The sequence below is a fragment of the Proteus sp. G2300 genome (assembly GCF_009915965.1).
Taxonomy (GTDB): Bacteria; Pseudomonadota; Gammaproteobacteria; order Enterobacterales; family Enterobacteriaceae; genus Proteus; species Proteus vulgaris.
Genome location: NZ_JAABNK010000023.1, coordinates 519043 through 576535, shown reverse-complemented (window position 1 = coordinate 576535; position 57493 = coordinate 519043). Strand labels below are relative to the sequence as shown.

At 38.0% G+C, this 57493-nt stretch carries 63 protein-coding genes, 1 tRNA gene and 2 riboswitches (1 of these 66 cut by a window edge); of the genes, 43 read left to right on the top strand and 21 right to left on the bottom strand.

Annotated elements, in window-relative coordinates; genetic code table 11:
- On the bottom strand, positions 1-670 hold the 5' portion of the coding sequence (locus GWI97_RS14200) for a hypothetical protein (RefSeq protein WP_158482377.1). It extends 164 nt beyond the left edge of the window; the window shows 670 of its 834 coding nt (coding positions 1-670); its start codon is at positions 668-670; its stop codon lies off the left edge, out of view.
- A gap of 347 nt (positions 671-1017) precedes the next feature.
- Between GWI97_RS14200 and GWI97_RS14195 the strand changes: the two genes are divergently transcribed.
- A complete protein-coding gene (locus GWI97_RS14195; protein WP_052038479.1) occupies positions 1018-1461 on the top strand; it encodes a DUF6386 family protein in 444 nt (147 codons plus the stop codon).
- A gap of 399 nt (positions 1462-1860) precedes the next feature.
- Here the strand turns inward: GWI97_RS14195 and GWI97_RS14190 are convergent, their stop codons facing one another.
- From GWI97_RS14190 to GWI97_RS14175, 4 genes are read right to left on the bottom strand one after another with little or no spacing between them, the layout of a single operon-like run.
- Positions 1861-3630 carry a P-loop NTPase fold protein gene (locus GWI97_RS14190; protein ID WP_161752070.1) on the bottom strand — a complete coding sequence of 590 codons (1770 nt, stop codon included), beginning with the start codon at positions 3628-3630 and terminating at the stop codon, positions 1861-1863.
- A 34-nt stretch (positions 3631-3664) separates the two neighbouring features.
- Positions 3665-4702: a phage integrase gene (locus GWI97_RS14185; RefSeq protein WP_161752069.1), complete on the bottom strand. Its 1038-nt coding sequence runs from the start codon at positions 4700-4702 to the stop codon at positions 3665-3667.
- A gap of 14 nt (positions 4703-4716) precedes the next feature.
- Positions 4717-5202: a BRCT domain-containing protein gene (locus GWI97_RS14180; RefSeq protein WP_088495256.1), complete on the bottom strand. Its 486-nt coding sequence runs from the start codon at positions 5200-5202 to the stop codon at positions 4717-4719.
- A gap of 2 nt (positions 5203-5204) precedes the next feature.
- Positions 5205-5792 (bottom strand): phage repressor protein CI, encoded by a 588-nt coding sequence (locus tag GWI97_RS14175; protein WP_049219384.1) that lies wholly within the window; start codon positions 5790-5792, stop codon positions 5205-5207.
- Positions 5793-5932: 140 nt separating this feature from the next.
- On the opposite strand from GWI97_RS14175, the gene GWI97_RS14170 reads away from it, so the two are divergent.
- The 7 genes from GWI97_RS14170 to GWI97_RS14140 all read left to right on the top strand — a co-directional run bounded on the left by GWI97_RS14170 (position 5933) and on the right by GWI97_RS14140 (position 10505).
- On the top strand, positions 5933-6154 hold the full coding sequence (locus GWI97_RS14170; protein ID WP_161710145.1) for a regulator: 222 nt from the start codon (positions 5933-5935) through the stop codon (positions 6152-6154).
- 30 nt (positions 6155-6184) lie between these two features.
- Positions 6185-6694 (top strand): phage regulatory CII family protein, encoded by a 510-nt coding sequence (locus GWI97_RS14165; RefSeq protein WP_161752068.1) that lies wholly within the window; start codon positions 6185-6187, stop codon positions 6692-6694.
- Positions 6695-6852: 158 nt separating this feature from the next.
- Positions 6853-7185: a hypothetical protein gene (locus GWI97_RS14160; protein WP_161752067.1), complete on the top strand. Its 333-nt coding sequence runs from the start codon at positions 6853-6855 to the stop codon at positions 7183-7185.
- 11 nt (positions 7186-7196) lie between these two features.
- The gene (locus GWI97_RS14155) at positions 7197-7544 is read left to right on the top strand and encodes a DUF5347 domain-containing protein (protein ID WP_161752066.1); all 348 of its coding nucleotides are present in this window, start codon (positions 7197-7199) and stop codon (positions 7542-7544) included.
- A 76-nt stretch (positions 7545-7620) separates the two neighbouring features.
- Positions 7621-7872, top strand: coding sequence for a DUF2732 family protein (locus GWI97_RS14150; protein ID WP_161752065.1), 252 nt, complete (start codon positions 7621-7623; stop codon positions 7870-7872).
- A 1-nt stretch (position 7873) separates the two neighbouring features.
- Positions 7874-10096: a replication endonuclease gene (locus tag GWI97_RS14145; RefSeq protein ID WP_161752064.1), complete on the top strand. Its 2223-nt coding sequence runs from the start codon at positions 7874-7876 to the stop codon at positions 10094-10096.
- Between the two features lie 226 nt (positions 10097-10322).
- Positions 10323-10505, top strand: a complete 183-nt coding sequence (locus tag GWI97_RS14140) for a hypothetical protein (protein WP_109373031.1) — start codon at positions 10323-10325, stop codon at positions 10503-10505.
- Position 10506: 1 nt separating this feature from the next.
- Here the strand turns inward: GWI97_RS14140 and GWI97_RS14135 are convergent, their stop codons facing one another.
- The 3 genes from GWI97_RS14135 to GWI97_RS14125 are packed head-to-tail and all read right to left on the bottom strand — an operon-like array spanning position 10507 to position 13636.
- Positions 10507-10815 carry an ogr/Delta-like zinc finger family protein gene (locus GWI97_RS14135; protein WP_036935239.1) on the bottom strand — a complete coding sequence of 103 codons (309 nt, stop codon included), beginning with the start codon at positions 10813-10815 and terminating at the stop codon, positions 10507-10509.
- The gene (locus GWI97_RS14130; RefSeq protein ID WP_202609425.1) at positions 10812-11846 is read right to left on the bottom strand and encodes a phage portal protein; all 1035 of its coding nucleotides are present in this window, start codon (positions 11844-11846) and stop codon (positions 10812-10814) included. The genes GWI97_RS14135 and GWI97_RS14130 overlap by 4 nt, the downstream gene beginning before the upstream one ends.
- The gene (locus GWI97_RS14125; protein ID WP_161752063.1) at positions 11846-13636 is read right to left on the bottom strand and encodes a terminase large subunit domain-containing protein; all 1791 of its coding nucleotides are present in this window, start codon (positions 13634-13636) and stop codon (positions 11846-11848) included. Before GWI97_RS14125 ends, GWI97_RS14130 begins: the two co-directional genes overlap by 1 nt.
- 161 nt (positions 13637-13797) lie before the next feature.
- Here GWI97_RS14125 and GWI97_RS14120 point away from each other — a divergent pair, with 161 nt between their 5' ends.
- From GWI97_RS14120 to GWI97_RS14020, 23 genes are all read left to right on the top strand, one after another.
- On the top strand, positions 13798-14634 hold the full coding sequence (locus GWI97_RS14120; RefSeq protein ID WP_161752062.1) for a GPO family capsid scaffolding protein: 837 nt from the start codon (positions 13798-13800) through the stop codon (positions 14632-14634).
- A gap of 10 nt (positions 14635-14644) precedes the next feature.
- Positions 14645-15676 (top strand): phage major capsid protein, P2 family, encoded by a 1032-nt coding sequence (locus GWI97_RS14115; protein ID WP_161752061.1) that lies wholly within the window; start codon positions 14645-14647, stop codon positions 15674-15676.
- A 5-nt stretch (positions 15677-15681) separates the two neighbouring features.
- Positions 15682-16386: a phage terminase small subunit gene (gpM, locus tag GWI97_RS14110; protein ID WP_161752060.1), complete on the top strand. Its 705-nt coding sequence runs from the start codon at positions 15682-15684 to the stop codon at positions 16384-16386.
- Positions 16387-16483: 97 nt separating this feature from the next.
- Positions 16484-16915: a hypothetical protein gene (locus GWI97_RS14105; protein WP_036935254.1), complete on the top strand. Its 432-nt coding sequence runs from the start codon at positions 16484-16486 to the stop codon at positions 16913-16915.
- On the top strand, positions 16909-17361 hold the full coding sequence (locus GWI97_RS14100; RefSeq protein WP_060554731.1) for a head completion/stabilization protein: 453 nt from the start codon (positions 16909-16911) through the stop codon (positions 17359-17361). The genes GWI97_RS14105 and GWI97_RS14100 overlap by 7 nt, the downstream gene beginning before the upstream one ends.
- On the top strand, positions 17358-17846 hold the full coding sequence (locus GWI97_RS14095; RefSeq protein ID WP_060554730.1) for a phage tail protein: 489 nt from the start codon (positions 17358-17360) through the stop codon (positions 17844-17846). The genes GWI97_RS14100 and GWI97_RS14095 overlap by 4 nt, the downstream gene beginning before the upstream one ends.
- Positions 17843-18541 (top strand): hypothetical protein, encoded by a 699-nt coding sequence (locus tag GWI97_RS14090; RefSeq protein ID WP_161752059.1) that lies wholly within the window; start codon positions 17843-17845, stop codon positions 18539-18541. Before GWI97_RS14095 ends, GWI97_RS14090 begins: the two co-directional genes overlap by 4 nt.
- Before the next feature lie 14 nt (positions 18542-18555).
- Entirely contained in the window at positions 18556-19674 is a 1119-nt protein-coding gene (locus GWI97_RS14085; protein WP_109373040.1) for a DUF2586 domain-containing protein, read from the top strand.
- On the top strand, positions 19674-20126 hold the full coding sequence (locus tag GWI97_RS14080) for a DUF2597 family protein (RefSeq protein WP_036907273.1): 453 nt from the start codon (positions 19674-19676) through the stop codon (positions 20124-20126). The genes GWI97_RS14085 and GWI97_RS14080 overlap by 1 nt, the downstream gene beginning before the upstream one ends.
- Before the next feature lie 18 nt (positions 20127-20144).
- On the top strand, positions 20145-20438 hold the full coding sequence (locus tag GWI97_RS14075; RefSeq protein WP_036935263.1) for a phage holin family protein: 294 nt from the start codon (positions 20145-20147) through the stop codon (positions 20436-20438).
- Positions 20435-20767, top strand: coding sequence for a M15 family metallopeptidase (locus GWI97_RS14070; RefSeq protein ID WP_060554726.1), 333 nt, complete (start codon positions 20435-20437; stop codon positions 20765-20767). The genes GWI97_RS14075 and GWI97_RS14070 overlap by 4 nt, the downstream gene beginning before the upstream one ends.
- On the top strand, positions 20767-21141 hold the full coding sequence (locus tag GWI97_RS14065) for a hypothetical protein (protein ID WP_161752058.1): 375 nt from the start codon (positions 20767-20769) through the stop codon (positions 21139-21141). Before GWI97_RS14070 ends, GWI97_RS14065 begins: the two co-directional genes overlap by 1 nt.
- Positions 21035-21253 carry an Rz1-like lysis system protein LysC gene (gene lysC, locus GWI97_RS18640; protein ID WP_231039499.1) on the top strand — a complete coding sequence of 73 codons (219 nt, stop codon included), beginning with the start codon at positions 21035-21037 and terminating at the stop codon, positions 21251-21253. The genes GWI97_RS14065 and lysC overlap by 107 nt, the downstream gene beginning before the upstream one ends.
- Positions 21250-21519: a putative phage tail assembly chaperone gene (locus GWI97_RS14060; RefSeq protein WP_109373044.1), complete on the top strand. Its 270-nt coding sequence runs from the start codon at positions 21250-21252 to the stop codon at positions 21517-21519. The genes lysC and GWI97_RS14060 overlap by 4 nt, the downstream gene beginning before the upstream one ends.
- Positions 21520-21563: 44 nt before the next feature.
- Complete coding sequence (locus tag GWI97_RS18250) at positions 21564-21707, top strand: DUF6890 family protein (RefSeq protein ID WP_192940817.1); 144 nt, start codon at positions 21564-21566, stop codon at positions 21705-21707.
- The gene (locus GWI97_RS14055; RefSeq protein WP_161752057.1) at positions 21707-24223 is read left to right on the top strand and encodes a phage tail tape measure protein; all 2517 of its coding nucleotides are present in this window, start codon (positions 21707-21709) and stop codon (positions 24221-24223) included. The genes GWI97_RS18250 and GWI97_RS14055 overlap by 1 nt, the downstream gene beginning before the upstream one ends.
- Before the next feature lie 11 nt (positions 24224-24234).
- On the top strand, positions 24235-24570 hold the full coding sequence (locus tag GWI97_RS14050; protein ID WP_087803460.1) for a DUF2590 family protein: 336 nt from the start codon (positions 24235-24237) through the stop codon (positions 24568-24570).
- Positions 24560-25744, top strand: coding sequence for a baseplate J/gp47 family protein (locus GWI97_RS14045; RefSeq protein WP_161752056.1), 1185 nt, complete (start codon positions 24560-24562; stop codon positions 25742-25744). Before GWI97_RS14050 ends, GWI97_RS14045 begins: the two co-directional genes overlap by 11 nt.
- Entirely contained in the window at positions 25737-26294 is a 558-nt protein-coding gene (locus GWI97_RS14040) for a phage tail protein (protein WP_161752055.1), read from the top strand. The genes GWI97_RS14045 and GWI97_RS14040 overlap by 8 nt, the downstream gene beginning before the upstream one ends.
- A gap of 3 nt (positions 26295-26297) precedes the next feature.
- Positions 26298-28319 (top strand): phage tail-collar fiber domain-containing protein, encoded by a 2022-nt coding sequence (locus GWI97_RS14035; RefSeq protein WP_161752054.1) that lies wholly within the window; start codon positions 26298-26300, stop codon positions 28317-28319.
- A 14-nt stretch (positions 28320-28333) separates the two neighbouring features.
- Complete coding sequence (locus GWI97_RS14030) at positions 28334-29056, top strand: hypothetical protein (protein WP_161752053.1); 723 nt, start codon at positions 28334-28336, stop codon at positions 29054-29056.
- Positions 29028-29612, top strand: coding sequence for a baseplate complex protein (locus tag GWI97_RS14025; protein WP_161752052.1), 585 nt, complete (start codon positions 29028-29030; stop codon positions 29610-29612). Before GWI97_RS14030 ends, GWI97_RS14025 begins: the two co-directional genes overlap by 29 nt.
- Before the next feature lie 3 nt (positions 29613-29615).
- Complete coding sequence (locus GWI97_RS14020) at positions 29616-31262, top strand: hypothetical protein (RefSeq protein ID WP_161752051.1); 1647 nt, start codon at positions 29616-29618, stop codon at positions 31260-31262.
- 768 nt (positions 31263-32030) lie between these two features.
- Here GWI97_RS14020 and GWI97_RS14015 read toward each other — a convergent pair.
- A tRNA-Lys gene (locus GWI97_RS14015) sits at positions 32031-32106 on the bottom strand.
- A 259-nt stretch (positions 32107-32365) separates the two neighbouring features.
- On the opposite strand from GWI97_RS14015, the gene cycA reads away from it, so the two are divergent.
- From cycA to GWI97_RS14000, 3 genes are all read left to right on the top strand, one after another.
- Positions 32366-33778: a D-serine/D-alanine/glycine transporter gene (gene cycA / locus GWI97_RS14010; protein WP_036935958.1), complete on the top strand. Its 1413-nt coding sequence runs from the start codon at positions 32366-32368 to the stop codon at positions 33776-33778.
- A gap of 289 nt (positions 33779-34067) precedes the next feature.
- Entirely contained in the window at positions 34068-34502 is a 435-nt protein-coding gene (locus GWI97_RS14005; protein ID WP_036935960.1) for a universal stress protein, read from the top strand.
- A gap of 192 nt (positions 34503-34694) precedes the next feature.
- The gene (locus GWI97_RS14000; protein ID WP_036935963.1) at positions 34695-35513 is read left to right on the top strand and encodes an MBL fold metallo-hydrolase; all 819 of its coding nucleotides are present in this window, start codon (positions 34695-34697) and stop codon (positions 35511-35513) included.
- A 187-nt stretch (positions 35514-35700) separates the two neighbouring features.
- Here the strand turns inward: GWI97_RS14000 and GWI97_RS13995 are convergent, their stop codons facing one another.
- Positions 35701-36147: a universal stress protein gene (locus tag GWI97_RS13995; RefSeq protein WP_036935966.1), complete on the bottom strand. Its 447-nt coding sequence runs from the start codon at positions 36145-36147 to the stop codon at positions 35701-35703.
- Between the two features lie 236 nt (positions 36148-36383).
- On the opposite strand from GWI97_RS13995, the gene psiE reads away from it, so the two are divergent.
- Together psiE and rlmA are read left to right on the top strand one after the other, a co-directional pair.
- Positions 36384-36797, top strand: a complete 414-nt coding sequence (psiE, locus tag GWI97_RS13990) for a phosphate-starvation-inducible protein PsiE (protein ID WP_036935969.1) — start codon at positions 36384-36386, stop codon at positions 36795-36797.
- Positions 36798-36941: 144 nt separating this feature from the next.
- Positions 36942-37757: a 23S rRNA (guanine(745)-N(1))-methyltransferase gene (gene rlmA / locus GWI97_RS13985; RefSeq protein WP_036935972.1), complete on the top strand. Its 816-nt coding sequence runs from the start codon at positions 36942-36944 to the stop codon at positions 37755-37757.
- Between the two features lie 95 nt (positions 37758-37852).
- Here rlmA and mntP read toward each other — a convergent pair whose 3' ends face one another.
- From mntP to pabB, 4 genes are all read right to left on the bottom strand, one after another.
- Positions 37853-38440 carry a manganese efflux pump MntP gene (gene mntP, locus GWI97_RS13980; RefSeq protein ID WP_052038480.1) on the bottom strand — a complete coding sequence of 196 codons (588 nt, stop codon included), beginning with the start codon at positions 38438-38440 and terminating at the stop codon, positions 37853-37855.
- 59 nt (positions 38441-38499) lie between these two features.
- Positions 38500-38638, bottom strand: a riboswitch (yybP-ykoY riboswitch).
- 497 nt (positions 38639-39135) lie between these two features.
- Entirely contained in the window at positions 39136-40497 is a 1362-nt protein-coding gene (locus tag GWI97_RS13975; RefSeq protein WP_036935978.1) for an L-serine ammonia-lyase, read from the bottom strand.
- A gap of 184 nt (positions 40498-40681) precedes the next feature.
- Positions 40682-41245, bottom strand: a complete 564-nt coding sequence (locus GWI97_RS13970; RefSeq protein ID WP_036935981.1) for a CoA pyrophosphatase — start codon at positions 41243-41245, stop codon at positions 40682-40684.
- Positions 41232-42611, bottom strand: a complete 1380-nt coding sequence (gene pabB / locus GWI97_RS13965; RefSeq protein ID WP_087802195.1) for an aminodeoxychorismate synthase component 1 — start codon at positions 42609-42611, stop codon at positions 41232-41234. The genes GWI97_RS13970 and pabB overlap by 14 nt, the downstream gene beginning before the upstream one ends.
- Before the next feature lie 118 nt (positions 42612-42729).
- Here pabB and GWI97_RS13960 point away from each other — a divergent pair, with 118 nt between their 5' ends.
- Both GWI97_RS13960 and yebF read left to right on the top strand, forming a co-directional pair.
- Positions 42730-42912: a YoaH family protein gene (locus GWI97_RS13960; RefSeq protein ID WP_036935987.1), complete on the top strand. Its 183-nt coding sequence runs from the start codon at positions 42730-42732 to the stop codon at positions 42910-42912.
- Between the two features lie 96 nt (positions 42913-43008).
- Positions 43009-43398 carry a protein YebF gene (gene yebF, locus GWI97_RS13955; protein WP_036935990.1) on the top strand — a complete coding sequence of 130 codons (390 nt, stop codon included), beginning with the start codon at positions 43009-43011 and terminating at the stop codon, positions 43396-43398.
- Positions 43399-43497: 99 nt separating this feature from the next.
- On the opposite strand, the gene GWI97_RS13950 is transcribed toward yebF, so the two are convergent.
- The gene (locus GWI97_RS13950; RefSeq protein ID WP_087802196.1) at positions 43498-43731 is read right to left on the bottom strand and encodes a DNA polymerase III subunit theta; all 234 of its coding nucleotides are present in this window, start codon (positions 43729-43731) and stop codon (positions 43498-43500) included.
- Positions 43732-45069: 1338 nt separating this feature from the next.
- Here GWI97_RS13950 and GWI97_RS13945 point away from each other — a divergent pair.
- Positions 45070-46542, top strand: coding sequence for an alanine/glycine:cation symporter family protein (locus GWI97_RS13945; RefSeq protein ID WP_036935996.1), 1473 nt, complete (start codon positions 45070-45072; stop codon positions 46540-46542).
- A gap of 100 nt (positions 46543-46642) precedes the next feature.
- The gene (locus GWI97_RS13940) at positions 46643-47482 is read left to right on the top strand and encodes an N-acetylmuramoyl-L-alanine amidase (RefSeq protein ID WP_123822208.1); all 840 of its coding nucleotides are present in this window, start codon (positions 46643-46645) and stop codon (positions 47480-47482) included.
- A 107-nt stretch (positions 47483-47589) separates the two neighbouring features.
- On the opposite strand, the gene brnQ is transcribed toward GWI97_RS13940, so the two are convergent.
- From brnQ to GWI97_RS13925, 3 genes are all read right to left on the bottom strand, one after another.
- Positions 47590-48936 (bottom strand): branched-chain amino acid transport system II carrier protein, encoded by a 1347-nt coding sequence (gene brnQ / locus GWI97_RS13935; protein ID WP_036936002.1) that lies wholly within the window; start codon positions 48934-48936, stop codon positions 47590-47592.
- Positions 48937-49238: 302 nt separating this feature from the next.
- Positions 49239-50045: a sugar-phosphatase gene (gene yidA / locus GWI97_RS13930; RefSeq protein WP_036936005.1), complete on the bottom strand. Its 807-nt coding sequence runs from the start codon at positions 50043-50045 to the stop codon at positions 49239-49241.
- Between the two features lie 127 nt (positions 50046-50172).
- Positions 50173-50559 carry a helix-turn-helix domain-containing protein gene (locus tag GWI97_RS13925; RefSeq protein ID WP_006533085.1) on the bottom strand — a complete coding sequence of 129 codons (387 nt, stop codon included), beginning with the start codon at positions 50557-50559 and terminating at the stop codon, positions 50173-50175.
- Between the two features lie 339 nt (positions 50560-50898).
- Between GWI97_RS13925 and mgrB the strand changes: the two genes are divergently transcribed.
- Complete coding sequence (gene mgrB, locus GWI97_RS18550; RefSeq protein ID WP_164526450.1) at positions 50899-51075, top strand: PhoP/PhoQ regulator MgrB; 177 nt, start codon at positions 50899-50901, stop codon at positions 51073-51075.
- Between the two features lie 148 nt (positions 51076-51223).
- A complete protein-coding gene (locus tag GWI97_RS13915; RefSeq protein WP_036936012.1) occupies positions 51224-52606 on the top strand; it encodes an amino acid permease in 1383 nt (460 codons plus the stop codon).
- Positions 52607-52710: 104 nt separating this feature from the next.
- Here GWI97_RS13915 and pagP read toward each other — a convergent pair whose 3' ends face one another.
- A complete protein-coding gene (gene pagP, locus GWI97_RS13910; protein ID WP_087802197.1) occupies positions 52711-53346 on the bottom strand; it encodes a lipid IV(A) palmitoyltransferase PagP in 636 nt (211 codons plus the stop codon).
- Positions 53347-54418: 1072 nt separating this feature from the next.
- Positions 54419-54507, top strand: a riboswitch (TPP riboswitch).
- 51 nt (positions 54508-54558) lie between these two features.
- Between pagP and thiD the strand changes: the two genes are divergently transcribed.
- Entirely contained in the window at positions 54559-55356 is a 798-nt protein-coding gene (thiD, locus tag GWI97_RS13905) for a bifunctional hydroxymethylpyrimidine kinase/phosphomethylpyrimidine kinase (RefSeq protein WP_036936018.1), read from the top strand.
- A 48-nt stretch (positions 55357-55404) separates the two neighbouring features.
- Here the strand turns inward: thiD and fbaB are convergent, their stop codons facing one another.
- Positions 55405-56454 (bottom strand): class I fructose-bisphosphate aldolase, encoded by a 1050-nt coding sequence (gene fbaB, locus GWI97_RS13900; protein WP_036936021.1) that lies wholly within the window; start codon positions 56452-56454, stop codon positions 55405-55407.
- Positions 56455-56503: 49 nt separating this feature from the next.
- A complete protein-coding gene (gene yegS / locus GWI97_RS13895; RefSeq protein WP_036936024.1) occupies positions 56504-57397 on the bottom strand; it encodes a lipid kinase YegS in 894 nt (297 codons plus the stop codon).
- Between the last annotated feature and the right edge of the window lie 96 nt (positions 57398-57493).

Below are 57493 nucleotides of genomic sequence, written 5' to 3'. Positions count from 1 at the left end.
TTATATAGTTTGCTTGTTTAATAACTTTCCCTTGATCGTCATAATGGTACTCAACGTTTATTTTTTCATCTTCTTTTACTAAACGTAGTCTTCCTTGTGGATCATAAGTATATTCTGTTGTAAAAAACTCGTCGGAAGAGGTTGAAGAGTGTGCAATCTCTTTAACAATACGCCCTTCTTTATAGTCGAATTGGCTAGTGAGTGTATCTATTAATTCGCCATCATTAGCGTAGTATTGAGTGATCTTTTTATTGAGTCGATTTTGCTGATCTTTACTATAGGTTTCCTGCATATATATAGAATGCGAACCATAGGCATTTTTTAGTTGGAATTGATACCGAATAACGAAAGGATTATCAGGAGTTGTTCTTATTAAATTAGTTTCTACGTTGCCTTCAATGTATTCTTGCATTGATGTGCTATCTTTCAGCAAGTTTCCACATTCATCAAGCTGAATTTCGCCCTTAAATGCTTTAAAACGACCATCATTGGGTAACGTGCTTGTCATCATGACTGACTTTACCGGACCATTAAAGGAAGTGAGTAACATAATTTGCGTATTAGCAATATTTTGTTGTTTTTCAGCATCCGTACATTGAGTTGAAGTTGCGATAGCTGAAAATGAGGAGAATGCATATAGTGAAAGGGTTAGGAGTAATTGTGATTTCATAAGACCGTCCATGTATATACTCATTATACTTCAAGCCACAGCGTTACTCGTCATACTTCAAGTTGCTGTAGCGTTATTGCTACGTTCATTCACACTAGTTGCATATTATATATGCCCTTAGTGACTCATTCACTTGTCATCTGGCTACATCTTAGTGCTTATTTGTATGCATTTAAGTTGTCGCCTGGCTGTATCTTGAATTATTTAGAGTATAAGTAGTGTATAAATATAGGCTCAGTATAGGTAATTGGTTTACTAAATAGTATAGATAAAATCCTATATGATTAACTGATATAAAAGGAAAAAAATATTTTGGTACGATCAGAGCGACTTTTTGGAGCATTAAGATGTCAAACGTGTTTTCTTTTACGACAGATACGGCAACGCTAGCTATTTTTGATTTACAAGCGATCCAGCATCGAAAATCAGATACTGCAGATTGGTGGAGTATATTGGATGATGAGATAGGTGAAATGAATAAAGGCAATATTGCCTTTATTGGTCTAGGTTGTGATGGTTTCTACACAATCAATTTATGCGACAACATTGAAGAAGCGGATGTGAAGATAAATATAAGTTGTCCTTCAGGGCGCTTATTTATAGGGGCAGGAGAAGACACAACGGGCGGTGATTTAGAGCCAGATGCTCCTGAATATCGTTCTGGTGAGGTTATTTTTTTACCAACAGGTAATTATGAGATTTCGGTAAAAAAGAAAGATGATAATTTATTAATTGCTTTTAATAAAAGTAAAATAGGTATTAATTTATTTAAGAGCACACTTCGTATCTAATCGATAGCGTTAATGACTATTAATGAATGACAGGTTAGATGAATATTTTATATTCTTATTCTGTGTTTTGTAAACAACTGTGCGAATTATAAGCAAAGTTGTAATTAGATATCATTGTAATTCTAATACAAAAAGTAAAACTAAAAAAATAGCCATTTTGTCGCCACTTTCTTTCAGATACAAAAAAGCCACTTATTGCTAAGTGGCGTAAATGTCTGATTTATCAGCTTAAAATTGGTGGGTTGTGGGAGGCTCGAACTCCCGACCAATTGATTAAGAGTCGTTTGAATGCAATATATAAAACAATAATTTAGAAATAAAAACAATAAGTTAAATAGCAATAAAGATAAATAATGTTCAATATTCCTTTTCTTGTGCGACACTTTTGAGACACTTTTATTAAGATGTCGGTATTTGCATTTTTAAGCGTTCAACTCTATATCTATGAAAATGTTCCATTGAATTTGCAGATTTCTCTAATTCCGAAAGTACATTGTTGATCCACTCTTTTTCTAACGTTAGAGTCGAGCTTAATTTTCCATGAGAATAACGTCGTTTAAACATTGACGCTACAGTTTGTTGTTGTTTACTAGGTAAAGTTAGCCAAGTAGAAACAAAATTTTCAGGTGGGGTATTATGAAATAGTGGAGTGTCACAAAATTCACCATAATTATTATCTATATAAGTACAGTCAGATACTAGTAATTCTAAATTAGTTTTCATTTTTTGAAGAGGCTCGTATGCAAGAGCATCATCATTAAATAGTTCATGTGATTTTTGATAGAGATAGTCACGTAGTTTATATGATTCTTCTCTATAATCGTTCTCAATCCAATAAGATTTACCTTTATAACCTGAGTTATCTTTTTGATCTGAATATTTATTTGGATTTAATTTTTCAAGAGTACCTTGTGAAAATAGGTCATTAATATACTCCTTACACTTTTCTATTATCTTCTCATAATTTGGTGCTGAATTTGAAATCTTTTCTTCCAATAATAAGTAATTAATCATTTGATATATATCACCTAATGATTTGAATTTTCTTTCATTAAAGTCAATATGTAATTCTTCTAATGCTTCATCTATATTTTCTTTATTTATATAATCAAAAAAACTTAGTTTATACCAAGATGGAGATTGAGGTGCATCTTTTATATAATTTGAATTTTTTATGTATTCATTTATTTCATCTTTATTAAAGATACCATTTTTAATTATATTTACAATTGTTTGTCGAGTGATTAATTCATTTTCTAAATTAATAATTTCATATTTATTTAATATTTTAATTAAGATGTGTTCTTCTGTGTTTTTATTATTTATATGATTATTTATTTGGATTTTATGGTAATTAATATAATCGTCAAATGATAAATTTTCTGATTTTAGTTCAATGCTTGAAATGATAAAATATTTAAATAAATATTCTAATTGCTGTTGGTTTAAATTAATTTTATTTATGTTTAGAAATAATCTTTCGCAATCATTTACTATATATTTTAAAATTCTAAGAGATGAGTAATTTGATTGCAAGTATAAATTTATTAATAATTCTTTTATTTTTGGAAAATATTCGTATATTTTTTTTTGATACAAAAATGCAGTTACTGCGTTGTCTAAATCGGGGGTTACTACTATAGTTTGACCAAATACTTTCTCTCTTTTCCCTCTGAGCTCCGTTAGTATTTTTTCATCATGTGCTATAACGATAACTTTGCATTTCTGATGTTCAATATAGCTATTGATAGCTCCAAGTATATTATCAATAGTCAGAACATCCGTCTTGATAGCCCTTTCAAGATCATCAAATATGATTATTTTTTTATCATCAACTTTTTCTTTGATTAATGTTGTACCTATACTACTGAAAAAAGAACCTAATCCAAATGTTAAAGTAGATATTTTAGTATCTAAATTATCTACTTTACTTAAAAAATTTTTAAAACCAGCTTTTCCAGGAAACATTTTCACAAAGACAGAAGAATATATCTCTTGTATGGATGTTATACCAAATAGACTGACGTAACAAAAATCCCCCTCTCTTTCAAAATATTTTTTTATTTGATAGGTTTTTCCACTACCCCAGCCTCCTGTTATTAGAACCGCATATCCAGGATTATCTAATGCTTTATAATAATTTAGATAATTTTCAAGGTGATTATTCATATTTTTTTCTCGTTTAAATAAATTTTTAACATAGTTAAATAGCTTTTTTATCATATATATTCAAAGGATTAAATTTAACCGCATCTTCTAAATGCTCTGGAGAGAAATGAGAATATCTCATAGTCATTTTTATATCTGTATGACCGAGAATTCTTTGTAACACAAGAATATTGCCACCGTTCATCATAAAATGTGATGCAAATGTATGTCTTAATACGTGTGATGATTGGCGGTGAGGTAATTCTATACCTGTTCTTTTCATTGCCATTCTGAAAGCAGAATAACAAGGGGTAAATAAAGCACCACGCTTTTTAGGGATTTCATCGTACAAAGCTTTACTTATAGGCACTGTTCTATTGCGTTTGCCTTTTGTTTTAGTAAACGTAATTTTGTAAGGTGTAATTTGTCGCCCTGTTAAACTTTCTGCCTCAGACCATCTTGCACCTGTTGATAGTGCAATTTTCACAATTAATTCCAAATCTTTAGCCATACTCTGGCGACAAGACTTTAATAGCGATTCTATTTGTTGCTGTGAAAGAAATGCCATTTCGGATTCGTCAGTGCGGAAAGGGCGGACATGTTTAATAGGGTTTTCTGTTTGCCATTCGCCTAATCTTTCTAACTCATTAAATACAGCACGAAAATAAGATAGCTCAAGATTTACTGTGCGAGGTGAAACTTTTTTTACCCTTTCTGTTCTGAATAATTTTCCAGATAAACGTTGTTCTCGATATCTAGAAAACAATTGGGCTGTAAACTCGGTAGCGAGTGGGTTGCCTAATTTTTCACAAGCCCATAGCATAACATCGAGTCTATTTTTGCCGTCTTTTAACATCACACCATGCGAACTATACCAAGCATTAACTAGCTCGGTCATGCGACGCTTATCTTCTTTTTTCTCTTCTATCCATGGTTTTCCCTCAACTTTATCCATCTCATAACGTTCATAGTTGAGGGCTTCACCTTTAGTGGCAAATTTTTTACGTACCCGTTTACCTTTTTTGCCGTTTTCTCTATTTTCTGGATAAAAGTCAGCAATCCATTCGCCAGATGGTAATTTTCTAACAGTCATTTTATATATTAATCTTATTTGCTATCAGTAAAGTCACCTGTTTCTAAGAAACTTCGAAATTGGGATTCATTAAGAATGATAATCCCCATAGAACGGGCTTTATCCATTTTCATCTGACTTGCGTTATAGCCATAACAGAGAAGATTCAAATTCTTTGTGACAGACTTTCTAACTTCCATATTTGCTTCAGTTGCGATGCGTTCTAATTCTTCCTTATCAGCCTTTTTAAAACCTGTGAAATGAATATCAAATGTTTCTGGCTTAGGTTTTCTTACTGTAAAATCACTTAGAGAACAGCCAAGTAGAAATTCTTTAGCTTCTTCAAGAGAGTCTAAATATTCAACGACTCTATCTTTTCTAAATGTTTTTAGTGAACCTTTATCATCATAGAGAACACTAATCCCTTGTAAGTAATCTTCATTTTGAGAAATATTAGTAATAGCTTGTACTGATAGAATTTCTCTAGCACTGAAATAAACAAAATAGAGTATAGATGCCATAGTCAACTAACCTTTATTTCTGCAACAACACGACCAATAATTTCTATGTCAGACAGTTCACAGTCAAATGAGGTATCTTGATTAGATATGCGAACTTTTTTCATTGGCATTCTTGTCAATTTTCGCACGCTATATTTGCCATCAATTTTTATAAACCAATTACCATCAAAAATATCATCGAATTTTTTATCTATAACGTAATAGCATTTATTGATGAATACACTAATTGGATTGGATGGTAGTGGGGTGTTACCAAAGAAAATTACTTTATCAATCAGCAAACTATCAGCATGAATAAGTTCACCATCAATAATTTTATAATTATCTAATCTTAAGATATCAGAAGATTGCCCTTCGAATTTAGAACCTTTACCTGTAACTAGCCATTCAAGAGAAACGCCTGTTTCTGCTAAACATCTCACAACCATATCCGCAGGAAAGCCAGGTCTTCTATAACGCCCTGATAAACTACTTGCTGCCATCTCAAAATGAATAGCTAACATTGCTTTTGACGAAAACCCATAAGCTTCGATTATGCGATCTAAAACAGCTGTGTTGTCATCTTCTGGCTGAAATTTAAACGTTCCCATAAGAGTTAATTCCCAAAATGAAAACAAATGCCCTTGACTATTTGCAAAATGAGCATTATTGTTCTCTTTAGTTTTCAAAAAGAAAATATTTATCAATATTTGACGATATTGATCATTAATGTCACTCAGGAGTTTGCCTTATGAGACCTAAAATTACAATTGCTATACCTGAGCCTTACTTACCTTTAGATGAATACTGTCGTCGTACAGGTACAACTAAGATCACTGCTCGCCGTTTAATTGAGTATGGAAAGTTACCCATTAAACCTAAAGGTGATCAAAAAAAAGGTTTGGTTGAAGTCAATATGGTTGCTTTGACTGTTATGGCTTTAAGTGGGTATGAAGTTTCACTAGAAGCGTAGTCAGTCTTTCGCATTTTGAGAATAAACACCATGTTTGATTATCAGGTTTCCAAACAAGCGTACTTTGATAATGCATGCCGTGCTTTCGCAAATACCCATAAAGGTGATCTTGTACAAATAGCTGAAAGCATCGGCATGAACGCCCAAATGTTGCGTAACAAGTTAAACCCTGAACAACCGCACCAGTTAACGTGCATTGATTTAATGAAGCTGACTGATGCAACCGAAGACGCATCGATTCTTGATGGTGTGTTAGAACAGATGCAATGTCAGCCATCAGTGCCAGTTAATGAAGCGAGTGATTCTAATGTGCCAGCCTATTTATTAACGGCAGTTGGTGAAGTTGGAAAATTAGCAACAAATACAGTTTCAGGCGGTAATTTAAATAATGCGCGTGTCGCTGAATTTAAACGCTCTGTTAATACGGCAATTCGTTGTTTAACGTTGGCAGGAATAACACTATCAGCAAGATTACATACTAATCCAGCGTTTGTCTGTGCAGTGGATGCAGTAACCAATCTTAGCCCATCAATGATGTGAGGTTTTAAAATGAAATTAAATTCATTACAGCTTCAACAACACAAATATAAATTATCCAGTGATTCATTTAAAAATGAAAATAACAATTCTATTTATATTGTTAGTTTCATTTTATTTATAGGTTATTTATTAATTTCAGCTTTAAGTTAGAGGTATTTATGTCTAAAGAAAATATGTTTGATGAGATTTTACCAGGTGCGAAAGAGCATCAAATAGAGCGCTTAAAAAAATTAACTGATAATAATAATACCGAAGTGAAAATAGGTGCCGATTATAGTGAAAACCAAAAAATTAATGAAATTTTAAATTTCATGAGAAATAAACAATCGGAAAAAATTCATTTTAAAAATAGAATTTTTGAGTTGGTGAAAAATAAATTAAATAATGGTGTGTTGAGTGTGGATGATATTGCTGAGCAATTGACTAGTTTTAGAAATGAGCTAGTTGATGCTTATGCAGAATCAACAGAATTTGAAGATATACCGTTTTAAGTGAGGTTGTTATGTATCAGAATCAAATTGAAAATGAACAACGTGCTTTTCATATTCCAGTTGCTCAACGTGTCGATGGATTAAACCATACTGCTAAATTACGTTCTCGTCACTTTGGTTTACAAAATGAAGAATTAAAACGTTTCTTTTTTGATATGAGAGATCCATTTGATAATTGTTATAAAGAAAATAAAAAATTCTTAGGTGTCATTTTATATATGGCAGGTATTCCAAAAGAAAGACATGATTTAAAATTTGAAGATTTTAAAGCATCGGAAATATTCGACATTATTAAAGCCATTAATCATATCAAAGCCGTTACGGCATTATTACCTAAACAATTAGCATTACCGCAATAATTAATTAAACCCAAAATAAAAATAAATGACCTTAATCGGTCAGGGATTTTTGCAACCTAAATAAAGGAAATTAACTATGAATACATCAATACCAACACCTATTTTTATGCCTGCACAAATTGCCAATAACGAACATGCTATTATTTTAGATTCCACATTAGCGTTAGCGCGTAATGAGCAAAAGCAAGCCTGCGCGGATAAATACGCATCCCGTATTCGTAAGCTGTCTAGTCTTATAATTCAAAACAAAATGGATTATGCCGACGTTGCTGAACTGTTGGAAAGTGAAGCATCAGAGCTAGAACGTCAAGCACAAGAACTGGTTTGATATGACTATTGCGATAGATAAAAATAGCGATGGATTGATATTAAAACATCGCTATAAATTTCCTAAGTATCCTTTCAAATATCCATCCCCCGTAGTGTGTGCTGTGGGGGAATTCCCTCGTTCTGATAAAAATGAAAAACTATATTTGTGGAACGAAGGTAAAGGGAAAGCAATTTATCGCCCATTTGAAACCTACGAGCAAATCCATCAAAAGGAACGTGAGCATAAGGCGTTTCATGATGCGGAAGCCTTATTATCTAAACAACCTAAATTAGTACAAATCGTTATTAACAAGCGATATAGCGATTTAGATAAAGAGCAAGGTCGCAAACGTGCTAATGCTTATCTCGCAAAAACCTTTGTTGAAAGAACCTACCCAAGAATAAAGATGATCACTGACCGTTATGCTTTGCCTGCAATGACGGTAGAAAACTGTAATTTCTTCAACCGCTTTAATCGCCTGCCTGATATGTCAAAAAAAGATATTGAGAATCTTGCATGGGATATCGCTAACTTAATGAATGAACAACTCATATTAGTAGGGAAAGAAAATATCACTGATAGTGAATTGAAATTAACCTACAAACTTTTTTTACATGCTTCAAAAATTACCACAGGTTTTAAACAAGAGGTGCCTAGATGGACAAAATTAACTACTCGTTATTTTAATCAGAAAGATGCTGATTCGGCTATTTCTCGCATGATGTCAGATAAATGGTGGCTTAACCGTTTACGTAAATATGCGTCTCAATGGCGCGAGCATTTAAGTATTGCAATCAACTTGGTCAGCAAGAAAGCCAGTGTCTATGCGAGTAAAACAACCATCAACGAATGGAAAGAGCAAAAGAATCGGACGCGTGAATTTTTAAAATCTATGGAGCTGGAAGATGAAGAAGGTAATCGCGTTAGTTTGATTGATAAATATTATGGCAGTGTGGCCAACCCTGCAATTAAACGCACTGAAATGATGGTGCGTATTCGTGGTTTTGAAGATATCTGTAATAAATTAGGTTATGTCGGTGAATTCTACACATTAACCGCCCCGTCTAAATATCATGCAACAACGATACACGGTCACCGTAACCGTAAATGGAATGGTTGCAGTCCTGCTGACACACAAAAATACCTTTGTAAGCTATGGAGTAAAATAAGAGCAAAATTACACCGTAAAGATTTGCGTGTCTTTGGGATGCGCGTTGCTGAACCGCATCATGATGGTACACCTCATTGGCACATGCTGTTATTTATGTTGCCGTCTCAACTTGAAGAAATCCGCTCAATTATTAAAGCCTATACCGTAGCAGAAGATAATCACGAATTAATCACTGACAAAGCGCGTAAAGCGCGTTTTTACGTTGAAGAAATAGACCCCGAAAAAGGGTCAGCTACGGGTTATGTGGCGAAATACATTTCAAAAAATGTCGATGGTTACGCTCTCGATGGTGAAGTCGATGATGAAAGCGGTAGACCAATGAAGGAAGCCTCAATGGCAGCTGCTGCATGGGCTGGGCGTTGGAATATTCGTCAATTTCAATTTATCGGTGGTGCGCCTGTGACCGTTTACCGTGAATTACGACGAATGGCTGACCACGATAGGGCGATGGGTTTAGATGTGGAATTCGCACTTGTTCACGATTGTGCAGACGGTGGAAATTGGGCGGGTTATATCAATGCTCAAGGTGGTCCGTTTGTTAAACGTGAAAACCTTATCGCTCGTCTTTGGTATCAGGAATCGGAGGATACAAACGAATACGGTGAAGAAGTGATCCGTGTAAAAGGGGTTTTTTCTACGTTAGTCGGCATAGACACACCGATTTTAACCCGTTTGAAACAGTGGAAGATTGTGAAGAAGTTAGACGACGCGCATGCGGAGTCTGCTTTTAGTGACGCGAACGCGTCACCTAGGAGTTCTGTCAATAACTGTACGGGGGAAACCCGAACGATTAACGATGAAGAAAAGGTGGTAACGGAAATTTTAGATAATTTCAGGTCAATCGGGCATGAAATCACCTTAGAAGATGCCAAAAAAATGAGAAATGGGTCGGGAATAGTCATTGATGATAGGACGTTTAGAAGTTTTGATGATGGTTCTTTGATTAGAACGGGCACAACACAACTGAAATATCGTCAATTCCATGAACGGAAAGCGCGTATTTTTAATAAAGTGAATAAATTAAGGTCTATAAACTCTCTGACGATGGGAGGTGAAAATAATATTAACTAAATGAAGGTGCAAAAATGAATTTTTGTCAATCTTGCTTTGAGTGCAAATAATGTATTTTGTCAACTGACTACTTTTATCATATTAAATTGAAATTTCTTTTTATTGGATAGATGTTTCATTTCTTGGAATATTGATTTGTATCACATAATTTTCCTTCTTAAGGGTTCACAAAACACACAAACAGATTATACTGTTTATTCATACAGTGTTCTTTAAGGGTATGATAATGACAGATAATATAAAAAGCATGGAAGCACTTGAAAGAATAGCTCTTATCGCAAAAGTAGGCAGTTTTGATTCTTTCACATCACAGGAAAAAGATATTGTTTTATCATTAATATTTGAGTTAGCCGACAATGCCAGAGTGGACTTATTGGAAAAAAATAAGCCACAAAATGTGGCTCAATAATTTAAGCAATGGGCGCTTTGAGTAAATCAAGCGCCATTTGTTTATTATCTGGTAGCAGTTTATCAATCATTTTATTCACGTCTTTGGCGCTAGGACTTAGTGTGTGACTAAAAGTGACGTTTAAAACGAAAGTCATTCCGCATTCTAAGTCTGTGCATTGACAATAAAGGTCAGCAAATTGGCGATGTTTTCTATTTGTTGTTCTTATGATTGCCTTTTCACCGCACGCGGGGCAGAGGACTTTCATCACTTTCATATTACGAACTCCAAAATAATCGAACTTACGTAATTTTACCTTTTTTTGCCTCATTCTGCACCCAAACTGTCGTTATCTTTCTTAAACTTGATATGCAAATGTGACGGTATTTCAGGGTCACTATTGACGGCATTCTCAAACATGCGTTGCACGGGGATAACTTCATCTTGTCGATAGGCTTCACGGGCTTTGATTGGGTCACCTAAACCGCCAACGTTACCAGGAATAATCCCCGCTAAACCTGCGGGGAAGCGGTGCGCGGTTAAAATATCTTGAGCACTGATATTTTTGACATTATTAAATTCATCTTTAGCCGAAATATCCCCAATAGGCATAAATTTAATCCCTTCGGGATCGCCTTTGGGAATATGCACAAACATCGTAGAAAAATTACCGATGCCTTTGCTATTTTCTAGATTTTTAATGATTTGGGCTTCCACTTCATCAGTGAGAGACGGGTCATTACAATAAAAAACACCTCCCGTATGTGCCCCGTTGTGGTAATACCTACGACGAAAAATGGTGGCTTCACTATTTAAGAGTGCCGCATGTATACCACCGATATAATCGGGAATACCGTAAACTTGCTGTTGAGGGTCATATTGTTTGATAAAAATGATATCTTCAGGTGGATACACTAACGGTTCACCTTCTATCAAAATGACAAAATCACCGTCTTTTCGACAACGAAGATAAAGTGACGGTAAAACAAAAAGTTGAATGACATTCCCCCAATAATCTCGCACTTTTAGAATGGCCGTATCACCAAAAATAAGGTAACTCATTACGGACGCTTTTAGCTGTTCATGACTCAATCCACCGCCTAAAAAATCGGATAAAATCATATTTTGACGCGCATAAATTACCCCGCCATGTTGGGCATTCAAATTAACTAATTGAGCAAGCGCGGTTCTATCAATCGGGAGTGAATAATGATCATGTTCATTGTCATACCAGATATTTTGATAGTCTGTATGCGTTGTTAATATCGGCTCTGGTTTACCCAGTGTAATAATGCTCATGTTTTTTTTAGGGGTACTGGATGCCGAAATAGAGAGGTTCTTCCGTGATTTTTTCTTAGCCATTATGATGCCTTTTGAAATATCCATTTTGATTTACGTTGATTATCAGTATTCAACGGTTCATTGATTGCGCCATGAGCAATTGCCCAAAAACTATCGGCATGACCAGTTTCCATACTGCGGTCAGCCACAAAGGTCATGGCACCGCCCTTGCTGGTTGTGTCTCGACGAATAGCCAAAAAACTGGCGGTGATTTCTTTTTGCTCTCTATCCCATTCGATACGTTCTTCATCGACTAAATCCACCATTTTTAAAACGAGTTGGGTTTTCATGCTAAGGCTGTAACGAATTTCCATCGTTTCGCGTGGCGCAAAATCTTGCACCATCTCATAGACGCCATGACCTATACCTGTCGTATCAATACCGATATGTGTGAAGCGATAACGCCCATAAAGTTCTTGGATTTTTTTAGCTTGATGTTTCCACGCCATACCTTGCCAGTAATAAATAGCCAGAACACGAAACCGCTCACCAGATACAGAAGGCGGTGCTAAAATAGCAAATGCGGAGGTATCTCCTGAACGGGCAGGGTCATAACCGCCCCAGACTTCACGATTACCAAATGGGCGTGGTTCATCAGGAAAGTGATCTTCCCATAGCCCTACATCAACCCAACATTTTTCTAAATCGTTATATTTAAAGACGGATGCGCCACTATCGACAAAGACACACATATACAACATATTGAACGTATCTTTGTTATAACGATTGCGAAGTTTTTCAATGGATGCCAGGTTAAAACCTCCCTTAATCGCATCTTCCAGCGTAATGACGTAACGCCATTGACCATCAGGACAATCGCGTCCACCGTCCTGCATTTCTTTAAATGTAGGGAATTTGATATTTTTACGGGCTTTTTCTGTACCGCGCCATTCGTCACCCGTCCAAAACGGATATGCGGGATGGGTTTTTGAGCTAGGCGTAGAAAAATAGGTTGTGCGCCATTTGTCGTGAGTTGCCATTGCAGAGGCAACTTCATTTAAATGTTTAAAGTTCGGTACCCAAAAATATTCGTCACAATAAAGATGACCTGAATAGCTTTGCGCGGTGTTTTTATTGGTGGATAAAAAGCGAAGTTCTGCGCCATTGCTTAAACGAATCGGGTTGCCTGTTAATGTCACCCCGAAAAATTGCTCTGCAATATTGACAATATAGGAGCGAAAAACCTCGGCTTGCGGTTTTGATGCGGATAAAAAGATTTGTGGGTCGCCCGTGAGTACCGCATTTTCCAGCGCTTCAAACGCAAAATACCAAGTCGCCCCAATTTGGCGTGACTTTAAAATATTACGAATGGATTTTTTAATGTTATTGCGTAAATGTTTTTGATAGCCAAAAAGCATTTTGTCAGCGAATTGCTGAAATTGTTCTTCTGTTAATTCAGAAATATCATTTTTACGATAGCGTTTTTTCTTCCTTGGTTCACCATCGTCAGACTCATTATCATTTGAGTAACCAGATTGATTATTTTGTGCTTTTGCCTGCGCCAGCTTCTCTGCGTGTTTATTTTGTTGTGCCATCAATTTGATATGATGGTTAATTAAACGGTCTAACTCCTCTTGTTCAAAAACAGTTTTATTGTTTCGCTCACTGAGCAAAATAATGCGTCGATTAATCGCATCTAAAACCGATTCATGACTGAGTAAATCCTGCCAATTCCCTTTTTCAGCCCAATAGTAAACGATTCGCCGATTCGGCAAATTAAGTTCGGTTGCAATTTCTGCAGGAGTATAGCGTCGCAAGTACAGCGATTTCGCTACTCCTATTAATTCATCTGAATATCGTGAGTTCGCCATAATGTAAAACATTATGCCGAGTCACAGCCTATCTGGCGTTGCCACAAATTTGGTTATGCGCCATATCCAAATTTAACCATTCGCCCACCTGATGGAATTTCGCAATACTATTGACTCAAACGGAAGTGATGAAAATACCCACGGATGGGGGATGCTATGTAATGTCACAATTAATGACAAATTGGCTTTGTATCGCAACAGCGGGAGATACGGTTGATGGGCGAATTATTGAGGACAGTTGGATTTTAGATTCTGCTGAACTTTATGACCGCCAACTCTATACCGCGTGTATTTGGCCAGAGCATGAGCGCTGGTTTGGTTCGATGGGCGAAGTATTAGAGTTAAAAGCCGAACGTGACGAAGAAGGAACGTTAAAACTTTATGCTCGGCTACGTCCTAATCAGCATTTATTACAAGCGAATCGTGACGGCCAATTGCTTTTTACCTCCGCAGAGTTTACCCCAACGGGTAATTTTCGCGGAACAGGGAAAACTTATCTTGAAGGGCTTGGCGTGACTTGTTCGCCTGCCAGCGTTGGTACTGACCGATTGCAGTTTAATAAAAAAGGTAAGAAGTTTCGCTATGGTGCATTAAAACCGTTGGTTTTTGATGAAGTTAAACAGTTTAAGGAAGAAAAAATGGCTAAAGGAAAAGGCTGGCGTAGTTTTTTCAATATTGATGAACCAAGTGTTGATGATACACCAGAAGAAACAGGTGCCTCTGATGCAATGCAAGCACTTGCGGAAGCATTATCTGCGCTTGAAATTCGTGTCACAGCAATTGAAACACAACTGACTTCAACAACAGAAAAAGTGGATGATGTTGAAGAGGATGTGGAAGTCATCAAAGATGCTGTTGATACACCTGAATTTAAACAATTGAAAGATAACTTATCTTCCATTTTAGGTAAATTCAGTAAGTTGGATGATGTGGCAACACGCATCCCTGGTAAAAATCCACGCGGTAGTAAAGAAAAACGCTTTGCTAACCTAGTGTAAGGGGATTGTGATGTCATTAAATAATCAACGTGCTAGTGAGTATTGGAATGCGTATAGAGCCGCATTTTCTGCATCATGCGGTGTGCCTAATGTTAGTAAATATTTTTATTTAACTGAACCTAAAGAAACACAATTACGTGACGCATTATTAGAAACATCTGAATTTCTAAGAATGATTACTGTTGCTGATGTTGACCAATTAACAGGGCAAGTTATTTCCGTAGGTAATCCTGGTCTCTTTACGGGACGTTCTAAAGATGGTCGCTTTGGTCGTAAAGTTGGTGTTGATGGTAATGACTATAAATTAGTCGAAACAGATTCGGGTGCGATTTTACCGTGGGATTTATTGTCAGTTTGGGCAAATTCAGGCGGTGAAGCAGAATTTATTAATCGTATGCAAGCCTTTGTTCAAGAATCTTTTGCATTAGATATGCTTCGTATTGGTTGGAATGGTCAATCTGTTGCAGAAAATACTGACCCAGTTAAAAATCCAAATGGTGAAGATGTTAACAAAGGCTGGCATCAAATCGCCAAAGAGTGGAATAAGGGTTCTCAAGTTCTGACTGATGCAATTACATTAGATGATAGCGGTGATTACCGTTCATTAGATGCCATGGCGTCAGATTTAATTAACACCTGTATTCCGCCACAATTTAGAAATGATCCACGTTTAGTGATCATGGTTGGTGCTGATTTAGTTTCTGCAGAACAATACCGCTTATATCAAGGTGCTGATAAGCCAACAGAAAAGATTGCTGCACAAATGCTCGGTTCTACGATTGCTGGCCGTCCTGCTATGGTTCCACCATTTATGCCTGGTAAACGTATGGTAGTCACCATCCCAACAAATCTTCATATCTATACGCAACGTAATACCCGTCAGCGTAAAGCGGAGTTTGTTGAAGACCGTAAACAATACGAAAATAAGTATCTGCGTAATGAAGGTTATGCCATTGAGCAACCAGAGCTTTATGCAGCTATCGACGAATCTGCTGTGACTATCGGTAAAGTCACCGAGCCGACTGAAAAAGTAGAAGGTTAAGCGTCATGCTATCACCCGCTCAAAGACACAAGCAAAAAATTGAAATGCAACAAAAACTTGAACAGCGACAGGCAGTTGCCATTGCTGACGGTGAAAGTATGCATCTTCAAGCGCGTGCCATTGAGCGGGATGTCAAACGACTGCGAGCACTCAATCAAACGTATGAACGTGTGGCTATGAAACGTGATGAATTATTGCCCATGTATCTACCGACGGCACAACGCTATTTAGATGAAGGCGAAGTGTATCAAAACCCGATTTTTGTGTATTGCGTCATTTGGCTATTTGATGTGGGGGAGTTTGATAAAGGACTGGACTGGGCGGATATCGCCATTGCGCAAGGACAGCGCACCCCCGACAATTTTAAAAGTGGTTTCCCTGCTTTTGTGGCTGACACCATCCTTGAATGGGCACAGTTAGAAGCGGAGGCAGGAAACCCTATTGAGCCTTATTTTTCAAGGACATTTAAGAATGTCACGGAAATTTGGCGAGTTCACGAAAAAATACAAGCGAAGTGGTTTAAATTCCACGCGTTAGAGTTATTAAAAGGCGATGTAGGCGATGCAAGAGCCAGCGCAATTGATTGTGTTGATACGTTGAATCAAGCCGATGCCTATCTTGCTAGAGCACATCAATTAAACCCGAAAAGCGGGGTTAAAACGCATCGTTTGCGCATTGCCTCACGATTACGGGCATTGGAGCAAGTGTAAAGACTACCGCAAGCCAAAACGGGCAGGGTGGAGACAAAACAATTTGATTGTTATTGGTCGGGGAAACCTGTTCGCCCGTTTTTTTAAGGATAAAAGGATGAAAGGGAAGATATTACGTTGGGTTATCGTTCTGTTATTTTCAATCCCGTTGTTAACGGGTGTTTTAACGCAGAACGAAAGTCTTTTAAATATTGGTGTGTCAATGGCTTGGATTACTGTGTTATTGGCTTTGTTTTGTAGTAGTTTTGTTTTTATTGCTTGGTATGCGGTTTCATTTATCAAAAATTTACCTGAAAAAAATAAAAGTGAATTAAGTAAGCTTTTCTTTGAGGTGACAAACACACCTAAAAATAGATTTTTCTGGTTATTCCTCGCCAGTGACATTGTTGGAATTATCTGTCTGATTTTATCGGGTTGGATTATTACCGCGATAGCCTTCATCTTTGTTTATTTTTTGAGTCAATTAATAAAGTATTTTTCTTTAGATGCACTCGATACCTTGAATAAAACGAGTACAAGTGAATGTTAAACGGTAATAGCGTTACTTATCAAAACGAAACACTGACAAATGATGAATTTTGGCCTGATTTAAATTTAGGTGATTTTCAAAAAAGTCGCGCTATTCCCGCCAATATCGATGCCGATTTTATTGCTGATGCATTATTAACCACGGTCACGGAAATTAATTGTGAATTAAAAGATGTGAAAAGTTATTGGCTATCAAAAGGTGTTAATCAGGCAAAAGACGCCCCAGGCGCAAAAATAAAAGGCGTTAATGCCCTTTGTGCGCAGTATAAAAAAGCGGTGTATGCCAGGGCAAAAGCGGATTTATTGGGTGAATATTTGTCGATTGTCAGTCGAACGCCCAACCCACAGCAAGAAAGCGACGAATTACGGTCACGGTTATTAGCGGAATCAACTTTTGTTATTCGCAATATGAAACAGTTGCCTCGCATTACGGTGAAAATGATATGACCCGACTACAAAAATTGACTGCGTTCTTACGTGCAAATTTGCCTGAATCCTTATTCGCGACAGAATTTAGTAGCGAAATGGATGAACTTGTTTTTAAACGTGCTCACAGAGATTTGGGTAAAGATGAGTCGGATAAAGAACAATATCAAATTTTAACGCAAGAATATGATGCGGTAATTGCTTGGGGACGTTGGCCATATCGTGAAATAGATACACGTTATATCCCTATTTTGATTGAGGCCTGGTATCAAGAGTTAAAAACAGATTTAACTGAACCCGATTTTGATGATGAACCACCGACGATTGATGTTGATGTGGACGAGGATATAGCAATGGTTGTTGTCACCCTTAAATTAAGCGACGCCATTGTGTTAAAAGAAGATGAAAAAGGCCTCGTGCCATTTGACGGTAAACGTTGGTCATTAGCCAACCCAGAAGTGTTATTTGCTGAAAATATTGATGTGATCCCCCGTGGTGTGAAATGAGCATTCAAGGGCAATTAAATGCAGAGCAACTAAAAAAATTACGGGCACAGCTCAAAGAATTGGAATTGCCACCGAAAAAGCGCCAGCGGTTACTTTGGCGAATTGCGAAATACGGTGTGATTGTTGCTTCAAAACGCGCGGTAAAAAATCAGCAGACACCTGATGGTGAGGCATGGCAAGGGCGACACGGTAACTACAAAAAAAAGATGCTCCGTAAAATGCCTAAACTATTAAAAATTCGTGAAATTCCCGAAAAAGGCGTAGTCCGTATTTATCTCGGGGGCGGAAATTATCGCAATGGCAGTAAACCTGTGGGTGCTGGTGTCGTGGGATATAGCCAGCAATATGGTATGACAGCAAAAATTAGTCGTAAAAATGCCAACGATAATAATATCCGAAAAGCAACGAGTGAGAAGAAGCCAGAGCCTACCGCAACACCGAAACAAGCCAAAAAACTACGGGCATTGGGCTATAAAATCAAAAAAGGAAAGCGTTGGGTAAAGCCTCCTTTAAAAGAGATTACAGAAAAGATGCGTTTTTTTCAGGCGGGATTATTAATCCGTCTTTTACAAAATAAACCTAAAAAAACCAGTTGGGAGGTAGATATCCCCAGTCGTGAGTTTTTAGGTATCAGTGATGAAGACTTTATCAAAGCGTTAGAGAGACAACTTCAAGGCATCGGCTACGGTGCATAAAAAAGGAATTTACTATGTGGCCAACTGTTCAGGTTAATCAACATAACCAACTGCAAGGCGAAACAAAGGAAATTGAGCGCATTTTGCTGTTTATTGGTAAAGGAAAAACCAATGTCGGTAAAACTATTGCGGTCAATACGCAAACCGATTTCGATGAGGCGTTAGGAACGCCAGATAGCCCGTTAAAAAGTAATGTGTTATCGGCGATGCGTAATGCAGGACAAAACTGGTCGGGTTACGTGCATGTATTAGCAGAGGATGCGGAAGAATTGGCATTTGTTGACGCGGTGATGGATGCACAAGCAGTTGCCAGTTGCGAAGGGTATGTATTAATTGGTGATGCAACAAAAGCCGTTATTCAATCGGCTAAATCCCTACGCTCTGATTTAATCGCAAAACACGGGCGCTGGTTATTTGCCATTTTAGGTGTCGGTGCAACGCAAGACGATGAAGCGTGGTCGGGCTATGTTGAACGCTTGTCTGCTTTATCAAAAGGGGAAGCGGAATCCTCCATTCAATTGGTGCCAATGCTTTGGGGCAATGAAGCGGGGGCATTAGCGGGTCGATTATGTAACCGTGCGGTGACGATTGCCGATAGCCCAGCTCGCGTTAAAACGGGCGCATTAACCGATTTAGGTAGTGCGTATCTTCCATTAGACGGCACGGGGAAAAGCCTTGATTTGGCGACACTGCAAGCGTTGGAAAAACAGCGTTTTAGTGTGCCGATGTGGTATCCAGACTATGACGGCATTTATTGGTCTGATGGTCGTACTTTAGATGTTGAAGGCGGTGATTATCAATCTATTGAGAATTTACGTGTCGTTGATAAAGTCGCGCGAACGGTGCGTATTCGTGCGATTGCTAAAATTGCTGACCGCAGTTTAAACAGCACACCGTCCAGCATTGAAGCCCATCAAGCCTACTTTGCCAAAGTATTACGTGAAATGTCACGCAGTACGCAAATTAACGGGGTAAGTTTCCCTGGTGAAGTAAAACCACCCAAAGAAGGTGATGTGGTTATTACATGGAAAAACAAAAATAACGTTGAAGTGTATATCACGGTGCGAACTTATGAATGCCCGAAAGGGATCACCATTGGCATTCTGTTAGACACGTCCTTGGAGAATGAATAATGAGCGGGAAACGGATTTCTGGGCAGTCGATTGATTTTAATATCGACGGTGATTTAGTTCATGTTGAAAAAGTCAGTTTATCGATTACAGATAATACAGGTGTCGCTCAAACTAATGGCGTGCCTGACGGTTATGTGAACGGGGATGTATCGGCAGAGGGTGAGCTGGAATTATCCACCAAGTATTTAAATGTGATTACAGCCAAAGCCCGTAGCGCAGGTTCTTGGCGTGCTATCCCCTTAGTCGATTTGATGTGGTACGCAAAAGCAGGGACGGAAGAACTTAAGGTTGAGTCTTTCGGCTGTAAATTAAACGTCACCGATATTTTAGACGTTGACCCAAAAGGCGGGGCGGTGATGACGCATAAAATTAAATTTATCGTTACCTCACCGGATTTTGTGCGCATTAATGGCATTCCTTATTTAGAGTCTGAATTGACAGATAAATTGTAATTGAAAGGATTTTTGTTCATGGAAGAACATAACAAAACACTGATTTCTTTGATTATCTTGGGCGCTTTAATTGCGATTGGCAAAATGATGTCAGGCAGTGAACCCATTACGTTACGCCTCTTTATTGGTCGAGTCATTCTAGGTTCGGCAGTGTCATTAATGGCAGGGGGATTGTTGATTTGGATACCTGGTCTTTCGCCACTGGCCATTACGGGGCTAGGTTCGGCATTAGGCATCGCAGGCTTTCAATTAGTGGAATTATGGCTGAAAAAACGAGGTAGTGACTTACTGACAGGGAAGTTAAAAAAATGACACTGGGTGAAAAACAACGCAAGTTTACGCGCATGATTGCGGACTTGATTATCTTTGCTTACGACAACGGTTATGAACTGACCTTTTCAGAAGCGTATCGCACACCAGAACAAGCAAAGTTAAACGCTAAATCAGGCACTGGTATTAAAAACAGCTTACACACTCAGCGATTGGCCGTGGATTTTAACCTGTTTAAAGAGGGTGTTTATCTCACAAAGACAACTGACCATCAGCCCCTTGGCGAATATTGGGAATCCATTGGCGGTACGTGGGGCGGTCGTTTCAATGACGGTAATCACTACTCGTTAGAGCACAACGGCGTGAAATAATGAAACAAGCAACGGTGATTTTTTTCGCGTTTATTTTGACTTTTTCGGCGGGCTGGCTGGTTAAAGGTTGGTATCAAGACAGTCTAGAACTGGTCGCATTAAAAACAGCTAATGAAGTCAATAACGCCAGTTTAAAGGCTCAACACGATTTAGCGAGTCAATCAGCAAGGACGTTAGAAAATAAATTGGAGGCACTCGCCAATGCGCAACCGCCTGAAATACGCACCGAAATTATTAAGCCTGTGTTCACTCATCTTTGTGTTAGTGATGATTTTGTCAGGATGTACAACGAAGCAATCGACAATGCAGAACGTGCCTTATCAGGAAAATCTACTGACAAAATGCACGACAACTTTACCGAAACTAAACGGTAATACAGGGGCAGATTTAGCCACTGCATTATTAAAATACCATGAAATTTACGGAAAATGTGCCGTTCGGCACAACCAATTAACGGACGAAATTCGTCAAAGGATGGAAAAATGAGTACCAAGAAAAACACAATTACCTTAGTCGTGATGGGTAAAGAACTGGTTTTTGAGCCGAATATGACGGCGTATAACGGCTGGTTAAATGAAATTTCAGCAACGGATAAAGTCGCACCCACTGTCACCTATTTACGCCGAATTATTACCCCTGAAAGTAAAGAAGCCTTAACAGAGGTTTTAAATATCCCTGGTTCGGCGATGCAATTACTGGAAAAAGTGAATTCAGAGTATGCACCTAAACTGGATATTGAACTAAAAAACTAACGGCGCGAGTCGATGCTGTTGAACGTAGTGCCCTCGAACAATACATGACGTTACGAAGGCACTATCTCCCTCATGAGCAGGATGATCTCGACAGTTTCGCCCGCGCAATTTGGCTAGATAACCACTTCACAGAAAATCACCGCATCGCGGTCGCAAATGGCATTGCATTAGCTTTCAAGGGTGAATGATGAGTACATTAGATTTTACACTCAGCATGATTGATAAAGTCACTCAGCCCTTGAAGGCAGTGCAAGCAGGCGTGACTCAATTTGCTGAAACCTCACAAGAAGCATTTAAAAATATCGCGGTCGGTGGAGCTGGCTTGGCTGGCTCTGTTTTTGCGTTAAAAAACGTTTTAGATCCCGCATTAGCCATTCAAGACGCCCTTGATATGGCGAAAGTCACAGGTATAGACGATGGCGCGATGAAAAAAATTACCAATGATGCGCTGACTTTTAGCGCACAATACGGTAAATCCGCCGTGCAATTCGTTGAATCTTCTCTTTCTATCCGAAAGGCCATTAGTGGTATTTCAGATAATGAACTCCCGCAACTGACCAAAATCAGCAACATTACGGCATCAGCACTAAAAACCACTGCCGAAGAATCCAATGCCTATATGGGGAAAATGTTTTCCCAATTTCAAGGCTATGCCGATAGCGTGGGCAAAGTGACGTTCGCGGAAGAGCTGGCAGGCAAGGCCGTTATTATGTCGCAAACGTTCGGCACCTCAATGGCTGAAATCACTGATTTGATGGAAGGCGCACGCTCTGCGGGTACACAATTTGGGGTTGGTATTGATGAACAGTTAGCGGTATTAGGAGAACTACAACGTTCATTAGGCACAGAATCCAGTGGCGCGTATGAGTCGTTTTTGTCAGGGGCAACGGACGGAGCGAAAAAACTCGGTCTATCGTTTGTTAATGCGTCAGGACAAATGCTGACGATGCCTGAAATGCTGGAGAAATTGCAAGGGAAATACGGCAAATCCATTGCAGGTAATTTAAAGGCTCAAAAAGAGATTGAGGATGCCTTTGGCGATTCGGCGATTGTCGTGAAATCGTTGTTTAATAACGTCGAGGTGTTACGCAAAAACATCACGGCATTAGGCGGTGATGACGGGATGAAACGCGCCACAGAAATGGCCAGTCTATTAGCTAATCCGTGGGAGCGGTTATTGTCGATTTGGGAGTCTATCCGCATTGCGGTCGGCATGACACTGTTGCCTGTGATTGTGCCCTTGATTAATAAAATTGCTGATATGGGGCAAATGCTCGTGCGTTGGTTAACGTTATTTCCGAATATTGCGCGCGCGATTGGTTATGTAGTGACGGGGTTTATTGCATTCACCGCAATGGGTGCGATGGCGAATATTGTGTTGGGTATCGGTCGGTTGTTATGGGTGGGTATTTTACCATTGTGGAAGTCGGGCGGGGTGTTGCTCTCACTGATGAAAGGTAAATACGATTTAGTGACGAAAGCCACAGGCTTTTTTAGTAGTTCTCTCGCCAAACTGACGGGGTTTTTAAATACCACAAAAATTGCCTCTTTTGCCACCGCGCTGGGATTTACCTCTATCACATGGCCAGTTTTATTATTAATCGGCTTGTTTGCCCTGGTCGCGATTGCTGTCGTGAAATTTTGGCAACCCATCAAGGCATTTTTTAAAGGGTTCGTGCAAGGATTTTTAGAGGCCTTTGACTCTATGTCGCCCGTCGGTTCCATGTTTGGCGAACTCGGCAAAGCGTTGGGCGTTGTGTGGGAAGCGGTAAAAACGGTTTTCAATTGGTTTACGGATTTACTCACACCGATTGAGTTTTCAGAAAAGACACTGAATAAAACCACGATTGCAGGTCAAGCCTTTGGTAAGAGTGTGGCGAAAGCCATTGCGTTACTGACATTCCCATTAAGAATGACCATTAAAGCGGTGATGATGGTTGCCACCGCATTTACGAATAGTGCGAAATGGATAGTGAAGGAATGGGATGGCGTAAAAACCAATATTATTAAGGGCTGGGATGCTACCGTTCAATTTTTAGAGCGCATCAATCCCGTCAGCGTATTTGCCAGTTTTTGGGCATCCATTACTCGCATGACAAATTTGATGTATGCAGGGATTGCTAAAGGTTGGGATGCGGTGTGCCAATGGTTTTTCTCATTGTCACCTGTGCAAGCCTTTATTGCAATTTATAACACGGTATCACAACTGTTTGCCGATTTATGGAATGGGGTCGCAGGCGGTTGGGATGCCTTGTGCGGTTGGTTTGAAAACTTCTCTATCAGTGACACATTTAATGGTATTTCAGATTCCATTAAGAGCGTATTTGATGGGCTTTGGACATGGTTAAGTGACAGTTTTAACAGCGTGTTTAATGCGGTGGCCAGCAAATTAAATTATCTCCCTGGCGTGAGCATTGATTTAAAAGAAACTGAAACCGCCGTCGTCAATTCGGCGTTGTCCAGTGTGCCGGTTCAACCTGATTTTAATGCCATTAATCAAAATCAACCTAACCGCCGTTTTGATTATCAGCCGTCATTATTAACGGGTGGGGATTTAAAAGGCATTAATAAAGGCGGTTTAAATAAAGAAATTAATAACAATCAAACCAATGTTGATAATCGCAGACAATACGGAAATATCACGATCAACAATGGCAATGTGATGTCACCCGCGGATTTGGAAGAGTGGAGCGCGCTTAATTAAGGATATAGGCCATGGAACAGGCGAAATACATTGATTTACTGATAACCGAGCGTGACTTTACGCTCAATGCAGGCTTTGAGCCAATATTGTGTGATAACCGCCAAAGTATCACACAAGACATTGCGCATGCGATTATTGAAAGTGGTTTAGCGACACAATTAGTCGCCGAACGTAGCCCCACCTTACGCGCCGATATTCGGATGCAAATTGTGTTACTGGTTGAAGATGATGTGCGACTGATTCCAGGCACCATTATCGTTGATGAAGAAAACGTAAAAAAATTATGGGTGACCGCAGACACTTATGATTTTGGCCGTATTAGTGTCGGGGTGAATTATGGCGAATAAACAACGTCCACAAATTGACTACGAGTCAGCATTAAAAGAAAACGGCATGCCCATTACTACCGATGAAATTAATCAGCAATTTAACGACATTGTGAAAGAAGAAGGCTTAATCACCAATACTTCCAATATGTCACCGTTTTGGCGTTTGATTAATACCATCGTGACAACGCCCGTTCAGTGGCTAAAAGATGCCCTGATTAATTTGGTGTTCACCAATATGTATCTGGCTACTGCATCGGGGACGTGGCTAGAAATGTTTGCCTGGGGCGTTAATCTGCAACGCAAACCTGCCACCAAAGCCAAAGGGCAAGTGCGCTTTTATCGCGTTGCAGGACAAAACAGTGTCACGGTGCCAAAGGGCACCATCGTGCAGACAGAGCGCATTAACGGGCAGATTTACAGTGTGGTGACTACGGAAACGGTCACAATTGAAAAAGAGTCAGCTTTGATTGCGGTTGATGCGAGCGAAGCAGGCGGAGCCTTTAATCTCGCGCCAGGCTATTTCCGTATTTTACCCGTTGCCGTGCCAGGTATTGAACAGGCGCAAAATGAAGAAAATTGGTTGTTAGTGCCTGGTGCGGATAAAGAGAGTGACAATGATTTACGTGACCGTTGCCGTAACCAATATAATTTAGTGGGGAACTATCATACTGATGCGGTATATCAAGGGATGATTGCCAGCGTGGTGGGTTTGAGCATTGACCGTATTTTCTTTTTGCATGATGCGCCTCGAGGCGCAGGCACCGCCAATGCCTATTTATTGTTAGACAGTGGCGTGATCAGCCAGCCGTTTATCGACAAAGTAAATGATTACGTCAATACACAAGGGCATCACGGGCACGGTGATGATATGCAATGTATGCCCATGCCTGAAACGCAACACGCCATTACATTGACGGTGTATGTGGAAAATATCACCAACTTAACCGCCAATGAGCAGACCAAACTCAAACAAGATATTGAAAATCTGGTGCGCTGTGCGTTTCGTGAAAACACCAGTTATGACGTGAAAAAAACATGGCCATACTCGCGTTTTTCATTTTCCAATTTAGGGCGTGAAATTCACCGCCATTTTACCCTGGTCGATTCCCTGCAATTTAATCAAACGGACATTATCAGTGAATTGAGTGTGCCCCGTTTAAAATCGCTGACCGTGGAGCTACAAGATGCCTGATTTCAAGGAACGATTAAAAGGCTTAAATTTGCCGTCATGGATGAACAAAGGCGAACCCGCAAAACTGTTAAATGCGGTGCGTAAATTCTGGTCAGGTGTTTATGACTGGATGTTATGGCCACTCAAACAATTGGATGCGGAAACCTGTTCAGAAGAATTGTTATCGGTGCTCGCGTATCAGCGCGATATTCACCGTTTTAAAGGTGAACCCCTTGATTTATTTCGCAAGCGCGTAAAGTTCGCCTTTATTAATGCCCGTGATGCAGGGGCGGTTAGTGGCTTTATTGCCATTTTTGAGCGCCTCGGTGTGGGCTATGTCGAGCTGTTAGAGCGTCAGCCTGATATTGATTGGGATGTCATTATTTTACGAGTCAGTGACGGACAAATCGCAGGCAACCCCGATTTATTGATGGGCATTATTCGCCAGTATGGGCGCACTTGTCGCCGTTATCGTTTTGAAGTGATCACCAATAATCAATTAGTGATGCGTTTTGGTTGGGCTGATTGCGAATATCAGACCTTTAGCGCGTCACTGTTACAAGGAGAGTAACAAATGTCACAATCTATTATTACAACGGCATTTGAGCGCTGGAAAGCCCAAGAGTCGATTGATGGAAACTTGATTGTGTTAGACGAATTTGTCTTTGCACATATCCCGAATTTAGAGATTGAAACGCCGATTGACCGCAATGAAGGCTTGCCCGATGCAAAATACATTGTGCATCGTCAAACGGTAAATAAAACGGGCGTCGTCAATCAAAATGCGGTGGCCTATTCGGTGACCATTGGTGCTGAAATTGGAGATTTTGATTTTAATTGGATTGGTTTATTAAATAAAAAATCGGGTACGGTGGCGATGATTGTGCACGCACCTACCCAACGCAAAATTAAAACCCAAGCGGGGCAACAGGGTAACGTGTTAACCCGCTCTTTCTTGTTGGAGTATTTAGGGGCAAGTAAAGAAACCGCCATTACCACGCCCGCCGAAATGTGGCAGATTGATTTTACCGCAAGACTTTCTGGCATAGATGAAATGCAACGCCTGATTAATACCGACAGTTACGGTGAAGCCTCATTTTTTGGCGATGCTTTTTTAGTAGGTAAAACGGGCAATCAGTATTTTGTCACAAAAGGTATTGGTTACATTGGTGGATTACGGGCGGAATTAACCTCAAACCAGAATATCACCGTGCCAGCGGAAAGTACCAAGGTTTATGCTGATGTCAGTTACCAAGGAAACATTACCAGTCGTTGGCAAACTCAGATTCAACTGACCGTCAAACCTGATTTAAAAAACACTATCGATAATGCAGGTTTTCCGCATTTTGTGTTTGCGATTGCGTCGATTTCAGCAGATGGGCAAATTACCGATTTACGCCCTAAAGGAACACTGGATTTTCAACAATTAGATGATGCGTTAAAAGCGCACGAAAAATCCCGTAATCATCCCGATGCGACGTTGACGGCAAAAGGATTTACCCAACTAACGGATAAAACGGGCACTAGCCAGGCATTAGCTCCGACACAAAAATTAGTGACTGATTTGCATAATAGCGCCATGACTTCAGCAAAGTCGGCGAATGACAATGCCAATACCCGATTACCGTCAACAGGAACGGCCGTTGCCTCACAAAAACTGGCGACACCGCGCAAAATTTCGGGGGTGCCTTTTGATGGAACACAAGATATTACGTTAACGGCGGGAAATGTGGGGGCAGCTACGCCCGCACAAGTGAATGAAGCCAAAACTATGGCCACCAATGCACAAAATACGGCAAATAGAGCGGAGACTAAAGCCGATAATGCCCAAGGAACGGCAAATAGAGCCGAGACTAAAGCCGACAATGCCCAAAAGACAGCCAATGACGGCGTGAGTAAAGCCAATACCGCCCAAACCACAGCCAATAATGCCAATACCAATGCCAATGGTCGTGTACCCAATACTCGTAAAGTGAATGGTAAGCCATTAAGTGCTGATATTACGCTAAGTGCGGGAGATGTTGGCGCATCCACGCCCGCACAAGTCAATGAAGCCAAAACTATGGCCACCAATGCCCAAAATACGGCAAACAATGCCGTCACTAAGGCTGATAATGCCCAAAAGACAGCCAATGATGGCGTGAGTAAAGCCAATACCGCTCAAACCACAGCCAATAATGCTAATACCAATGCGAATAGTCGTGTACCCAATACTCGTAAAGTCAATGGTAAACAGCTGAATACGGATATCACATTAAATGCGGGAGACGTGGGGGCATTAACGCCAGCGCAAGGCGATATTCGCTATTTGAGAGCAGGTGAAAATATGCGATTTATTAAGGTGTGGGAAGGTGCGGAAATAAAGGGACATAATATCAATATAACATTAAAAGAAGATATTCGAGGGAAAATAGCTTATGCGAAACTTTCAGGAGTGGATAAAGGGTTTATAGGCGGTAATTTAATTCCACCGTTTTTAAATACACCTGTTTACATTGGGTTTAATAATGAATTTACTCGATTCACAGTAACTGGAAATAAAGTATTAAAAGTTGATACAGGGTGGGGGATTATTGAAGTATGGGTTGCATATTAATTGAGGAATAAATAATGAAATGGCAACGTAAGCGTTTTGCACTTTCGGGAGATTTAACGGGTATTAGCTGTTCGTTATTGCCCGTTCATCCCTTTATTTATGGTGTCGGGCAAAACACTGCCACAGGCAGTTATTTAAGCCCCACCAATGCGATTCATTATATTGCGAATAAAATTCAGGGGGCGGGCGAGGTTGATATTGTGGTGACGATGATTTGCGCCCGTACTCATGACGAGTTTATCACTGCAATTCAAGCCTTTTCGGGCGTATTGCCTTTACCTGTTTTTAGCCAAGTTGAACGTATGGCCAAAACAGCCGAAAGCCTGAATATCACCAAAATGCAGATACCCGCTAAGACCTTGGCGGGTATTCCTGAACCTCAAACGTTATCAACAAATAATAGCCGTGCAGTGGTTAATGCGAGATTAATTGAAAAGGCAAAAAGTGAAGCCTCAAGCGGGGCTAGTGTTGCGGGGTTACTTTCTAGCGTAAAAGGATTTGCTGAAAGTCGAAAAAATATTTTGCAAGGCATGGCAGATTCATTGGCGGGCTTGCTGGGAAAATCAACCACGGTTTGGGTATTCCAGGGAAAAGGTAACGGCGCAGAATTAGCGGATAAAATGAAAAAAGAAATTCCTGAACAAGATGCGGTTTATACCTTGGCCACATTGTTTGCGGGCGATATTGATGCAATCAAAGGAATGATGCATGACACAGATACCTCTCAACGAAAATAACACACCGAAAGTCAGTCAAATCATTACGTTGGCGCTGGATGGTGAAGCGATTTTATTAAAAAACCTCACGGTTACACCCTCTATGATGTACCAAGATAAAGACCAGTCGGGGCAGTCCTCAAGCACCGTCAACAGTGAGCAAGGCATTAAACCCAAAGAGCTACGCATCACGGGCACGATTCCTTTCACCGAAGAAAAAACGCTAACCCGTTTATTTGCGTTAGCGGAAGCCAAAGAAAATGGGCTGTTAAAACGCTATCGTGTCGCTAATCGCATGGCCAGCGCGATTAATTTTCGTCTTGGCACATTTACCAACGGCATTGATGCGTCAAAAATGGACGGCAAGCAAGCCTGGCAAATCACCTTTACCTTACGTGAACATTTATCGGTGCCTGAAAAACGCGAGAGTCGTTCGGCAGGTCAAGTTAAGGCCAAAACACAAAACATGAGTGATAAACCGAAAGCCAACGGCGAAGGAACGCCAGAACAAGAGCAGGAATTGAGCTGGTTTGAGAAAAATGTGTTGAAGCCCGTTAATGATGCTTTGGGGGATTAAAAGATGAAACCGATTAATCGACTTTATTTATCGGGTGATGAAACGCACCTTGTTGACGTGAAAATGGTGCTGGAATTATCCCAATGTGGCCGTGGATTTATTACCGCTAAAACCGATACTGATTACACAGGTAAATTGGTGCGTCTTGATATTGGCTACACGGATTTACTATTACGGTATTTCACGGGCTACGTGGAACGTTCGCAACCGTCTCAAAATGGTTTTCAAAAATTGTTTGTGCGTGAATTGGTTGGCGTATTCGACAGAATGTGGCCATGCTCTTTTCAGCATCCCACCTTAAAACAGATCACCGACTATCTAAAAGAGCACAGCGGATTACATTTTGTGTTACCAGATGCTGAATATGTGAATACCCCAATCCCACACTACACCCATAACGGCACGGGCTATCAATTATTAAATAGCCTGGGAAAAGTCTTTAATATTTCCGATTACGTATGGTATCAAACGCCTGACGGTGATGTATTTGTCGGCAGTTGGGCGGATTCATTTTGGAAAGATAAAGAGGTTGAAATAGACAATCAATTTTCTTCTGAACAACGTGCCGGTAATCAAATGACCATCCCAATGGTGCAAAGTTTACGCCCTGGTGTGAAAGTGAATGATAAACGCTTAGAGCGTGTGGCGCTGGATAACGACAATATGACGCTAACATGGATTAGCCCCGATGCGATTACAGGACGAGCCGAAAACCGCACCATAGCACAACAACAAATTGATAATGCCTACCCCGAGCTTTCGGCAGGATTGCACTTGCCGAAATTTGCCCGTGTTGAAGCACCCACCGAAAACACCACCGCGGGGGATATTTCTGATCCATTCAGACCAAAATATGCGGTTGATGTGCAAATGGTTGATGCCGACGGCAATGATGTGGCACCCGTTTATCACGCGGTGCCGTTACCGTTGCCGATGGCAGGCAATGAGTCGGGGATGTTTCAATATCCGCCTGTGGGTTCAATGGTTGAAATTGCATTTGAAAATGGCCGTGCAGATAAGCCCTTTATTCGCCAAGTGTTAAGTCATGGCAACACCTTGCCCGATATTAAGCCAGGCGAACAACTGCAACAGCAACGCCAAGAGGTATCACAACGGGTTACGCAGGACGGCACATGGCATCGTCAAACTGACCAGAAAATCATTGAAGAGTCGATGCATCGTGAGGTGAAAACTGATACGGAAAATCGCACGGTGATTGCCAGAGAAACCACAGTACAAGCTACCGATAAAACGACAGTCATTGGCACCTGCACTTTAATGGCGGGTGCCATTATGCAAATTGCTGAAGGTGACTTTAGCCAAGCAACACAAGCCAATAGAGTTATTGCTGTGGGGCAAAATATGACGATTGATGTTGGTCAGAAACTGGAGGAAAAAATCGGGGCAGTGCGTTCTAGTATTGCAGGCGCGATGCAAAAAATCATGGCACCCGTTGTTTATTTGGGTAATGAACAATTGAATGTGATGCAGTGCATGTTAGATACCTTAGATGTGGTGAATGAGTTAGCTACACTCACGGCAAACCATACCCATAACAACACGGGCAGTCCATTAAATGCCTCAGCCATTAGTAATACAGGCACTAAATCAACAGGACTTAAGCAGAAGTATTCACCTGTCATTGGGTGATAAAATTGTTACCATCCTTGCCCGCGATTGCGGGCTTTTTTACGCCCTTCAATATATCCACTTCTACGCCACGCTACGGCGTTCAATTCTCATAATACATCTGCATTAACTCAAAATGGATCGCATTGATAGCGTGCGACTGCGTGCGCATAATCCCCATGAAATAAAATCATTCACCACGTAAAGCGCACTACTCCGCACCCGCCTGCACAATTTGGATCAAAAAAATATTTCAGTTTGAATTTTTTACAAAACATATCGCGAGGGCGCGCGGGGATGGGGTTCTTTGCATCGGCGTCAAACTGAAATGATTGTAAAAGATTTCAGGTTATTTCAGTTTGAGAGATAGAAAAAGGATCGCGATAAAAAATAACGCATTGATAGTAAAAGAAATTTTATACTTTACGTGGGGTTAATGATCCACATTTTACGTGAGAGCATTTTAGAGAATATTTATTTTTCAGTGAGTTATATATTTTTGAAACTGAAATGATTAAGAAAATTTATTTTTGAGATGCTTGGTTAACATAGAGTGGATGTGAATGGATTATCTAGCTTTATTATTTTTAATAGTTTTTTATTCTGTATGTTTTTTATTAATTATTAAATTTATTACGACTAATTATTTTTAAATAAAATCGATAACTTTCGGCTTTCGGAAGGGAGAGATAAAAAAACTCGTGCGACACTTTTGCGACACTCAGCTATAAAAACAAAAAAACCACTTATTGCTAAGTGGCGTAAATGTCTGATTTATCAGCTTAAATTTGGTGGGTTGTGGGAGGCTCGAACTCCCGACCAATTGATTAAGAGTCAACTGCTCTACCGACTGAGCTAACAACCCGATGCGCAGATTATTCTCCTCTAAAAAGCGATGGTCAAGCTCTTATTTTAATTTTTTTTCAAATGGATAAAATATCGCCAAGTAAATTAAAGAAAGGATCTTATCTGGTTATCAAAGCATCATTCATTTTACTAAAAGTGATCTTTTCATTACTTATACTGAGATTTGTGTCACAATAATTTCGCAAACACATTGCCACGTCAAAAAATAAAATAGTGGCAAAACAACATCAAAAATATGAACACATTTCAGGTATGGTATGGAAGAGCAAACAGAAATTTCTCCTCCCGCTAGAGTGAAAAATGCCACTCTACAACGCGGGCTAACAAATCGTCATATTCAATTAATTGCTATTGGTGGAGCTATTGGTACTGGTCTATTTATGGGATCAGGGAAAACCATTTCATTAGCAGGGCCATCAATTATTTTTGTCTATATGATAATCGGCTTTGTCTTGTTCTTTGTCATGAGAGCGATGGGAGAGTTATTATTATCAAATTTAGAATATAAGTCATTTAGTGATTTTGCTGGTGATTTATTAGGGCCTTGGGCTGGTTTTTTTGTTGGTTGGACTTATTGGTTTTGTTGGGTCATTACAGGGATTGCCGATATTGTTGCCATAACGTCTTATATTAGCTATTGGGCACCGAATTTTCCTGAATGGGGAACATCTTTTATTTGTGTGCTGACACTGCTTATTTTGAACTTAGCGACAGTAAAATTATTTGGGGAAATGGAATTTTGGTTCTCCATGATAAAAATAACAGCAATTGTTTCTTTGATTGTTGTGGGGATTGTTCTTATCAGTATTGGGTTTGAATCGCCAGCAGGGCACACAGCCGCGTTACAGAATATCTGGAATGATGGGGGGATGTTCCCCAAAGGGTTAAGTGGTTTTTTTGCGGGTTTCCAAATTGCTATTTTTGCTTTTGTCGGAATAGAGTTGGTAGGAACCGCTGCCGCTGAAACGCGTAATCCAGAAAAATCGTTGCCTAAAGCGATTAATGCTATTCCTATTCGTATTATTACTTTTTACGTATTGGCCTTAGCAATTATTATGTCGGTGACACCATGGCGCTCAATTTTGGCTGATAAAAGCCCATTTGTTGAACTGTTTGTTATGATAGGAATACCAGCCGCGGCAAGTTTGGTGAACTTTGTCGTATTAACGGCTGCAGCATCTTCTGCTAATAGTGGTATATTTTCCACAAGCCGTATGTTATTCGGTTTATCAAAAGAAGGCGAAGCACCAAAGCAGTTTAGTCAATTATCTAAACGGGCTGTACCTGCCAATGGACTGTTATTCACCAGCTTATGTTTATCATGTGGAATTGTATTAATTTACTTTATCCCTGATGTAATGCATGTATTTACCTTGGTCACGACAGTGTCGGCGTTATTATTTATGTTTATCTGGAGTATGATTTTATGCTCTTATTTAGCGTATCGTAAAAAACGCCCACAACTGCATGAGAAATCTATTTATAAAATGCCATTGGGTATTATTATGTCATGGCTATGTCTTGCTTTCTTTGTCTTTATGACCGTGCTCTTAGCCTTTGAGCATGATACTCGCCAGGCATTAAGTGTGACACCATTGTGGTTTATTGCTCTAGCAATAGGCTATCAATATGTTAAAAAGAACAAACAGAAAAAGAATGTTCAAAAATAACATGTTAATTGCATAATAAAAGAGAAAAGCCTTATTTATTTAATAAGGCTTTTTTTTGTGGATTTTATTATTTATAAAATGGAATAATTTTAAATAAAAACATAAAATTTATATTTTAATGACTTATTCATAGCCTTATTTCTTAATTTAATAAGTTAACGGTTTATTATTTATTAAGTGAAAGGATAGACATTATTTGTACCTGATAAAATATTTTTAAATTATGTTAACTGCATCCAGCAATTTTTTAAAAATACACTATCCTACAATTAAAATAAAAGGAGGCGGTATGTATAAGAATATTTTGGTTCCCATTGATATTGATGAAGATAACCTGATGAACAAAGCAATTCCGTTAGTGGAAGACATTGCAAAAAATGAAGATCCTTATGTTCACTTTTTGTATGTACTCCCGAAGCTTCCACAATCTTCTTATTATCGACTAGTTATGAGCGGTGATCAATTAGATCAAGGATGCTTAAAAACGTCAGCTAAGAAAGAGCTAAAAAAAATTATTGAACGGTTTGATTTACCTGAAGATAGAATGCAAACACATATTTGCATAGGCACACCACGAGATGTCATATTGCAGGTTGCCGATGAAGTAAACGCAGATTTAATCGTGATTGGTTCGCATAATCCTGAAGATGATTCTTATTATTTAGGTTCAACTGCTGCAGATATTACACGTTATGCAAAGCGTTCTGTTATGGTAGTAAGATAAGTCTAATGTACCTATAAGCGTTAAATAAGAATATTTGTAGGTCTAGTGTTATCGCTGTTATGTTTAGCTAACACATAACAGCGATTATGTAACTAGAGATATAAATTAACCATGTTAATCAGCATGTTTTATATTTGGAAAAATTTTCTTAATGACTATAAATGATCTCCTGATAATAATTAAAAAATCCCTATGTTAAAAATCACTGCATTACTAGAAAACAAATCAATTAATCCTGAACTTAGTCATTACCCAGGTCTGTCATTCTTGTTGGAAGATGATGAGTATCAAACTAATATTCTCTTTGATACAGGAAAAGATCTAACGTTTATCTCAAACGCAAAAAAAATGGGGATTGACTTAACTACACTAAAAACAATTGTTGTTTCTCATGGGCATTATGATCACTTCGGTGGCTTAACACACTTACCAGTCGATTTTTTTACTCATAAACCACGAATTGTCGCTCATCCTTACCTATTTTCAGTCCGCTATTCAGCGCTTTTTTTAGGTAATAAAAATATTAAATTTAAACGTTTAGCACCTTTATTTGATCGAGCAAAACTTGAAGCTCAGTTTTCTTTTGAATTAACGCAAACTCCGTTAACAATTGACGAAAAATTTATCTATTCAGGGCAGGTAACTCAACGACAAGTGAATAAACGCTATGGCGTTATTATTCATGAATCAGGTGAGGAAAATGATTACGTGCTTGATGATAGTTTTCTGGTTTGGCAAGGAAAGAAAGGTTTAGTGCTTATAACCGGTTGTAGTCATTCTGGTATTGAATCCATTATTGAGCACGCAAAAAAAATAACAGGGAATAGCCAAATTCAAGCGATTGTAGGAGGGCTACATCTGCGTTGTGCAACGCCTTTTGCATTACAACGCGCTAAAAAAGCAATAGACAAAAATATTGATGTGTATGGATGTCATTGTACTGGCGTATTAGGGCGAAGATATCTTAATGCGAAAGATTTTAATGCAGGACAATCTTTATCTTTTGAGTAGAATTAATGTAAATATGGAAATTAAAACAGGTATGAAAATTTTGTTTTTTGAACCATATTTTAACAAATTAATGCATTGAAACAAAAAAATAAAAGTACTTTTAGTGCTATTTGTAATAAGAATACGCTAATAGCTTTGGCAATAATTGATTTAGTATTATTGCCAAAAGAGAAGCGCGCAAGTGACTTTACTTACGAATAACCATCACTGAACGTGAGGTGTTATTGACAATATAATCCGCAGTAGAGCCTAACAATATATTACGTTGATTGCGTGAGCTTGAACCTATAATGATAGTGTCAGCATCAATATTTTCAGCTAGCTCTAGAATATTATAGTTGGGTGTGCCAATAACGGCATGGCATTGATATTGCTCTTTGGGTAGGTTAAATTGTTGTTTTACACATCGCTCTAATTTCTCAGTTAATAAAATTAAAGCTTGTTGTTTTTTTTCAACGACAGAAGGGCTGTCACAATTAAGCCCATAAGCTTCTAAAGAGCGTAAATTAGGCATCACTGTAATAAAATGGAAATAATTTTCTGGTTTTGAACCAAGAAATTGAATATCTGCGATCATACGTTGAATTCTGTTATCTTCTAATAAATCAATTGCAACAAGGTATTTGTTAGCCATAGTTTGCCTTTTCAATAAATTAGCGCTTAAATTAAGTATAAGTAAACAAGCTTATAAGTTGAAATTTAAAAGCAAATATTGCGATTATTGCATCATTATTTGGGGTTTTTAGGCTCTAAAAGATAAAAAAATGATGTAGTGAATGCATAAATCCTTTAAAATTTATTCGAATTGCCTAATAGGCATTTTTATCATTTTTACACATCATGGAATGATCCCATTAGGTTATAGTTTATATGAGAAAATCAAGCGAAGACTTACTGAAATGTATTGCTACCATATTACAGTGGGTGCTTAATATTGGGTTACTTATTTTAGCGATTGTATTAGTCAGTTTTCTTATAAAAGAAACGTATGTAATTGCTTCATTATTATTTAATTTAGGTGCCGAAGAGTCCTCTTATCAACTACTCGAAGGTATTTTAATCTACTTTCTTTATTTTGAGTTTATTGCACTTATTGTTAAATATTTTTTATCTGGTGGGCATTTTCCACTTAGATATTTTATTTATATCGGTATAACCGCAATTGTACGTCTAATTATTGTTGAGCATAAAAACTCAGTTGATACGTTAATTCAATCAGGTGCAATTTTACTGTTAGTTATTGCGCTATTTATTGCTAATACTGAAAAACTAAAACGAAGTTGATCATTTGATAATTATGCTTGCTGAGCGACTTAGCATAGAAAGCGAGACGTAAGGCAAAAAATAAAAATAAGGTTTTCCGCATGATTGAGAGAGGTATGTTATTATCTTTCTCAATTTTATCCGGGGTTATACAAAAATATTACTATGTCTTATCAATGTCCATTATGTTATCAGGCACTTTCTCTTCGGGCACACAGTTGGGTATGTGAAAACAATCATCAATTTGATTGTGCGAAAGAAGGGTATGTGAATTTGCTACCAGTGCAATTTAAACGCTCGAAAGAGCCGGGTGATAGCGCTGAAATGATAAATGCTCGCCGTGAATTTTTAGATGCAGGCTTTTACCAGCCAATGAGAGATAAAGTGGCTGATTTAGTACAAACATTATTGCCTGAAAAGAATAGCGTTGTGTTGGATATTGGTTGTGGTGAAGGTTATTACACTAACCAGTTTTATCAAAATTTAAAATTACATAATCCTCAAGTTTATGGTTTAGATGTTTCTAAAGTTGCGATTAAATCTGCTGCTAAACGTTATTCATCAATTCATTTTTGTGTAGCATCAAGTCAGCGTTTGCCTTTTTGTGATGCTTCTTTAAATGCAGTTATTCGTATTTATGCGCCTTGTAATAGTGATGAATTAGCAAGAGTGATTGCACATAATGGTTATATTATTACAGTTACACCCGCGCCTCGTCATCTCTATCAATTAAAAGCATTGATATATTCAGACGTACATCTTCATCCATTAAAAGAAGAACATTTTGAGGGATTTAATAAAGTATCAGAACATCAAGTTGCTTATATGATGAATTTAAACGGCAAGCAAGCAAGTGATTTATTGCAGATGACGCCTTTTGCATGGCGAGCAAGTGAAGAAGTAAAAAAACAATTGGCTGACAGTGCACAGGTTGAATGTGAAACAGATTTTTTAATTCGTGTTTACCAACGTCATGCTTAATAACGAAAAATAACAAATATTTTATGATGTAAGTAAAAAGCTTAGGCGTAATATTTCAAACCTAAGCTTTTTATTGGGCTCGATTAGACTGACACTTATTTAGCGTACATAAATAATTCAAGATGTTCGAATACAATATTAAAGCCAATAGCAATTAATACGATCCCACCAATAATTTCTGCTTTTTTTCCAAGCACTGGGCCAACATAGCGACCGATTAGCATACCCAATGTAGCCATAATCATGGTCATCATACCAATCGTCATTGCAGTATGAACGATATTGACTTGAAGGAACGCTAAACCAACACCAATTGCCATTGCATCAAGGCTTGTTGCAATACCTGTTGCAATTAAAGACAGTGAGCCGTGGCGTTGTGGTGCATTTTCTTCACAAGGGCACTCATCACCACGTTTTACGCTTTGATAAATCATACGGCTACCGAGTACAAATAGTAGTCCAAAAGCGACCCAATGATCCCATTGAATAATATATTGGCTAGTATATAAACCTAACGCCCAACCAATAACGGGGGTGCTGGCTTCAATAATACCAAATATAAATCCAGTGCGGAGTGCTTCACGAAAACGAGGTTTATGTAATGTGGCACCTTTACAGACTGCAACAGCAAATGCGTCCATAGAAAGGGCTAGGGCGAGGATGATAGTAGCATAGAAACTCATAATAAAGCCTCGGTTGGGGTATTTCCATATACACACAATTGACCCCCAACCAAAGAAGTACAATTATGTGTCTATGGTCTTGCCAACCGTATTACGGCATCTGCACCACGCTAGATGAAAATAAGCGAGTATGTTGATACAGATTTCTTAGAATAATAATTCTTATTTTAAGACAGGCTACTCCCCAATGACTTGGTGCAGAAGATAACATATTATTTCTGAAAGGCAACATATTATTTATTATATTTTAAAGATGATATTGATAATAATTATCATTATTAAAGGTGACGATTTTAAATATATTAAAATTGTTTTGTTATTGTTAAAAAAAGGATAAATATCAATGTGATAAATTATTAACCCTATAATAAACAATGGGTTTAAATTATATTTATGATAAAAAATTAATTTTTAAATTAAGATAATACACCTAAAAATAATAAGCTTTAATTTCTCTAAATATTAAATGGACATTAAATGAATCTATATTTAATACACCTATATTTAATACGTATATTTTATATTTAATAAAAATATGAAAATAAAAATTTAGAGTGTAAAAATAGAGGTTATTTGGTTTTAAATATTATTTTTTTTGTTTTTCTTTATTTATAGGTTAAAAGATAAATAAGAATAAAATTAATAACCATAAAAAAGCCATTCAAAATGAATGGCTTTTTGTCGAAAAAGGTTAATTAGTCACATTGTACTTTGATTGCCAGACCACCGCGTGATGTTTCACGGTATTTAGCATTCATGTCTTTACCTGTTTCATACATAGTTTCAATGACTTTATCGAGAGAAACACGAGGTTCACTGGTACGACGGATAGCCATACGTGCGGCATTAACGGCTTTAACAGAAGCAATAGCATTGCGTTCAATGCAAGGAACTTGAACTTGGCCTGCAACAGGATCACAAGTTAAGCCAAGGTTATGCTCCATACCGATTTCAGCGGCAATACAGACTTGCTCTGGGCTTCCACCTAATAATTCAGCGAGTCCTGCGGCAGCCATTGAACACGCAACACCGACTTCACCTTGACATCCCACTTCTGCACCTGAAATAGAGGCATTCATTTTGTAAAGAATACCAATTGCTCCTGATGCTAAGAAATAACGTAAGTAAGTTTCTTGTGTAACTGGTTCGATACAACGATCGTAGTAAGCTAATACTGCTGGCACAATACCACATGCGCCGTTAGTTGGTGCTGTTACAACGCGCCCGCCTGCGGCATTTTCTTCATTCACGGCCAGTGCAAACATGTTGATAAGATCAACGACTTTCATGGGATCGTTTGACAGGCTGTTGCTTGATGTTAATAAACGATTTAACGCTGCTGCACGGCGAGGTACACGTAATGGCCCTGGCAATACACCTTCTGTATTTAAACCATGCTCAATACATTCTTGCATTGTTTTATAAACATCTGCGAAATAAGCATTAATTTCTGCTTGTGTGTGCAGATCTAGCTCGTTTTTCATCATTAAGCTAGAAATGGATAAACCTGTTTCTTTGCAGTGCTTTAATAACTCTTCTGCACTAGCATAAGGGTATGAAACTGGTTTACTATTAAGTGTTGATTTACCAAAATTTTCTTCATCAACGATAAAACCACCACCAATAGAGTAGTAAGTTTTTCTATACACTTCTTCGTCGCCAGAAAAGGCATGAAGAGTCATACCATTTTCATGTAATGAGAGGTTGTCATTACTGAAATGCATACTTTCTGCTGGGAAGTCGACAACTTTTAAGCCATTTGCTAATGATAGTTTACCGGTTTCTTCAACGTTACGAATAAAGCCGGGAATACTGTCAATATCGACAGTCGCGGGTGCATTACCTGCTAATCCCATAATAATGGCGATATCAGTATGGTGACCTTTGCCTGTCAAAGACAAGGAGCCGTAAACATCAACAGCTACGCGAGTGACAGACGCAATCAATTCCTGGTTGACTAAATCATCGACAAATTCTTTACCCGCTTTCATTGGCCCTACGGTATGAGAGCTAGAAGGTCCGATGCCCACTTTAAACATGTCGAAAACGCTAATCACGTCAGACTCCTTAATAATAAGAGAGAGGGTTAAAAAGAATAAAATATAGTTATTTATAGTAAAGGGATCGTTTTTACGATTATATCGTCCCGTTAATGATGTAGTTTACAACATTTTTTTAAAATAGCTAAGTACAGTTGTGAAGGTGATGATAAAAAGCACAAGCTGAATATAAAATATTGTATTAAGTGATATGTAAGGCGAGTTTATGCAAAATGGCTGCGGTTAATCCCCAGACTAGATGCCCATTATAGGGATAAAAATAGATACGGTGATTTTTACCAGAACGGTGAAAATCGAGGGGTTGATAATGTTGGGCGTTAAGTGCGTGACTTAGTGGCATTTCAAAGATAGATGCGACTTCAGCAGGGTTATGGCGTAGAGGTAAGCCGGCAGGAATAACCCCCACAATAGGGGTGACGAGATATCCACTAGAACTTTGTAAAGGCGCTAATTGGCCAATAACGGATACCGCACTGGGAGGGATAGCGATTTCTTCATGTGCTTCTCTTAATGCAGTTGCAATAAGATTGATATCTTCAGGATCTCGTTTACCTCCGGGTAACGCAACTTGCCCTGCATGAGAGCGCAACGTTGACGCTCGTTCTGTTAATAATAAGGTTGGATTAGGTTTATTGATAATCGGCAACAAGACTGCTGCCGTTTTTTGAGTATGGGGCGACTGATTTACCTTATCATCAGGTAATGTGAGTTGAAAACGATTGATAAAGGTATCAATGGGGGTCATCGATAGTAGGCTCACTTAAAACAGTTAATATTTTCCCAAGTTTATCGAATGTTTCTTGGTACTCTTTTTCAGCAACGCTATCAGCAACAATACCACCACCAGCCCAGCAGTAAATCTTATTTTTTTCCGTCAATAATGTACGAATACTGATATTGGTGTCCATTGTGCCACAAAAGCTAATATAGCCGATAGCACCACAATATCCATGACGTCGATGTGGTTCTAATTCTTCAATAATTTCCATAGCTCTGATCTTAGGCGCGCCAGTGATAGAACCGCCGGGAAACGCTGCTTTTAATAAATCTGTTGGCATTAAATGCGAGGGAAGTTGTGCTGTAACGGTACTGACTAAATGGTGTACCGCAGGAAAACGCTCAACTACAAATAATTCTGGTACTTTAACGGAACCTGTAACCGCAACTTTTCCAATATCATTACGCATAAGATCAACAATCATTAAATTTTCAGCGCGATCTTTACGTGAGTTTTGGAGAAGTAGAGCTTGTTCATCATCTTCTTCTGGCGTTGTTTTGCGAGGTAGTGTTCCTTTTATAGGACATGTTTCTATTTTATTATCCGCTAAATGAATAAAACGCTCAGGTGACACACTTAACACAAAATTATTAGGTAAACACATAAAAGACGAAAACGGTGCTTTATTTGCTTTATTCAATGTTAAGAATGCACTCCATTCACTACCAGTATAATTTGCGCAAAAACGTTGGGCTAAATTAACTTGATAGCAGTCACCAGAAAGTAAGTATTGATGAATTTTAGCAATTTTTTCGTTGTACTCATCATTGCTAATATTTGATTGCCAGTTTGTGGTTAAGGAAAAATGAGTATCGACCGATTCGGGGGCTTGATTTTCTAGCCACTGTAAGCGGTCATCAATATTGTCATAGCTGATTAAAGTGGCTTTTTTTAATTGGTGGTCAACAATTAATGCCCAGTTATAAATTCCAATCGCCATATCTGCAAAATTGAGTTCATTTTTAGCGTTTTCAGGTAATTTTTCAATGCGACGACCTAAGTCATAGCTCCAAATACCCAAAGCACCGCCTAAAAACGGTAATGAGTCATTATGTTCTGGATGAAAATTAAACTGTTCTAATGCACGTTGTAGCAGTGTAAAAGGATCTTTTTTAGAACGTTTGACTGTGCCATTTTTTTCTTTGATTGTTGTGGTTTGTTTGCGTGTTTCTAAAGTGACAAGAGGATCAGAGACAATAATATCAAAACGGTTATGAGGATGTTCGGCAAAGCCAGAATGAAGTAAACTAGACCAAGGCAATGAAGCAATGGGAGAGAATATCCGTAATGCTAGGTCTGGGGTATAAGTGAGTTCACGTTGTTGTAATTGCATATCTATCTTATGACCATGTAAACAAAGTATGTAGTATCATTCGCACAATGAATTGTAATCAAATAGATTACGTTCATGTAAATACAAAATAGAAGTTGATAAAGATAAGAGTAACATTATGTTTCTAGGAATGCCTACATTAACACATGAAGAACAACAAAAAGCAGTAGAAAAAATTCAATCTCTTATGGCTGAGGGAATGAGCAGTGGAGAGGCTATTCAATGGGTTGCTCAAGAATTAAGAGAGAAACACATAACTCGTGAATCGGTTTCTATCATATTTGACGACGAGAATGAATAAAACATTTTTTTAACAAATGTCACAAATATGTTGTTAACCCTATGCTATGCTTAATGGAAATACATCCTGTTTTAAGGGATATTTTCGGGAGGTTATATGAAATTAAGCAAGTTAGCAGGTCAAACAGGGATACTTGGTGCAGCTCTTTTACTTGCCGTTTCTTTTGGAGCATTTGCAGAAAGTGTCGATAATGTTAATAAAGATATTGTGCGCTCTGCACCCTTTTCGAGTTGTGTTAATTTAGATAATAATCAACTTGTTACTAGAGTGAAAAATGATTATCTACAAAATCGCCTCCCTCGTTGGCAAGAGGATAAAAAGGCGTTAGGTCCAAAGCCTGTGGCAAGTATTAATGCTAATGAAGTTATCAAGATGGATAATAATTATCAGATGGTATTAAATGTCAGAGGGGCGAGAACCGATCTTCGTTACAATGTTCAAGTTAATTGTGACGACAACACCATCACTTATGTTTCACCTAAATAATAAACAAGTGATACTTTTTCGTTATTGATAGATTGTAAAAAGAGATAAACGGAGGTTTATCTCTTTTTTTTGCGATTAAAAATAATAAACAACGTTTAATTATTTTTTCATTTGAGGTTCATAAGGCAAACGAGAATAGTGTTGGCTTCTTGTACGATAAAACACCAGCCTTTCTTGAAAAAAAGCATGGAAAGCTTGAGGCTGTTCTCTTAAGACGGTATCAGCAACAACAGGCATATTATATCGCTCTTTAAAGGCAACGCCAGAAGCCGCCAAACTTACATTTATTTTGTCTTTTTCTTCCTGTGTTAATTCTGAAAGATTATAACCCATCATTCCTCTCCTATAACAATAGGGATAAGGTAAAAGAGCATGCTTATTAATGCAAGTAAATAAAGATATTAGTCATTATATAATGATAAAAAAGGTGTGTTTTATTTAGGTGGATTTTTAATCAATAACATTAAATATAGCAATAAATAATATCATTTACTAATGGGTATACTACTTTATAGTTAATAAATATAATGCAAATGATAAAAATCGCATTTATTTAAATTACTAAATTGATTTTTGAAATAGCATAAAAAACAAATATTCTCATAAAGAGTAAATAAATATAATGTTTATCTTGATTTAGATCAATGAAAAAAACAATGAATTTTGCATTAAAAATAGATAAATATTTTTAATTTATTAAGAGCTTATTACCTCGGATTTATTTTGTATTGCTTGACAATGGGTTGCAGTAAGATACTGAAATATTAAGATAAAAAAATGCCCTGTTGGGGAAACAGGGCGAAAAATAATACAACACCAGGGAAAAATGTAGTATAAATAAAATTAACCAAATGGTTAATAAGTAAATTTACGTGATTCTTCATTTTTTTATTAATAAAAAATAAAGATTTATTAAATTTTATTTCCTGTTCAAAAAAAAGAGTGCTATTAATGAATAGTTAGTGAATAAAAAAGAGAAAGAAAATCCATCAATAGAATTCGTAAAAATGAGAAATGAAAAGATATATTAGAATCTAAATATTTGGATAAAACTATAAGAAAATTATAAAGTATACTTTTTTTCTTATTTCAATATCTTATTAATATTAAAGTATTTTATCGATTAAGCGATATAAAATGTTTATTGTTAATTGTTACATAAAAGCTTATTTCTTAAATGTTAATAATAATATTGATTAATCAATATTTCAAAATATTACTTTACCAAATCATTTTGATTTTTCGTCTTTGATCTTATTTTAGATAAATAAAGAAAGTTATTGTCTGATGTTTTTTTAAGCTATTTGTTTTTTTTCTAAAATGACTGATTAACTTCATTACTAAAGTGTTTATTTTTCTGTTTTGAGTTAATGGAAATAAAGAGAAAGTTATTTATCTCAATGATATATATGGTTTTTTTATTTTAAGCTACTGTTTGTTTTGGTTAATGAAATAATTAAATTAAAATACTAAAATGTAAAAAAATAAACAAAAAATATACATGGTGCACAATCTTGTGTTACATTTAATTCGCTTTTCACTCAGTAATTTTTGATATTACATTAAGATATACTCGAATCATTAATTGATTCTATTACACGGTGTTTATTCGTTTTATTTCAATAGCGATGTAAGGATAGGTTATATACGTTATCATACAGGGGGATTAATTTGACTGGGCTAATAAACGTTGCAAATAACATTTTATGGGGATATGCCCTTATCTACTTACTCTTAGGAGTCGGTATTTATTTTACTATTCGTACTGGATTTATACAAATCCGACATTTTAGCCATATGTTCTCTATTTTAAAAAATAGCCATAAGTCAGATAAATCAGGGATCTCTTCCTTTCAGGCATTATGCACAAGTTTAGCTGCGCGCGTGGGGACAGGAAATTTGACCGGTGTCGCCATTGCATTAACTGCAGGTGGACCTGGCGCTATTTTTTGGATGTGGGTTGTTGCTCTAATCGGTATGGCAACATCTTTAATTGAAAGTACATTAGCACAACTTTATAAAACAAAAGATGATGAGGGTAATTACCGCGGAGGCCCCGCTTATTATATGACGAAGGGATTGAAAATGCGCTGGATGGGCGTTCTCTTCGCTATTTTCTTAATCATCGCTTTTGGTTTAGTTTTTAATGCAGTTCAAGCTAATTCGATCGCGCAAGCGACAGCATCAGCCTTTAATTTTGATCCATTTTATGTCGGTATCTTTTTAGTGGCAACCAGTGGGTTTATTATTTTTGGTGGTCTACGTTGGGTTGCTCGTGTTGCAGAATTAGTTGTTCCTATTATGGCAACAGCTTATTTATTATTGGCATTCTGGGTTGTTGCTGATCATATTGACCGCTTACCTGAGGTTTTCCTCTTAATCTTTAAAAGTGCTTTTGGTTTACAAGAAGCAGCAGCCGGCGCAGTCGGTTATGGCATTAGCCAAGCAATGACTCAAGGTATTCAACGAGGCTTATTTTCTAACGAAGCAGGGATGGGATCTGCGCCTAATGCTGCTGCGTCTGCCACACCTTATCCGCCACATCCTGCATCTCAAGGATATATTCAAATGCTTGGTGTATTTATGGATACATTGGTTATCTGTAGCGCAACAGCGGTGATCATTTTGTCATCAGGAGTACTTGATAGTTATCCTGATGGTATTAACGGTATTCAATTGACACAATTAGCACTGTCATCAAGCGTTGGCGGTTGGGGAAGTACCTTTATTGCTATTGCTATTTTCTTCTTTGCCTTTACGTCGATTATTGCCAATTATGCTTACGCTGAAAGTAATATGATTTTTCTGGGACGTAATCATACAACGGGGTTATTCCTTTTACGTTTCGCAGTATTAGCGATGGTGATGTTCGGGGCTTTAGCAGATATGCCCCTTGTTTGGAAAATGGCTGATCTCTCTATGGGATTAATGGCAATGACGAATTTAATTGCCATTATCTTACTTTCTGGTGTCGCATTAAAATTAGTCAAAGATTATAACCAACAACGACAAGCCGGTTTATTGCCAACTTTTGATATACGCCAATATCCAGAATTACAAGCTGATATTGAAGACGGTATCTGGGAAAATAATATCATTCCAGATGAGCCTTTAGTTCGATGTGAAAAAGTAAGCAATAATTGAAATAAATAACAAAAAAACGACAAAACTCAAAACCCATATTCTTTAATATGGGTTTTTTTATTACAATTTAACTTTGGGAATAGTTAATCAAGGATCAGAAATGCGATTTAGTCGATGTTATATAGGATTATTTATTGCAATAAGCATCTTAACCGGTTGTGCCAAACAATCAGAGTTTATTGATAGGGGCGATTACATAGCTAAAATTATTCCTAATAAACAGGACGCTAATGAGTGTGTAAAATATCTTGTGATGCATTATACCGCACTAGATGATGAACGCTCACTTAAGGTACTTACTGATGGTCGAGTCAGTAGCCATTATTTGATCCCTACACACCCTTCGTCTATTAATGGAAAACCTGTTGTTATCTCTTTAGTGGATGAAAAACAAATCGCTTGGCATGCAGGAGTTAGTCAATGGGGAGAAGCAACTAGCTTAAATAATTGCTCTATTGGTATTGAAATCGTTAATCTTGGTTACCGTGACAAGGGTAAGTTTAGGTATTGGTATTCTTATACCGCAGATCAAATAGTGACGATCTCAGTAGTGATGAAAGATATAATTACACGTTATGGCATCAAACCTCAAAATGTTTTAGGCCACAGTGATATTGCGCCTCTAAGAAAAGTCGATCCTGGTCCTTTATTCCCTTGGGAAAGGTTGGCAAGTCAAGGAATAGGAGCCTGGCCTGATAAACAGCTAGTACAATTGTATTTGACTGGTCGAGATCCCTTTGAACCCGTTGATATAGCAAGTTTTCAAAAATTATTACAACAATATGGTTATCAGACGCCAACAAATGGTGTATTAGATGAAAAGGCGTTAAAAGTAGTGAAAGCTTTTCAAATGCACTTTAGGGCTACAAGAGCAGATGGTATTCCTGATGCACAATCAGAGGCGATTTTAAAAGCGTTAATTGAGAAATACCGAACTTAACACCTCCTGTTATGGGGAGAAAATATAAATAATAAAAAAACGCCTCCAATATAAAATTGAGAAGACGCTTTTTTAATCTGTGTGACGAATGATGTGTTACACGCTGATTATTGCGCAGTATTTTCTACAGAGCGTGGCTCTTCTTTCAAATTTAAACTCACTATTAATGAGATCGCGAAAGCTATCACACCAGGTAATACCCAACCTAGCCCATAATCAGAAAGCGGGATATAGCTAAATAATTGTAGTAAGTCAGCATTTAACCACTTTAATTGTTTCAATGTGTCGAAAAGACTCATTAATACGATGATGGCAATAGTAAAACGATAGGTAAAGCGCGGTGATTTTAATTTATTACGAATAAATTGTAGCAATACCAATGTGACTGATGTTGGATAAATCATTAATAACGCAGGAATGGTCACACGTAATAAAGTATCAAGGCCGAACGTTGATACAATTGTTGTCATTAATGTAAAGACAACAACCCAAAAGCGATAGCCTAAGCGATGGTGGAATGTCGCAAAATAATCAGCCGCCGCACTTGTTACACCAACGAGTGTAGTCATACTCGCTAATAAAACAATTCCACCCATTAGCCAAGTACCAATAGGGCCAAATAAGGCATCAACATAGCGAGAGAATATCTGACCACCATTAGTTGCATTGAGTGCAGGATCTGCAAAAACAGAAACAGAATGGCTAGTGGCGCCTAAATAGAAAAGGCATAGATAAAGTGCAGCTAACAGTAAAACTGATATCAATCCGGCCTTTACGGTAATAAAACCGATTTGGCGAGGTTCAGTTATCCCTTTGGTATACAGCGCTCGTGCAACAATACCACCAAATGCCATAGCAGAAAGGACGTCCATGGTTTGGTAACCGTCTATAAAGCCAGAGAAGAAACCATTAACAGCATAAAGGCCTGTTGGTTCACCGATAGGTGAAATAGGTTTTGCGACAACGGCAATGCCTACAACAACCAGTAAGATTAACAGTGCTGGAGTCATAAACTTACCAATAGCACTTATCATCGTACCTTGTTTTAGCATGAAGAACATACTTGTGATATTGAACACAAGTGCAAAAGTAAGATGTGTTGCCGTATTTTTTTCAATAAGCCCTAAAGGTAAGAAACCCATTTCATAAGCGGTATTGGTGACACGAGGCATCGCAAAAGTAGAGCCTACGATAAGGTACAGTGCTACCCAGAAAATGACGGCAACCCATGAAGGTAAATCAACAGAAAGGCGCTCACCACGTCCACGAATTGCTACAATAACCAAAGTAAGGAAAGGGAGTAAGACACCCGTAACAAGAAAACCTAAGGATGTACTAAACCAGAGGTTTCCCGATTGAAAACCCGCCATAGGGGGGAAAATAATATTACCAGCGCCGAGGAAGAGTGCAAAAACCATCATTCCAAGAACGAGCATGTCTTTTGTAGAAAGCATAACTAAAACTACCTGTCTGTGAAGAAAATATATTAATGATTTATATGTGTTATTCTACTTTTAGCCTATTTAATAGCTGAATATGTTGTAAAAACGCAGTTTGAATAACGAAAAGTGAATTGATAGTAACAAATTCTGAAGGATATGTAAGAAGAAAGGCAGATTTAACGCTTATTTAACAGCAATTATAGAATAATAAAAGGCTATATTTTTGGTCAAAAAGCAGTGTGATCCTCTACTAAGGATCACAATTACTATATAATTTTGTAGACATTCGCGATAAAACACAAAAAAGATCGTGTTTAAATAAATTTATTAATAGCGACTGCAACACCGTGCTCTTCATTAGAAAGTGTGACGAATTTGGCGACTTTTTTCACTTCGTCAGGTGCATTGCCCATGGCAACCCCTAAAGCTGCATATTTCAGCATGGCTAAATCGTTACCTTGATCACCGATACACATAATTTTTTCTGGCGTAATTTTTAAATGTTCAGCTACTTTTTGGACCGCACTTCCTTTATTGACATGGGTATTTAGCACTTCAATAAAATAAGGGGCACTACGTAATATACTGTATTGTTCGTAAATGTTAGTGGGCAAATATTGGATGGCGTTATCTAAAACGGCAGGGGCATCGACAATCATAAATTTACTAAAATACATATCAGATTGCATTTCATTAAGAGGGCGATAATAAAGCGGTGTCCAAGATAAGAACGCTTCTTGGCAGGTGAAATGGCTAATATGGCGATTAGTGGTATAAATTTTATTGTCACTAATGACGTGAAAATGAACGCCTATCTCACGAGCGAGATTTTCAAAATAGAGGTAGTCTTCAAAATTGAGTAAATCCTGAATAATGACTTCACCATTATCTGCTTGATGAATTTGGCTACCATTATTACTAATACAGTAACAATCCGAAGTATCAAGACCGAGTATTTTTAAATAAGGGGAGATGCCATTAAAAGAGCGCCCTGAAGCCAGTACAATCTTAACACCCGCTTCTTTGGCTCGTTGAACAGCATCTTGTACTTCGGGTGTGATTTCGTGTTGTTTGTTGAGTAAGGTTCCATCTAAATCAATAGCGATAAGCTTAATACTCATTAGCATCCCCATATAAAATAAAAGCAATCATGATAAAGGAAGGACGAAGCGGTCTATCATCACATAGCTTGAGTATTATTTATGTGACATTTAAGGCTATCTGCATAATGCCACACAAATAGAAGGGTTAATCACAACAAGGTGATTGTAAATGTAAAGGTTGTTTGGTTTCTAATACGATCTCTTGATTTTGCCGAAAGTCGAAAGGCGTAATGCCATACTCTTTACGGAACATATAAGTAAAGTGAGATTGTGAACCAAAGCCAAAATCGAGGGCGATATCAAAGATAGAACGTTCACTTGTACGTAATAAATGGATAGCGCCAGCAAGTCTACGTTGACGAATATACTTTCCTAAAGAGGTGCCTGTGACTTCTTTAAAGATTTTCTGCATGTGCCAAAGAGAATACCCAGAATAAGCCGCCAACTCCTCAAGATGGATAACACGGCCTAAATGCTCCTCAATCCATTTACTTAGCGCGCAAACTAATGCGAGATGATTATCTTGTGGCATTACAGTTCCATTTTATCAATGAAGTTAAGGTAAAAATCAAAATTAACTCCCTAATCTTATACAAAAAGTGGCAGACAGAGAAATCCATATTAATGGATAGCTATCTCTTCTCGTTGGCAAAATGTGTAATTAAAATAAAAAGTGTTCATTTTGCCGACTGTTTAAAGAAAAAAAGTACAAATTATCGAGAGTCTGTCGAGGAAGCGTTTACCTTTCATTATGAAAGGTATGCTAAATTTACTCATAGAGATAATTGATTGCGAATTTTATAACAACAACTCCCCGTGTTGTTATCGTATTTAAGCGAATGCTTATAATGTTATTCATCATACTAACAAAATGTATTTAAAGGATTTTAAATTGAACGCAAAGAAAATAATTATTAGTTTAATTATTGCATTAGCCATCAGCTTTGGTCTCTATCTTATGGCTTTAGATAACTTTTGCGATCGCGGAGAAGATTTTCAGCAAGGTCTTTGTCGGTTTACCACATTATTCCCCTCCAAACATAGCTAGAAAATCACTTTTCTTATTATTTTTCGCCTAGCATAAAATGTATTTGTTATTCAAGTCAGATTAGTGTTTTAATGGGGGCTTGAAATAAACAAAATCGTAAATATTAGTTTACATGTTAAGTTGATAAAATAATAAGAGAAGAGGATGTATGGCGAGAAAGTCGCAACAGACAGAACTTAAGCGCGGTCTAAAAAATCGACATATCCAGCTCATTGCGCTGGGTGGTGCTGTCGGCGCTGGTCTGTTTCTTGGTATAGCGCAAACCATTAATATGACGGGCCCATCAGTAATATTAGGATATGCTATTGGTGGTTTTATTGCGTTTATGATCATGCGCCAACTGGGCGAAATGGTTGCCGAAGAGCCAGTTGCGGGCTCGTTTAGTCACTTTGCTAATAAATATTGGAGCCCTTTTGCTGGATTCCTATCTGGTTGGAATTATTGGGTGATGTTTATTCTTGTCGGTATGGCAGAGTTAACTGCCGCAGGAAAATACATTAACTATTGGTTACCCGATATCCCTGTTTGGGTTTCTGTGGCTATCTTCTTTGTCGCAATTAACTTAATTAACCTGATTAACGTCAAAATGTATGGTGAAACAGAATTCTGGTTTGCCATTATTAAAGTGTTGGCGATAGTCGGTATGATTTTATTTGGTAGCTATTTACTGGCCAGCGGTAATGGTGGCCCACAAGCATCGGTCAGCAATTTATGGGAGTTAGGTTTCTTCCCCCATGGTTTTACTGGTTTTATGTCGGCTTTAGCGATTGTTATGTTCTCTTTTGGTGGGCTTGAGTTGGTGGGGATCACTGCAGCCGAAGCTGAAAATCCGAAAGTGAGCATCCCGAAAGCGACTAACCAAGTTGTTTATCGTATCTTAATTTTTTATATCGGTTCATTGTTGGTACTACTTTCACTTTATCCTTGGACTCAAGTTGTGAAAGGTGAAAGCCCATTCGTACTGATTTTCCATAATTTGGATAATTTCTTAATCGCTAATATTTTAAATGCTGTGGTATTAACAGCAGCATTATCTGTTTATAACAGTGGCGTTTATTCTAATAGCCGTATGCTTTATGGTTTGGCAAAACAAGGTAATGCACCACATTCACTTGCTAGTGTGAATAAGCGTGGTGTGCCTGTGATGTCATTACTATTATCAGCAGTTGCAACTTCATTAGGTGTTTTAGTTAACTACTTATTACCCGATCAAGCATTAGAACTATTAATGGCGTTAGTGGTGACAACATTAGTCCTTAATTGGATCATGATCTGTTTAGCTAATTTAAAATTCAGAGCAACAAAAATTAAAGAGGGTGTAGAGCCTTCCTTTAAAGCGCTTTGGTATCCATATGGTAACTATATTTGCCTTGCTTTCTTATGCATGATTTTGGTGATTATCTTATTTATGCCACAAGTGAATATTTCAGTTATTTTAATGCCGTTCTGGATTGCGTTCTTGTGGGTTGGATTTAAGATTTCCCGTATGAAGAAAGCACCAGAGAATGCTCAAGCAAGCCAGGATATTTAAATATTATTGGCTTATTTGATAATAAAAAACGCATCATTAGATGCGTTTTTTTGTGTTTTATTTATATTGTTTGTATTTCTTCTGATAGGAAAAAAGTAAGAAAATTATTGCCAACGTAACCAAGCAAATAATACGTTACCATTGTTGTACGTACCAGGTACATATGTTGCTTGTAGTGAAAGATGACCATAACCCACAGAGACTAGCGGTAATGGCAGTGGCATCGGAATATAGTCATATTCATGGCGTGCTGTAATACTTAGTGTAAATCCTGCCCCCATACGGAAACCGTCTTTATCACCGGGATACCACATTTTCTCAAAACCATAACCTATAATAGGTTGTACTCGGTTATTTGAGTCCATAAATGCCATCGCATAAAGAGAGTGCCAATCACCATCATTGTCATAACGATATTTCCCCATACCAAAACCCCAAGGCGTTTCGTTATAGCGATCCGTTTTTTCTTTATCGTAAGTAAAACGGTTATGCCAAGTCCACACAGGCAAATAGTAGTTATATTGGTCGTTGTCCCAAGTCTGATTGATATTACGTTTGAATTTCCCCCAGTAACTCTCTTCGCTATTAGATTGAGACATATTATTGGTTGTTTGGTGGTTTTCTGTCGTAATAATCTGATGTGGGGTTGAATTATTTTCAGAAGCGAAAGCAGTAGTTGTTAACGCAAGCGAAAACAACGTAGTTGCTAATACGCTAGGGTGAAAATAGGTTGAAAACATAATATAACTCCGAGTACGGCATTGCTATGATTCTGATGATGACAAATAAACGTTACTAATAGTGTTATTTAATCGACAAGTATTTAAGATAAGAGGTATCTGAAACTTGACTTCTTAACTAAAATCTTAAGGGATAAGAATCGGTTATAAAATAAATAAATAAATTTGTTATATTTATGAATGCATTTATTTGGAGCATTCAATATTGTTATCTTTTAATGGTAACGTATTGTTTTTAATTTAAAATTAAGTTTTTATTAGATTGAAAATAAATAGCTGATAAATAAGGATAAAGAGATATTATTTAAGATGAGTCATTTTCAATATAAAAAATTGACCAAATATCTATTTTTATAAATTTATTGAAATATTAGTAAAAATTGATATTAATAACATTAACTTATAAAAAAAGTATTTATTTTCGACGGGATAATAAAGTAATGAATAAAAAGAGTTAAATAAAAAAAAGAAAAATTCCGTGTTGGTTTATAAATTGTTTAAGTTAAGTGAGTTTTATTTAGTGGTGTGTCGATTTTTTGTGCAGATTATCCTAAGGCAAAAACGTGTGAATAATGTTTACTCACATGTTTTCAGGAAATAGATTACTTATTATTGAGATAATTTTTCTTGGCTTATGATAAGTAGCCGATATGGGTATGAGTATCGCGATCTTTGCCCCAGCAGAAAGCATCCCAGTTATTATAGAAATCTTCAATACTGCCAATTAAGTATAGTGGTCTATCTTCCTCAGTTCCATCTGAAGCATAAATATAATGGCCTTTGCTAAAAGCCCATAAAATCATATCAACCCAAAAACCTTTACCATCAGAGATTTGTTCTTCATCAGTAACGACGATATTATGAACTTTAAAAAGATTACAGAAAAAAGTACGAGGTAATTCTCTGATCTCATCACGATGTTTAGGTATACGGGAATGCCAAACTTTTACTTGAGCTGATTTATCTTACTGAATAACAAGCCTCAAAAGTAGGGAGTTAATAAATCGAGATTAGCTATCAAACTAGCATCTTTATCTTGAGCATGCGATACTCCTTATCGCCTGAATTTATAGGCTTTGGCTCGGGGCGCCTTATGGCTGAGATGAACCCGTATAACCTGATCTGGATAATGCCAGCGTAGGGAAGTCAAGGTAACTCTGCTGATTAACAGAGTCCGACTTTTCTGTAACTGGTGAAAGGAGGAGTTAATCAGTGAGATTCAATGCATTGTCTATCGCAGGTACTGACCCTAGTGGTGGCGCAGGTATTCAGGCTGATCTGAAAACATTTTCCGCACTGGGTGTTTATGGTACAACAGTAATGACAGCACTTGTTGCTCAAAATACCTGTGGTGTCCGTAGTGTCTATGATTTATCCCCTGATTTTGTTGCAGCTCAATTAGATGCTGTTTTGTCTGATGTTCGAATTGATAGCGCCAAAATAGGTATGCTCTTTAATGCCTCAATTATTGATGTGGTTTGCGACAAAATTCAGCAATATGCCATTCCTTTTGTTGTGCTTGATACGGTTATGATTGCAAAAAGCGGTGATCCTCTATTACAGCCTGATGCGGTTAATAAAATGGTCAGTCAGCTTTTACCGTTGGTTGATTTGATCACACCTAATTTACCTGAAGCAGCTACACTGCTAGGTTGTGAAGTCGCTCAAGATGAAACAACGATGAAGCAACAAGGTTATGCATTGCTAAAGCAAGGATGCAAAGCCGTGTTAATGAAAGGAGGACATTTAACTGAAGATGAAAGTCCTGATTGGTTATTTACTCAAGATGGCGAGTGGCGATTTACCTCAAAACGCGTTAATACGAAAAATACCCACGGTACAGGATGCACGCTTTCAGCCGCTTTAGCCGCTATTCGTCCTCAAGTCGCTAATTGGCAAATTTGTGTTGAACAAGCAAAAGCCTATTTACAACAAGCGCTAGAACATGCGGATAGTTTAGAGGTTGGGCAAGGTTTTGGTCCTGTACACCATTTTCATCGCTGGTGGTAACAATAAAGCCCCTAAATAATAAGGGGCTTTCATCGTTGAACTTATTAATTAAGCAATAGTGACAGATTTATTCAAATAAACATCTTGTACTGCATTAATCAGGGCAACCCCGTCTTTCATTGATTTTTTGAACGCTTTACGGCCTAAGATCAGCCCCATACCGCCAGCACGTTTATTAATAACGGCGGTGCGAACGGCATCTTCAAGGTCATTATTACCAGAAGCGCCACCAGAGTTAATTAATCCTGCACGGCCCATATAGCAGTTTGCTAATTGGTAGCGAACTAAATCAATTGGGTTTTCAGTAGTGAGTTTCGTGTAAACACGCTCATCAGTATGACCAAAACCAATCGCTTTAAAGCCACCGTTATTTTCAGCCATTTTTTGTTTAACGATATCAGCACCAATAGTTGCCGCTAAATGATTTGCCTGACCCGTTAAATCTGCACTTGCATGGTAATCTACGCCATCTTTTTTGAATGCTGGGTTGCGTAAATAAGCCCATAGTACAGTGACCATACCCAATTCATGAGCACGTTCAAAGGCCATTGAAATTTCTTCAATTTGTCGACGGCTTTCTTGTGAACCAAAGTAAATAGTTGCACCCACTGCAACAGCACCCATTTCAAAGGCTTGCTCTACGCTAGCATACAGTGTTTGGTCATATTGCGCTGGGTAGCTTAGGGTTTCGTTGTGGTTTAATTTCACAAGAAAAGGGATTTTGTGTGCATAGCGACGAGAAACAGAAGCAAGAACACCATAAGTAGAGGCAACACAGTTACAACCTGCTTCAATTGCTAATTCAACAATATTTTTTGGATCAAAATAGAGAGGGTTTGCTGCGAAAGAGGCTGCCGCAGAGTGCTCAACACCTTGGTCAACAGGTAGAATAGACAGATAACCCGTTCCCGCTAAACGTCCGTGATTAAACAGGGTTTGCATTGAACGTAACACGCTATTAGGGCGATTATTATCAATCATGACACGATCAACAAAGTCAGAACCTGGCAGATAGAGATTTTCGCTCGGGATGGTTTGGCAACGATGGTCTAATAATGATTTTGCATCAGCACCTAACAAACTTACTATATCAGTCATTACATACTCCAGTTCATGATGAGATGAGAGTGATTGTCATTTATCTACATTAAGATAACAAGTCACATTGAGGCGGTAACCGGCAGTGGATCGCTTCAGGTAACACAATAAATTCAAATTTATTCCCTAAAAGGGGTTCTCCATCTAAATTAAATACCATTTCATGAGAAGCGCTAATGTTTACCCAGTGACTTTCAAGCTCGATTATCTTGTCATTCTTTTTACGATCAAACAGGCTACTTAAAATAGAAGGGAGCAGTTCGTGAGCTTCTACAATGGTGATATTGAGTTTATTGTCGTTAATTAAGGCTTCAGGGCATAACTGTTGGCCTCCACCAGCTTGACGACCATTGCCGATACCTAAAATAAGAGACTCACCTTTCCAATGAAAGTTTTCAGCTTCAATGGTGCAATAGTCAGCTTTTAAAGTATCAATACGCAAAAGCCCATTAATAAAATAAGCCGCACCACCTAATGCTGATTTTAACGCTTCGGGTGTTTCGGTTGTGATTTTTGTACCAAAGCCACCAGACGCCATATTAATAAAATAGTGGGTCTTATTCACATTGATAATATCAATAGGTACTGAGCGACCTTTAACGGCTAGGTTAAGCGCATTTTCCATATCACGGGGAATTTGTGCGCTGGTAGCAAAATCGTTTGCTGTACCTAATGGAATAATACCAAGCGTAGGTAGAGACGAAGGAGAAAGATGAATGAGTTCAGATGCAACGCTATTTATTGTGCCATCACCTCCTGCTGCAATGACAGTTTCTGCATTCATATTTATAGCTTCTTGTACAAAACGCCGTATATCACTGGATTCCCATGTGACTCTTACTTGGAGGTTAAAACCTTCGTTACGTAATTGGTAAACGGCTTTTCTCAATGCACCGTTGTTAGCATTTTTTCCATTAATAATTAGCAAACTAATTTTACTCATCGATGAGTTCCTTTAATTGAATCACTCTTTTAAAGGTAATGGATATCGAGAAAATTACTATTTTTTTTACAAAGGATAACGAAAAAGGAAAGTGTT

Bases quoted from the DNA above. Each gene is read 5' to 3' on its own strand.
- GWI97_RS14195 (WP_052038479.1), top strand. From the start codon at position 1,018: ATGTCAAACGTGTTTTCTTTTACGACAGATACGGCAACGCTAGCTATT.
- GWI97_RS14190 (WP_161752070.1), bottom strand. From the start codon at position 3,630: ATGAATAATCACCTTGAAAATTATCTAAATTATTATAAAGCATTAGAT.
- GWI97_RS14185 (WP_161752069.1), bottom strand. From the start codon at position 4,702: ATGACTGTTAGAAAATTACCATCTGGCGAATGGATTGCTGACTTTTAT.
- GWI97_RS14180 (WP_088495256.1), bottom strand. From the start codon at position 5,202: ATGGCATCTATACTCTATTTTGTTTATTTCAGTGCTAGAGAAATTCTA.
- GWI97_RS14175 (WP_049219384.1), bottom strand. From the start codon at position 5,792: ATGGGAACGTTTAAATTTCAGCCAGAAGATGACAACACAGCTGTTTTA.
- GWI97_RS14170 (WP_161710145.1), top strand. From the start codon at position 5,933: ATGAGACCTAAAATTACAATTGCTATACCTGAGCCTTACTTACCTTTA.
- GWI97_RS14165 (WP_161752068.1), top strand. From the start codon at position 6,185: ATGTTTGATTATCAGGTTTCCAAACAAGCGTACTTTGATAATGCATGC.
- GWI97_RS14160 (WP_161752067.1), top strand. From the start codon at position 6,853: ATGTCTAAAGAAAATATGTTTGATGAGATTTTACCAGGTGCGAAAGAG.
- GWI97_RS14155 (WP_161752066.1), top strand. From the start codon at position 7,197: ATGTATCAGAATCAAATTGAAAATGAACAACGTGCTTTTCATATTCCA.
- GWI97_RS14150 (WP_161752065.1), top strand. From the start codon at position 7,621: ATGAATACATCAATACCAACACCTATTTTTATGCCTGCACAAATTGCC.
- GWI97_RS14145 (WP_161752064.1), top strand. From the start codon at position 7,874: ATGACTATTGCGATAGATAAAAATAGCGATGGATTGATATTAAAACAT.
- GWI97_RS14140 (WP_109373031.1), top strand. From the start codon at position 10,323: ATGACAGATAATATAAAAAGCATGGAAGCACTTGAAAGAATAGCTCTT.
- GWI97_RS14135 (WP_036935239.1), bottom strand. From the start codon at position 10,815: ATGAGGCAAAAAAAGGTAAAATTACGTAAGTTCGATTATTTTGGAGTT.
- GWI97_RS14130 (WP_202609425.1), bottom strand. From the start codon at position 11,846: ATGGCTAAGAAAAAATCACGGAAGAACCTCTCTATTTCGGCATCCAGT.
- GWI97_RS14125 (WP_161752063.1), bottom strand. From the start codon at position 13,636: ATGGCGAACTCACGATATTCAGATGAATTAATAGGAGTAGCGAAATCG.
- GWI97_RS14120 (WP_161752062.1), top strand. From the start codon at position 13,798: ATGTCACAATTAATGACAAATTGGCTTTGTATCGCAACAGCGGGAGAT.
- GWI97_RS14115 (WP_161752061.1), top strand. From the start codon at position 14,645: ATGTCATTAAATAATCAACGTGCTAGTGAGTATTGGAATGCGTATAGA.
- gpM (WP_161752060.1), top strand. From the start codon at position 15,682: ATGCTATCACCCGCTCAAAGACACAAGCAAAAAATTGAAATGCAACAA.
- GWI97_RS14105 (WP_036935254.1), top strand. From the start codon at position 16,484: ATGAAAGGGAAGATATTACGTTGGGTTATCGTTCTGTTATTTTCAATC.
- GWI97_RS14100 (WP_060554731.1), top strand. From the start codon at position 16,909: ATGTTAAACGGTAATAGCGTTACTTATCAAAACGAAACACTGACAAAT.
- GWI97_RS14095 (WP_060554730.1), top strand. From the start codon at position 17,358: ATGACCCGACTACAAAAATTGACTGCGTTCTTACGTGCAAATTTGCCT.
- GWI97_RS14090 (WP_161752059.1), top strand. From the start codon at position 17,843: ATGAGCATTCAAGGGCAATTAAATGCAGAGCAACTAAAAAAATTACGG.
- GWI97_RS14085 (WP_109373040.1), top strand. From the start codon at position 18,556: ATGTGGCCAACTGTTCAGGTTAATCAACATAACCAACTGCAAGGCGAA.
- GWI97_RS14080 (WP_036907273.1), top strand. From the start codon at position 19,674: ATGAGCGGGAAACGGATTTCTGGGCAGTCGATTGATTTTAATATCGAC.
- GWI97_RS14075 (WP_036935263.1), top strand. From the start codon at position 20,145: ATGGAAGAACATAACAAAACACTGATTTCTTTGATTATCTTGGGCGCT.
- GWI97_RS14070 (WP_060554726.1), top strand. From the start codon at position 20,435: ATGACACTGGGTGAAAAACAACGCAAGTTTACGCGCATGATTGCGGAC.
- GWI97_RS14065 (WP_161752058.1), top strand. From the start codon at position 20,767: ATGAAACAAGCAACGGTGATTTTTTTCGCGTTTATTTTGACTTTTTCG.
- lysC (WP_231039499.1), top strand. From the start codon at position 21,035: ATGATTTTGTCAGGATGTACAACGAAGCAATCGACAATGCAGAACGTG.
- GWI97_RS14060 (WP_109373044.1), top strand. From the start codon at position 21,250: ATGAGTACCAAGAAAAACACAATTACCTTAGTCGTGATGGGTAAAGAA.
- GWI97_RS18250 (WP_192940817.1), top strand. From the start codon at position 21,564: ATGACGTTACGAAGGCACTATCTCCCTCATGAGCAGGATGATCTCGAC.
- GWI97_RS14055 (WP_161752057.1), top strand. From the start codon at position 21,707: ATGAGTACATTAGATTTTACACTCAGCATGATTGATAAAGTCACTCAG.
- GWI97_RS14050 (WP_087803460.1), top strand. From the start codon at position 24,235: ATGGAACAGGCGAAATACATTGATTTACTGATAACCGAGCGTGACTTT.
- GWI97_RS14045 (WP_161752056.1), top strand. From the start codon at position 24,560: ATGGCGAATAAACAACGTCCACAAATTGACTACGAGTCAGCATTAAAA.
- GWI97_RS14040 (WP_161752055.1), top strand. From the start codon at position 25,737: ATGCCTGATTTCAAGGAACGATTAAAAGGCTTAAATTTGCCGTCATGG.
- GWI97_RS14035 (WP_161752054.1), top strand. From the start codon at position 26,298: ATGTCACAATCTATTATTACAACGGCATTTGAGCGCTGGAAAGCCCAA.
- GWI97_RS14030 (WP_161752053.1), top strand. From the start codon at position 28,334: ATGAAATGGCAACGTAAGCGTTTTGCACTTTCGGGAGATTTAACGGGT.
- GWI97_RS14025 (WP_161752052.1), top strand. From the start codon at position 29,028: ATGACACAGATACCTCTCAACGAAAATAACACACCGAAAGTCAGTCAA.
- GWI97_RS14020 (WP_161752051.1), top strand. From the start codon at position 29,616: ATGAAACCGATTAATCGACTTTATTTATCGGGTGATGAAACGCACCTT.
- cycA (WP_036935958.1), top strand. From the start codon at position 32,366: ATGGAAGAGCAAACAGAAATTTCTCCTCCCGCTAGAGTGAAAAATGCC.
- GWI97_RS14005 (WP_036935960.1), top strand. From the start codon at position 34,068: ATGTATAAGAATATTTTGGTTCCCATTGATATTGATGAAGATAACCTG.
- GWI97_RS14000 (WP_036935963.1), top strand. From the start codon at position 34,695: ATGTTAAAAATCACTGCATTACTAGAAAACAAATCAATTAATCCTGAA.
- GWI97_RS13995 (WP_036935966.1), bottom strand. From the start codon at position 36,147: ATGGCTAACAAATACCTTGTTGCAATTGATTTATTAGAAGATAACAGA.
- psiE (WP_036935969.1), top strand. From the start codon at position 36,384: ATGAGAAAATCAAGCGAAGACTTACTGAAATGTATTGCTACCATATTA.
- rlmA (WP_036935972.1), top strand. From the start codon at position 36,942: ATGTCTTATCAATGTCCATTATGTTATCAGGCACTTTCTCTTCGGGCA.
- mntP (WP_052038480.1), bottom strand. From the start codon at position 38,440: ATGAGTTTCTATGCTACTATCATCCTCGCCCTAGCCCTTTCTATGGAC.
- GWI97_RS13970 (WP_036935981.1), bottom strand. From the start codon at position 41,245: ATGACCCCCATTGATACCTTTATCAATCGTTTTCAACTCACATTACCT.
- pabB (WP_087802195.1), bottom strand. From the start codon at position 42,611: ATGCAATTACAACAACGTGAACTCACTTATACCCCAGACCTAGCATTA.
- GWI97_RS13960 (WP_036935987.1), top strand. From the start codon at position 42,730: ATGTTTCTAGGAATGCCTACATTAACACATGAAGAACAACAAAAAGCA.
- yebF (WP_036935990.1), top strand. From the start codon at position 43,009: ATGAAATTAAGCAAGTTAGCAGGTCAAACAGGGATACTTGGTGCAGCT.
- GWI97_RS13950 (WP_087802196.1), bottom strand. From the start codon at position 43,731: ATGGGTTATAATCTTTCAGAATTAACACAGGAAGAAAAAGACAAAATA.
- GWI97_RS13940 (WP_123822208.1), top strand. From the start codon at position 46,643: ATGCGATTTAGTCGATGTTATATAGGATTATTTATTGCAATAAGCATC.
- brnQ (WP_036936002.1), bottom strand. From the start codon at position 48,936: ATGCTTTCTACAAAAGACATGCTCGTTCTTGGAATGATGGTTTTTGCA.
- yidA (WP_036936005.1), bottom strand. From the start codon at position 50,045: ATGAGTATTAAGCTTATCGCTATTGATTTAGATGGAACCTTACTCAAC.
- GWI97_RS13925 (WP_006533085.1), bottom strand. From the start codon at position 50,559: ATGCCACAAGATAATCATCTCGCATTAGTTTGCGCGCTAAGTAAATGG.
- mgrB (WP_164526450.1), top strand. From the start codon at position 50,899: ATGTATTTAAAGGATTTTAAATTGAACGCAAAGAAAATAATTATTAGT.
- GWI97_RS13915 (WP_036936012.1), top strand. From the start codon at position 51,224: ATGGCGAGAAAGTCGCAACAGACAGAACTTAAGCGCGGTCTAAAAAAT.
- pagP (WP_087802197.1), bottom strand. From the start codon at position 53,346: ATGTTTTCAACCTATTTTCACCCTAGCGTATTAGCAACTACGTTGTTT.
- fbaB (WP_036936021.1), bottom strand. From the start codon at position 56,454: ATGACTGATATAGTAAGTTTGTTAGGTGCTGATGCAAAATCATTATTA.
- yegS (WP_036936024.1), bottom strand. From the start codon at position 57,397: ATGAGTAAAATTAGTTTGCTAATTATTAATGGAAAAAATGCTAACAAC.